The sequence below is a fragment of the Rhodococcus sp. MS13 genome, from assembly GCF_013277835.1.
Taxonomy (GTDB): domain Bacteria; phylum Actinomycetota; class Actinomycetes; order Mycobacteriales; family Mycobacteriaceae; genus Rhodococcus_F; species Rhodococcus_F erythropolis.
Window position 1 is genome coordinate 286,119 of sequence record NZ_VBTL01000007.1, and the last position, 57,671, is coordinate 343,789.

Sequence of the window (57,671 nt, forward strand, 5' to 3'; positions counted from 1 at the left end):
CGCCCACGCGGCAAGGGCGTCGATGACGTCGTCCGGCGCAGCGTCGCCGGCGAGCCATGACGCTGCCCACACGGTGAGGGTTGCGCTGGGAGAACTCATGACCGTGAAGTTTAGTTCGGCGTGGCGACATGCGCGGCCCCGGCGTTGTGACCTAGCGTGATCCGGCGTGAGCGGTGGCAACGGATACGGTGACATTTTTGCGGGTCATACCCGCAAACAGAAGCGCGTGACGCCTGAAGTGGCGGCCGAACGTGATCTTGTCGTCGAGGATGCGGCGACAGGATTCTGCGGTGCGGTAGTCGGTTTCGAGCGCACGTACGACGGCGATTTCGTGCGACTCGAGGACGGGCGCTCCCGGACGCGGTTGTTCGCGATGCGCGAGGCGGCCTTCCTCATCGACGGCTCACCGGTCACCCTCGTTCGCCCGGCCCCCAAGCCCGCGTCCACCAAACCCGCACGATCGGCTTCGGGTTCGACCCGAGTCGAAGGCTTACGTGCACGCACGGCACTGCCCAGCCGGATCTGGGTGGAGGGAGTACACGATGCTGCCCTCGTCGAGCGGGTGTGGGGCCATGACCTTCGCGTCGAAGGTGTTGTCGTCGAACATCTCGAAGGGCTCGACAATCTGGGGGAGCGGCTTGCCGAATTCGTGCCGGGCCCCGGCCGCCGTGTCGGTGTCCTCGTCGACCACCTGGTCACCGGTTCCAAGGAAACCCAACTGACTCAGGGCCTCGGCCCGAACGTGTTGGTGACCGGACATCCGTACATCGACGTGTGGGAGGCCGTTCGTCCCAAATCTGTCGGAATCGCCTCCTGGCCGAAGATTCCACGCGGCGAGGATTGGAAGACGGGAATCTGCCGCGAACTGGGCTGGGGGACACCTCAGGAGGGCTGGCGGCGGGTCTACAACTCGGTCGAGAGCTTCCGCGATCTGGAAGCTCCCTTGATCGGTGCCGTCGAACAACTTGTCGATTTCGTTACCGAGCCGAACTGACGTAGCGGCGGCCTGGGTCACACATTCTGGTTAGATGGTGTTGTGGCTGCACTTATTTGGCTGATCGGAGCACTGGTGCTCGCCGGGGCCGAAGCGCTGGTGGGGGATTTCTTCCTGCTGATGCTCGCCGGTGGGGCGCTCGCTACTGCCGGTGTCAGTGCTGTCACCGACTTCCCGGTGTGGGTCGACGCCGTCATGTTCGGAGTGTTCTCCGCCGCCCTCGTCCTGGGTGTGCGACCGATCATGTTGCGTCGCTTCGGTAGTCCGCCACCGACCCCGACCGGAATTCAGGCACTCGAAGGTAAACACGCTCTGGTTCTGGAAGAAGTGGGCGAGCATTCCGGGCAGGTCAAGTTGAACGGCGAGGTGTGGACTGCCAGGCCGTACGACACCACCGAGGTGTACCCGCCGGGCACCAAGGTGACGGTGATGGAAATCAACGGCGCAACAGCAGTCGTCTGGAGGGGACCTTAATGGCAGCACTCATAGTGCTCGGTGTGTTGGTGCTATTCGTGATCTTGGTGGTCGCGAAGTCGGTAGCACTGGTACCGCAGGCAGAAGCCGCGGTGATCGAGCGGCTCGGTAGGTATTCGAAGACGGTGTCCGGTCAGCTCACATTCTTGATCCCGTTCGCCGATCGTGTGCGCGCCAAGGTGGATCTTCGTGAGCGGGTGGTCTCCTTCCCACCGCAACCGGTGATCACCCAGGACAACCTGACACTGTCCATCGACACGGTGGTGTACTTCCAGGTCACCAATCCGCAAGCTGCGGTGTACGAGATCAGCAACTACATCGCTGCCGTCGAGCAGTTGACAACCACGACGCTGCGAAACGTCGTCGGCGGAATGACCCTCGAAGAGACGCTGACCTCGCGTGATTCCATCAATGGTCAGCTTCGTGGTGTCCTCGACGAGGCGACCGGTCGCTGGGGCCTGCGAGTGGCCCGCGTCGAACTCAAGAGCATCGATCCTCCGCCCTCCATCCAGGAGTCGATGGAAAAGCAGATGAAGGCGGACCGCGAGAAGCGCGCGATGATTCTGACGGCTGAAGGCCACCGCGAATCCGCTATCAAGACGGCCGAGGGTGCCAAGCAGAGCCAGATTCTTTCCGCCGAGGGCAACAAGCAGGCCTCGATCCTCAACGCCGAGGGTGAGCGTCAGTCCCAGATTCTTCGGGCTCAAGGTGACCGCGCGGCCAAGTACTTGCAGGCCCAAGGCGAGGCCAAGGCCATCGAGAAGGTTTTTGCTGCTATCAAGTCCGGTAAGCCGACTCCGGAATTGCTTGCATACCAGTATCTTCAGACGTTGCCGCAGATGGCGCAAGGCGATGCGAACAAGGTGTGGCTCGTGCCCAGCGACTTCGGTGACGCACTGAAGGGATTTGCGAAAACGCTTGGCGCGCAGGGGCAGGACGGTGTCTTCCGTTACGAGCCGCCGGCCGCCGAAGAGAATCTTCCCAACCCTGAGGACGATTCAGCTGAGGTCGCGGAGTGGTTCGAAACGAAATCCGATCCGGCTATCGCAGAAGCAGTCCGCGCCGCTGAAGTTGCTGCACGTACTCCCGTCGAAGATCCGGCGGCTGCGGTCAGGCACCTCCGTGAAAGTGCGCCCGAGCAGCCCGGATTCGTAGATCCCGCGCTGCCGCAGCAGAGTGAAAATCCTTGGCCCGGTCAGCTGCCGCTGCCGTCCGAACGCGAAGAGTTCCAGCAGAAGTACCCCTACCAGGATCAGCCGCCGGAGGGCGGCCAGCGCCGGTAGGCGCCTCTCGTAGTAATCGGGACGGGCACTCGTCACCTACGTGATGAGTGCCCGTCCCGTTCCGCATACAGCGATCGCCCAGAGGACACTGACGAAGGTTCCCATGATGAACTGCTCGGACGCGTGAGGTTCGCGAAGTTCCGGGTACCGCGCGAGCCCCTTGACTGCCAAGACGATCGCGATCCCCTCCGGCCAGGTTGCGAGAATCGACGCCGCCACCGCGAGCCGTTCGAGGATGCCGATCACACGTCCGCCGCGAAGAGGTCCGGCGTCCGGTGCCGGGCTCCCGTCCGGTTGGCGACGAGCGATCTTGAAGGTGGCAAGTACCAACGGTGCACCGGCCGTGGCGGCGGCAAGTACGCACAGGACAAGCGTCGCCCCGAGAGCGAAACCGGTGACCGGGGTCGTTCGGGTCGATGCCAGTGCGGCAACACCCAGCGCCGGAAGAGCCACCACGGACGACGCCCATTCGGGGACTTCCAGTCGACCACGACTGAGCGGTCCCAGTGCCGCTGCAGCTGCTGGTGCCGCGGCGGCGACGGCGAGCGCGATCAACGCCAGAACGACCATGTATTCGAGCCCCCTGCTGTGTCGACGAGTCTGTACCGGTGCGAGCGTGAGCAGTCTAGGGCTGGAGTCTGACCAAAAGTCGTTCTGCGAGTCTGCGCCCCGCGAGTTCTGCGTGCCACCCGGCTGTCAGGAGTCGCTTGGACATGGCCTGTTTGGTGATTCCGAGGTGGGCCGCCGCGCTGACCTGAGTGAGTCCGCTGTCCATCAGAGCGATGGCTTCGCGTCCGTCCTTCGTCTGTCTCGTGACAATCGTTCCGAGCAAGGTGAACGCGGCATCGACATCGGCGGCGAGTTCGTCGCGTGAGCTGTCGGCCGGCGCCTGTTCGACAGCAATTCTGGCCGGAGCTCGCTTGGCTCGCTCGACGGCGATCCGAGCAGCTTCGAATGCCGGTCCGCGTCCGGCCCGGGTCTGCCGTGGGAGAGGCTGCTCGACGGGACCGATCCCGATCCCGACACTCCAGTGCTCGCGCCGAATCAGCTCGAGTGCGACGAGGACGAGTAGCGCCGGATCGTCGGTCACCGCTTGAATCTCGTCGCCCGCAGTGCGCTCGAACGGCCGCAGGAGCCTGCGATCGGCCATGTCGTCGATGATGTCCCCGACGCGGTCGACATCGCGTCGGCTACCTCGCTGATCCACTGTCAGTACGAACATTAGTCAATGCTAGATAGTTGACTTTCAATAGTCAATCGTTTTGGGTTGACTCAATCAAATCAACCTCTTGAGGTTGACCGTTGTCAACGATGGTTTCGCCCGGTGAAGGCTGACGGCGAGCGTCGAACACCAGACCGGCGATGCCGATCGCAATGCAGATCCCGGACAGAATCAGGAGACGAGGATCGGCTTCGCCGGAGAGCGCATCGCCCAGAACGACAATCCCAACAGTGCCGGGCAAGATGCCGACGACGGTGGCAAGGATGTAGGGCACGATCCGGATCGACGAAATGCCGCAGCAGTAGTTCACCACCGAGAAGGGGACAAACGCGATCAAGCGCAGAGAGCCGACGGCCAGCCACCCCCGCTTTTCGATCCGCTCGTCCACCCGCCGGATCGTCGGACTCGAAATCCGTTGCCACACGACGTCACGGCCGATGGCGCGGACCAGGTAGAGGGCCAGAACGGCGCTCACAGTCGTTGCCGCCACGGTAAGGGCGATGCCGGTCACCGAGCCGAAAAGAACCCCCGCACTGAGGGTGAAGACGGTGCGCGGGAACGGCGCGACGGTGACTATCGAATGAACCAGGAAGAACACGAGGGGAAACGCCGGGCCAACCGAGTTCGCCCACTCTCGCACCTGGGACACCGTGGGATGTGGGGCGAGGAGGGCTGCGAGGAACAAAGCGAGCACTACCAGGACTATTGCGATCAATCTTCGGTCCAGCAGGCGTCCCATCACAGGTCACAAGGCTACCTGCGAACGGTGAACCGGGCCGACTGCCGACCCGCAATCGTGAGTCGAACATCGCCACGGGGGCGGGAAAGTGACGTGCTCCAGGCGACAATGAAACGGTGCTGTGACGAAAACCACTAGGCTTTCGGAGTGGCCTTCACCTGTAGTCCCGGCCAGTGAAACGAACTCGCGGGTAACCCGTAAACATGCTGAACAATCGCTAGGTAAGGGCCGGTCACACGTGCACGAACGACCGAATCTGCACGTCGTCTGACCGGTCGGAAAGTGGCCGCGAACAGCCCTGTGAAGAACATGACGTGATCCTCACGATATCTGGGCTCAACCGCGGGTTAGCATCACAGAACTAACGAACAAATCCGATTATCGGTAAAGCGCTCACGCAAAAAATGAGAGGGAGCGGACACAGTGTCATTAGCTTCAGAAGCCGAGGCTGTCGAGCAGGCGTACGCGGAGTGGCAGCGCTCCGTAGCCGGTGTGCTCGCCAAGTCCCGCAGAGTCGATGCGGCAGAGCTGGGCCCCGAGCCACAGAAACTGCTCGAAACCGTCACCTACGACGGTGTCACTGTCGCACCGCTCTACAGCCCACGCGACGAGCGTCCCGAGCAGAGCTTGCCGGGCACGTTTCCGTACGTGCGTGGCGTCGACGCTCACCGTGATGTCAATGCCGGTTGGTTGGTTTCCGCTGCATTCGGAACCGCTTCGGCGGCCGAGACTAATCGCGCCATCCTGGACGCCCTCGAAAACGGAGTCAGCGCACTCTGGTTGAAGGTGGGCGCCGACGGCGTTCCGGTCACCGGCCTCGCCGCTGCGCTCGAGGGCGTTCTTCTCGACCTCGCACCGCTCACGCTCGACGCAGGCGCCGAGGTGAACGATGCAGCCCGCGCACTCTTCTCTCTCCTCGATGCTCACGGCGAAGCCGGCGACGGCGTCAGTGATCGCAGCAGTATCCGAGTTCACCTCGGTGCAGCGCCGCTGACCAGTTCGTTCTCCGGCGCAGCCGACGTCGAATTTGCAGGCGCCGTCGAGTTGGCCGCCCTCGCTGCAGCTCGCGCGGAAACCGTGCACGCGATCACCGTCGACGGCACGGCCTTCCACAACGCGGGTGCCGGCGACGCCGAGGAACTCGGAGCCGCGATTGCCGCCGGACTCGAATACCTCCGCGCACTCACCGCAGAGAGCGGTCTGACCATCGGTGCTGCGTTGTCGCAGTTGGCTTTCCGCTACTCGGCAACCGACGATCAGTTCCAGACCATCGCGAAGTTCCGCGCCGCACGTCTCGTGTGGGCCCGCATCGCTCAGGTCTGTGGAGCTTCCGACTTCGGTGGAGCGCCGCAGCACGCAGTCACCTCCGCCGCGATGATGGCTCAGCGTGATCCCTGGGTGAACATGCTGCGCACGACCCTCGCCGCATTCGGCGCCGGCGTCGGCGGAGCAGATGCAGTGACTGTTCTTCCGTTCGACGTCGCCCTGGCCGACGGCACCCTCGGTGTCAGCAAGTCCTTCTCCTCGCGCATCGCGCGCAACACGCAGTTGCTTCTCCTCGAGGAGTCGCACCTGGGCCGCGTGCTCGATCCGTCGGCGGGCTCCTGGTACGTCGAGGACCTGACGCAGCAGATCGCCGCCACCGCGTGGGAGTTCTTCCAGGAAATCGAAGCAGCCGGCGGATATCTGGCGGCACTCGAAGCGGGAATCGTCTCCGGTCGTATCGCTGCCACGAAGGCCAAGCGCGACTCCGACATCGCACACCGTAAGACCACGGTCACCGGTGTCAACGAGTTCCCGAACCTCGGCGAAACGCCGCTGTCCGCCGAAGCCGTCGAGCCCGGCCAGTCCGTCGCCCGCTACGCAGCTGCATTCGAAGCGCTTCGTGACCGTTCGGACGCGTTCCTCGCCGCCGGCGGCGCCCGTCCCACTGCGCTTCTCGCGCCGCTGGGCTCGGTTGCAGAACACAACGTGCGCACCACGTTTGCGTCCAACCTGCTCGCTTCGGGTGGTATCGACGCAGTCAACCCCGGCCCCCTCGAGGTAGGCGCAGAAGCCATCTCCGCAGCCGTCAAGGCTTCCGGTGTCACCGTCGCGGTGCTGTGCGGCACGGACAAGCGCTACGGCGAGAGCGCCGCAGCGGCCGTCGCCGAACTTCGCGCTGCCGGCATCACCAAGGTGCTGCTCGCAGGACCGGAAAAGGCAGTCGCCGACGCGACCGGCGAGTCTCGCCCGGACGGATTCCTCACAGCCCGCATCGACGCAGTGTCGGCTCTGACCGAACTGCTCGACTTCATCGAGACGGGAAGCTCCAAGTGACGACACGAGAGGTCAAGCACGTGATCGGCAGTTTCGCCGAGGTCCCACTCGAGGACCCGCAGTCTCCGGCACCCACACCGCCGTCGGTCGAGCAGGCACAGGCGCTCATCGAAGAGGGCGCAAACGCCAACAACTACGCCGCCGAGCAGGTTGTCTGGTCCACCCCGGAAGGCATCGACGTCAAGCCGGTGTACACCGGTGCGGACCGCACGGCCGCCGCCGAGTCCGGTTACCCGCTCGACAGCTTCCCTGGCGCAGCGCCGTTCCTGCGTGGTCCGTACCCGACCATGTACGTGAACCAGCCGTGGACCATTCGCCAGTACGCCGGATTCTCCACTGCCGCGGAGTCGAATGCGTTCTATCGTCGTAACCTCGCGGCCGGTCAGAAGGGCCTCTCGGTTGCCTTCGACCTCGCTACACACCGCGGCTACGACTCCGATCATCCTCGCGTTGCGGGTGACGTCGGAATGGCCGGTGTCGCAATCGATTCCATCCTCGACATGCGTCAGCTCTTCGACGGAATCGACCTCTCGCAGGTGTCGGTCTCGATGACGATGAACGGCGCTGTGCTCCCGATTCTCGCGCTGTACGTCGCCGCGGCAGGCGAGCAAGGCGTCACCCCGGACAAGCTGGCCGGAACGATCCAGAACGACATCCTCAAAGAGTTCATGGTTCGTAACACCTACATCTATCCGCCCAAGCCCTCGATGCGGATCATCTCGGACATCTTCGCGTACTCCAGCGCGGAAATGCCGAAGTACAACTCCATCTCCATCTCGGGCTACCACATCCAGGAAGCCGGAGCGACGGCCGATCTGGAACTGGCGTACACCCTTGCGGACGGCGTCGAGTACATCCGCGCCGGCCTCGACGCCGGTATGGACATCGACAAGTTCGCACCTCGCCTGTCCTTCTTCTGGGCCATCGGCATGAACTTCTTCATGGAGGTCGCCAAGCTCCGCGCCGGACGCCTCCTGTGGGCCGAGCTTGTTGCCAAGTTCGATCCCAAGAGCGCGAAGTCGCTCTCGCTGCGTACCCACTCGCAGACCTCGGGCTGGTCTCTGACCGCGCAGGACGTCTTCAACAACGTTCCGCGTACCTGCGTCGAAGCCATGGCTGCCACCCAGGGCCACACTCAGTCGCTGCACACCAACGCACTCGACGAGGCCATCGCACTGCCGACGGACTTCTCCGCCCGCATCGCCCGTAACACCCAGTTGCTGCTGCAGCAGGAATCCGGCACCGTGCGTCCCATCGACCCGTGGGGCGGCTCGTACTACGTCGAGTGGCTCACCAACGAACTCGCCAACCGGGCTCGTAAGCACATCGAAGAGGTCGAGGAAGCCGGCGGAATGGCTCAGGCCATCAACGAAGGCATCCCGAAGCTGCGCATCGAGGAAGCTGCCGCCCGCACCCAGGCACGCATCGACTCCGGTCGGCAGCCGCTCGTCGGCGTCAACAAGTACGTTCCCGACGAGGTCGACACCATCGAAGTTCTCAAGGTCGAGAACTCCAAGGTCCGCAAGGAACAGCTCGAGAAGCTGGTTCGCCTTCGCGCAGAACGTGATCCGGAAGCCGTCGAGGCCGCACTCGCGAACCTCACCCGCGCTGCCGCATCCACCGAAGGCGGCATGGAGAACAACCTCCTCGCCCTCGCTGTTGTCGCCGCCCGCGCGATGGCTACCGTCGGCGAGATTTCCGACGCCCTCGAAAAGGTGTACGGACGCCACCAGGCCGAGATCCGCACCATCAGTGGTGTGTACCGCGACGAGGCAGGAACGGTGAGCAACATCAGCAAGGCGATGGAACTGGTCGAGAAGTTCGCCGAGGACGAGGGACGTCGTCCCCGTATTCTCGTCGCGAAGATGGGCCAGGACGGTCACGACCGTGGCCAGAAGGTCATCTCCACGGCCTTCGCGGACATCGGATTCGACGTCGACGTCGGACCGCTGTTCCAGACCCCCGAAGAGGTCGCCAATCAGGCGGCCGACAACGACGTCCACGTAGTCGGTGTGTCGTCGTTGGCAGCCGGTCACCTCACCTTGGTGCCGGCGCTGCGGGAGGCTCTGGCTGCGGCCGGTCGCCCCGACATCATGATCGTCGTCGGCGGCGTCATTCCGCCCGGTGACTTCGACGAACTCTACGAGGCCGGCGCTGCTGCCATCTTCCCGCCCGGAACCGTCATCGCCGACGCTGCCAGCGGATTGTTGGAGAAGCTCTCCGCCCAACTGGGTCACGACCACAGCTGAGAAGGGGGTCACTGAAGATGGCACGTCAGCCCATCGACATTGATTCCCTCGCCGAGGCGGTACGCGGGAATCAGCGTGCCGGCCTCGCTCGGGCGATCACCCTCGTCGAGTCCACTCGCGACGACCACCGGGCCCTTGCGCAGCAGCTTCTACTGAAGTTGCTGCCCGAGGCCGGGGGAGCGCACCGGATCGGCATCACCGGCGTTCCCGGCGTCGGCAAGTCGACCTTCATCGACGCGCTCGGAATGTACTTGCTGGGCAAGGGGCATCGGGTTGCGGTGTTGGCGGTCGATCCGTCGTCCACCCGCACCGGCGGCTCGATTCTCGGCGACAAGACACGCATGGCTCGGCTCACCGTCGAACCGAATGCGTACATCCGGCCGTCACCGACGTCCGGCACGCTCGGTGGTGTTGCCAAGGCAACCCGCGAGACCATCGTGCTTCTCGAAGCTGCCGGTTTCGACGTCATCCTGGTGGAGACAGTGGGTGTCGGCCAGTCCGAAGTCACTGTTGCCAACATGGTGGACTGCTTTACGTTCCTGACCCTCGCTCGTACCGGTGATCAGCTCCAGGGCATCAAGAAGGGTGTCCTCGAGCTCGCAGATCTGGTGGCGGTCAACAAGGCCGATGGAAAGCATGAGCGCGAGGCAAAGGGTGCTGCCCGCGAATTGGCCGGAGCGCTTCGCCTGATCTACCCGCACGACGCCATTTGGAAGCCGCCCGTCATCACGATGAGCGGCCTCGAGGGTGTCGGGCTGGACGAGTTCTGGGGAACTGTCACCAAACACCGTGAGGTGCTCACCGAAGCAGGACAGTTCGAGGAGAAGCGTCGCAAGCAACAGGTCGATTGGACCTGGACGATGGTCAACGATCAGCTGCTACGCAGGCTCTCGAGCAACGATCGGGTGCGTGCGATCCGGGCCGACGTCGAGCAGAGCGTGCGTGACGGTTCGCTGACAGCAGCGTTGGCGGCGGGGCGAATTCTCGACGCGTTCGACGGAAGCAACTAGGGCGAAAAAACAAAATCCCGGGTATCCGAGCGCGGATACCCGGGATTTCTTCTGTGACGAGCTATCGTTCGCGTTTGACCGCAGGCTCGGTGAGTTCGTTCTCGACAGCGAGTTCGACTCCCGTGAAATCGCCTTCTGCCTCGGCTGGGGTGAGCGTGGACCGCTTCCACGCGTAGAACAGCAGCGCTGCCCACGCGCCGAGAATGGCCAGGTAGCCGGCCACTGTGACCGCCCCGGTGATGTCGAAGGATTTGAACAGCTTCTGTGCGTTGGTCAACACGATGACGCCGCCCACCGCCGTTCCGAGCAAGGTGGCAGGTACGCGGCTGACCAGCCACGCCGCGAACGGGGCAGCGATGACACCGCCGAGCGCGAGACCGGCGACAACGAGGAGGTTTCCAGCTGACTCACGACCCAATCCGACAAGAAATCCCAGCGACGCGGCTGAGGCGACCAGAAACTCCGAGGCGCTGACCGAGCCGATCACGGTGCGCGGCGCGGTCTTGCCCCGCGAGAGCAGCGTGCTGGTGGTGATCGGACCCCAACCACCACCGCCGGATGCATCGATGAAACCACCGAACAGGCCGAGTGGGGACAGGAAACGTGCAGTGTGCGGGGTGGTGCGAGCGTCCGCGACGGCCGGTGGGCGGACTGAGAAGCGAAGTGCCACATAGATACCGATGGCCAGCAGGATCGTCGCCGTGATGGGGACTGCCGCTTCGGTGGACAGACCCGATAGCACGGTTGCGCCGATGAATGCACCGACTGCGCCGGGCACACCGAGCTTGGCGACGAGCTTCCAGTCGATGTTCTTGAACTTCCAATGCGACACACCCGAAGCGAGGGTGGTGCCGACCTCGGCCAGGTGAACAGCGGCGCTGGCCTGAGCCGGACCGAGGCCACCGATCATCAACAGAGTGGTTGCGGTGACACCGAAGGCCATACCGAGGGCGCCGTCGACGAGCTGGGCGCCGACGCCGACAAGGGTGAACAAAAGAAGGTTGAACATGAGAAGACAGACTCCGAGCGAAGAAGCGACAAAGTCAGGGGTGCAGGCAGCGAGAATCGCCGCTCAGCAACACGCCTGATCGAAGCATGCGCTACGACGAGTGGGCCAGAACGCCATCAATCCGAGCGCAAATGCCGGGGAGGCATCGTGGCTGGAAATCTGCACGTCAGGTCCTTTGTTCTCGTTCGTTGGTGTTCTGTCCATGCGAGCATAGCCGGTGCCCGGCTCGGTCAACCGACGACGCGGGCGTAATTTCCCACTCGGTGGACAAGTCGATCAAAGAATTCCGCCGGATCGGTGCCGACCGCGATATCCGCGTTGGGCTCACGCTTCCAGTGCCCGACCCAGTCCGCGACCGTCGTTCCGATCAGCAGTGGACTCTCGGTTTCGACATCTACCGTTGCCGGCTTCAGCGTCGCCAAGCTCGGATCGAGCGCGACGGCAGCAGCAAAGGGATCATGCATGTGAGCAAGAAAGCCCTGGTCGTATTCACGATGGAATTCCATGTAGAACCGGATCGCGTCGGACATATGCCTGATCACGCTGTTGGACGCGGAACTGCGGACGTCGGGGCCGTCGTCAGGCGAGATGATCTCTTCCGGAGTGCTCCCGGCAGCGTCGGCGAGCCGACGCACATGTTCGGGGAACATCTCGATGGATTCGGTGACGTTGAGGCCGCAGATGATCGGGCGCCGGTGCGCGGGTACGACGGAGAACGCGTCGAACACCTCCTTGGCGGCGTGCGGATCCACCGAGACGTTCCACTCCGCGGTCGGCGTCGTGTTGCCCGGATAGTTGAACGACCCACCCATCACGACCAGTCGCTTCAGCAGAGACGGCAGATCGGGTTCACGTCTGATCGCCAGCGCAAGGTTGGTGAGCGGCCCCGTCACCACTCCTGTGAGTTGTCCGGGGTACTCCCGGACGAGATCCACCCAGAGGTCGGTGGCGGTTCGGACCGAGCGCTTGCGACCCGAATCGGGGAGGACGGCATGGCCGATCCCTTGCGGACCGTGAGTCTCCTCGGTGGTGCGCAACGGGATGACCAGTGGCTCGCGGGCGCCGAGTGCAACCTCGATGTCCGGGGCGCCGCAGAGCGCAAGCCAGTTCAAGTTGTTGGCCGCGACCTGTTCCACCGGAACGTTGCCGGCGGTGCTCGCAATCCCCAGAATCTCGGCTTCGGGGCTGGCAAGGAGATAGAGAAGCGCCAACGAGTCGTCGATGCCGGTGTCGACGTCGACGATGAGCTTGTGCGTATCACTCATCGGTGGCCACCAGGATCGTCGGTGAATGCAGGACAGGGAAGTTGACCGACCGAGCGATGAAGCACTTCGTGTGTGCGGGGCCGTGAAGCTCCTCGGCCTTCTCGACCATCGACGCCTCCGCGACCAATACCGTCGGATTCAACGTCACTTCGATGAACTGGCCGCCGCCATCGGATTCCTCGATCATGCTGCCGACCGGCTGATCGCTGTAGTCGAGAACGACGACCCCAGCGGCAGCTGCCAGACCGAGGTACCAGAGCATGTGGCATTGGGCGAGGGAGGCAACGAGCAGTTCCTCGGGGTTCCATCGCTGCGCGTCACCGCGGAACGAGGGATCGGAGCTGCCGAGAAGTTCCGGCTTTCCGACCGCGGATATTGCATGATTGCGCGAATATCCCTGCGTGCTGGACGTTCCGGTTCCCAGATCGCCCGTCCACTGAAGGTCGAGTGTGTAGGTATGTGACTTCACAGGTCCATCTTGCCCTGAATGTGCCGGTCCCTCAGTGTGCCCACTCCGCCCGATCCGATCCCCACGGATGGGATGGTTCGGGGTAGTCCTCGAACTCTGCCAGCGCGGGTCGTGCGGTGGTCACGTCGGCATGGTTGACAACAACATTCAGGCCGGGAGCGGTCGGTAGACCGGGATGGACGGTTCGGCCGGGTGCGTCGAGAAGACGGGCGCCGGTGCTGGCCAATGACACGTCGACATCGCGGCCACGGCCGTCGTGCGAGCGCAGCGTCAACGCGTCGAGGATCCCAGCTGCCAAGAAGTATCCGGTCGAGTGGTCGAGGGCCTGCGCTGGAAGTGCGCCCGGTTTCTCGCCGCCCTCGAGGAACGAGATACCGGATGCGGCCTGCACGATGCTGTCGAAGCCGCGGCGATTCGCCCACGGACCTTCCCATCCCCATGCGCTGACGCGCCCGTGAATCAGGTGGGCGGGAAGATCCTGCCCGATGAGTGCTTCGAGTGCGCCCGGACGGTAGCCGGTGACCAGTACGTCTGCGGTGTCGAGGAGTTCGCGGAATGCTGCCGCTTCCGCCGAGGACTTCAGGTCGAGAAGCGCCGACCGCTTGCCCTGGCCACTGTCGAGGTGCTGCCATCCGATCTCGGGGATCGCCGGAGGGTCCATCCGCAGAACGTCAGCGCCGACCAGCGCGAGGGCACGGGTCGCGACCGGGCCGGCGATGACGCGGGTCAGGTCGAGAACACGTGGGCGCGTCGGATGCGTGCGGGGTTTTCCCTCGTCGCGTACTCGGATGGATACCAGAGGCTCAGACCTCGCAGCTGCGCACTGCTCACTCAGGCGCCACTCGGTCTCGGTACGAACACGGACCGCGATGGCGCCGATCTCGGCGGCCTGCTGCTCGATCTCGATGGCGCTGAGTTCGGATATCCGTTGCGCCACTGCATCTTTAGGTGATCCATGGTCGAGTTCGAGGATGGCGAGCAGGCGGTCGCGATGGTGTGGATAGTTGCCGTGCGTGCGGACCCAACCGTCGCGGGCGGCAAAGAACCCCGAGTATTCGGAGAATCCGTTGATCGGTTCGCCGCCGATCCGGAACAGTCGATCGCTCGAGAAGGACGCGGCGATGCGCTCGGGATCGAGGGTCCAGTGTCCGTCGCCCGGGCTGGTTGACCGATGAATTGCCGAGGCGAAGGCCGCGACTGAGCCTGCAGCGAGGTCGAACACCGGCAAGTGCGCCGCAAGGAAGCCCGCCGAGTCCGGGCATTCGATGTGGCCGCGTCGGTCGTCGGTGTGCACCCCGACGTCACGTTGGTATTCGTCGAGATAGAACCCGTACCCGTGATCCATGTGGCGCCTTTCGGCAGTTCAGTGGCCGAGAAGCTCCCGGCACTTCTCTGCCAGCGTATCGCGGAGCGGCGCAGCACGATCCGCCAACTGTTGTTGCTGACGCACGTATTCGGCGCGGCCCGCGGGAGTTTCGATACGAATGGGGGAGTACCCGTACTCGGCGAGGTCGTATGGGCTCGCGCGCATGTCGAGTTCACGGGCCAGGAGCGCGTGTTCGAAGCACCGCATCACCAGATCGGAATCCACGAGTGGCAACAACTTGAAGCTCCACTTGTACAGATCCATACCTGCGTGCAGGCAGCCCGGCTGTTCGTGATCGATCTGAGTTTCGCGTGCAAGCGGGAGCGAGTTCTTGGGGGCCGCGTCCGGTGTGAAGAACCGGAACGCGTCGTAGTGCGTGCATTTGAGTGGCAGGGATTCGACGACCGCGTCGGTACCGGCGAACCCGAGCCGCAGCGGCACTGACTGGTGACGGATCGCGTCCTCGCCGCCGCGATAGACCATCGCCCATTCGTGGAGGCCGAAACAGCCCAGCACAGCGGGCCGCGCCGACGTCTGATTCAACAGATTCCACACGAATTCGACTGTGTGACGCCGACGCTCCAGCACGGCGGACTCGACCGTCGCGGTACCCGATTCGTCGACGCGGTAGCCGGAGAAGGCTGCGTATTCGCCGGCGTTCTCGAGTGCGACTCCGTACCCGGGGTGCCAGCGGCGCAGTTGCGCGGGCTTGAAGTTGTAGTACGTGAAGAGGAAGTCGTGCACCGGGTGAGAGATACCGGCGCTACGACGCGCTCGGTGCGGCTCGACGAGCTTCTCCACCTCCTCGAGGTGAAGTGCCCGCCGAGCCGTCCACTCGCTCTGCGCGAGTGCGAGTGAATGCACCGAACGTGTCATCGATCAGCTGTTTCTTTGTCCGGGAACAGCATCTGTGCCGCGGTGCGTGCCGTCGCGAACCGTTCCGACGTACTCCTCGAGCAGATCCTCGAGCGCGACGATACCGATCACGACTCCGTCGGCGTCCGTGACTGCGCCGAGGTGCGAGCTGGCCCGACGAAGGCCGGCCAACGCTTCGGCCAGCGGCGTGCTGAGCGGAACGATGGGCAACGGGCGGATATCCGATGTCGGAACGACGGTGTCCGGCCCGGCAGCTTCGTCGAGCACCTCGTCGAGCACATCCTTGAGGTGCACGTACCCGGCCAGCGATCCGTCGCTCGCTCGGACCGGGTAACGCGAGTATCCGGTCTCGATGACCGCACGCTCGATCTCACCCAGTGTTGTTCCCGATGGCGTGAGGGGAATGGTCCGCACCTTGTCGAGGGTGATCAGGACCTCGGAGACGGTGCGATCTGTCGATTCGAGTGCCTGCTTCAAGCGCCGGTGTTCTTCGGCGTCGATCAGACCCTCGGATCGCGATTCACCGATCATCGCGGACAACTCCACCGCCGAGACAGTGACGTCGAGTTCGTCCTTGGGTTCGACGCGCAGGAGCTTGAGTACTCCGTTGGCGCAGAGGTTGTAGAACGCGATGATCGGGCGAGCGATCTTGATGAACGCCAGATGCACGGGAACGAGCAGCATGGCCGTCTTCTCGGGGCCCGCCAACGCGATGTTCTTGGGCACCATCTCGCCGAGCAGGATGTGCAGCACGACGACCAGCGAGAGCGCGATCGCAAACGAAATCGGGTGCAGCAATCCGTCGGGAAGGCCGACGGCTTCCATCGGCACCTCGAGGAGGTGCGCAATGGCAGGTTCGGCGACCTTACCGAGGAGGATCGAGCAGATCGTGATGCCCAGCTGAGCTGCCGCAAGCATCAGCGAGAGGTTCTCACCGGCCTTGATGACCGTGAGTGCCCGCTTCTTACCCTGCGCGACAAGTGCCTCGAGGCGGTCGCGTCGTGCGGAGATCAGCGCGAACTCCGCACCGACGAAGAATGCGTTACCGGCGAGCAGCACGACGGTGAGGAGTACACCGAAGAGGTTATTCATCGTCGGACTCCTTCGTGTCGTCGTCTGCGGATTCGGGTTCGACATGTGCCGGGACCGGCGTGATGGTCACTCGGTCGATACGACGGCCGTCCATACTGGTCACTCGGGCGATCCACTTTCCGCGGGAATCACCGGACGAGTCGACGTCGGGCAATTCCACTTCGTCACCCTCGTCGGGGATTCGGCCCAGTTCGGTGAGCACCAGACCGCCGAGGGTGTCGTAGTCGCCTTCGGGCGCGGTGTATCCGGTTGCCGAGGTGACCTCGTCGATGCGCAACAGGCCGGAGCACGACCATCCGTCGCCGACGCGCTGTACGTCGAGTTCGGGTTCGTCGTGTTCGTCGCGCACATCACCGACGATTTCCTCGATGAGGTCTTCCATCGTGACGATGCCGGCTGTTCCGCCGTATTCGTCGACGACAAGAGCGACCTGCATGCCGTCGGAGCGGATCCGCTCCATGACGGTGTCTCCGTCCAGGCTCGACGGCACGACGGGAACACGTTGAGCCAGACTGTCGACGCGCGTCGTGCGCCTGCGCTCGGCCGGAACGGTGAAAGCGTGCTTGATGTGTACGACACCGACCGTGTCGTCGAGATCGCCGCGAACGACGGGGAAGCGCGAGTAGCCAGTTCGCGACGCCGTCACGATCAGGTCTGCGACGGTGTCCGAGAGTTCCAGCGATTCGATCTTCACTCGCGGAGTCATCAGCTCTTCTGCGGTGCGGTCACCGAACTGCAGCGAACGGTCGACGAGCATCGCCGTGCCCTTGTCGATTGACCCGCGCTGCGCGGACGTCCGCACGAGGGACCCGAGTTCCTGCGGTGATCGCGCCGAGCGCAATTCTTCCGCGGGTTCGATGCCCAGGCGTCGCACGATCCAGTTGGCGGTTCCGTTGAGGCCGTTGATGGCCCACCGGAAGATCAGCGAGAAGCCCGCTTGCAGGCCCGCAGTCGCGCGGGCGGTGGGCATCGGCTTGGAGATTGCGAGGTTCTTCGGTACGAGCTCACCGAAGATCATGGAGAACGAGGTCGCAATCACGAGCGCCAGGATCAAAGACGTTGTCGAGGCAGCGGATTCGCTGAGCCCGACGGCCTTCGTGACCGGTGTGATGAACCGTGCCAGAACGGGCTCGGCCAGGTAACCGGTGATCAGGGTTGTGATCGTGATGCCCAGCTGAGCACCGGAGAGCTGGAACGAGAGAGTCTTGTGCGCGTGTTGAACCTGCCGCGAGCGTCGGTCGCCGCCACGAGCAGCTTCGTCGACGGTGCTGCGTTCGAGCGCGGTCAGTGAGAATTCGGCCGCCACGAAAAGGGCGGTGCCTGCAGTCAGCGCGATGAAGCCGACCAGGCTGAGAATGGTGAAAACGATGTCCATGTGTCATCGCCACCTGAGGTGTGCACGGGGGCCGCCGGGTTTGTCTCCCGGCTCGCTAGAGGAGCCCTCCGAACCAGCGGAATCAGACGATTCCTCGGATAAAACGACGGGTGTAGCGCCGGGTAAGTGTGTGGGTGCCTCGGGCACCGGGTTCCTCTCGTCGGAGCCGAGTATTTCTCGGCTGTAGCGGGCTCGGTCGGGTCGCCGATGGGCACCCGACCGAGTTTTGTTTCCTGTTTACGGATCCAATGATACCGGCGGGTGCCCGGGAGTAGGGACCCGAGCACCCGCCGACTGTCACAGAACGTGGTTCACCAACCAGACGGAAGCGGCCGTCCTTCGGCGAATCCGGCGGCGGACTGTACTCCCAGAACTGCCTTCTCGTGCAGCTCCTCGAGTGAGCGCGCACCCGCGTACGTGCAGGTACTGCGCACGCCGGAACAGATCTGATCGATCAGGTCCTCGACTCCGGGGCGCTCGGGATCGAGACGCATCCGCGAACTGGAGATGCCTTCCTCGAACAATCCCTTACGGGCGCGATCGAAAGCCGTTTCGGTGGCGGTGCGAGCGGCAACAGCGCGCTTGGAGGCCATACCGAAGCTCTCCTTGTACGCGTTGCCCGCCTGATCGACTTTGAGATCGCCGGGGGACTCGTACGTGCCGGCGAACCACGAGCCGATCATGACGTTCGACGCGCCCGCCGCGAGGGCGAGTGCAACGTCGCGAGGGTGGCGAACGCCGCCGTCGGCCCAGACGTGCTTGCCGAGCTCACGTGCTGCTGCAGCACATTCCGCGACGGCCGAGAACTGTGGGCGTCCGACGCCGGTCATCATGCGAGTCGTGCACATGGCTCCGGGCCCGACGCCGACCTTGACGATGTCCGCGCCTGCGGCGATCAGATCACGGGTTCCCTGTGCGGACACCACGTTGCCTGCAACCAACGGGACGCCGAGGTCGAGCGCCTTGAGGGTGGTGAGCGCATCGATCATTCTCTGCTGGTGACCGTGAGCCGTGTCCACGACGATCACGTCGGCACCGGCGTCGACGAGTGCCTTGGCCTTGGCGCCCACGTCACCGTTCACACCGACCGCCGCAGCGACTCGGAGTGCGCCGCGATCGTCGACTGCGGGGTCGTAGATGCCGGCACGAATCGCGCCGGTGCGAGTGAGGACGCCGGCGAGGGTTCCGTCCTCGTTGACGATGACGGCCAACGGATCGTGCTTGGTTTCGAGCAGTTCGAAGACCTCACGCGGTGTGGCGGTGACCGGGGCGGTGACGAAGTCGGTGATCGCGACGGTACGTAGGCGAGTGAACCGATCGACATCCGCGCAGGCAGCCTCGGTGACGACACCGAGAGGCTTGCCGTCCTCGACCACTACGACTGCGCCGTGTGCACGCTTGGGTAGCAGCGCCAGCGCATCGGAGACGGCGTCGTCCGGACTCAGCGTGACCGGCGTATCAGCGACGAGGTGGCGGCTCTTGACGAACGCCACGGTCTCGGCGACAGCGTCAGTGGGGACGTCCTGCGGAATGATGACCAGTCCGCCGCGGCGGGCGACAGTCTCGGCCATGCGGCGGCCGGCGACTGCGGTCATATTGGCGACGACGACGGGAATGGTCGTTCCGGATCCGTCGGAAGAATTGAGATCGACGTCGAACCGAGAGGTGACCTCGGTCCGGTTAGGGACGAGGAAGACGTCGTCGTAGGTCAGGTCGTATGGGGGGCGTTGCCCTTCGAGGAACTGCACGTTTCACGAGCCTACCGTCGATTCCGCCGTAGCGCCCTCGGTATCGCGCGCTTGTGAGCGGGAGAGGGCGATCGTGGTCATGATCATGACGGCGACGGCGCACCCGATGAGAGCAATTCCGGGACCGTCGACGCGGAGGCGTTCGTCGAGAACCGTCATCCCCAGGAAGATGGCCGCGATCGGCTCGCCGATCGTCAGGGCGGGTAGTGACGCCGACAGGGGCCCGACCTGGAAAGCACGCTGTTGGAGGTAGACCCCGATTGCGCCCGAGGCGATCAGCGCCCACGTCTGCCATGCCGAAATCACCCCGACGACGCCGTGTCCGAGTAGGTCGGTGACGTACTTGGTGAATGCGACGGCCACGCCGTAGAAGATTCCGGCCGCGGAGCCGAGAAGCAGAGCGCGCCAGCCACCGTCGAGTTTGGACAAGCCGCCGATAGTTGCGACCACGGCCACTGCGACCGTGATCGTCAGGGGCACAGCCCAATCCGACCACGGAGCGTTGCTGTCTCCCTCGGTGGGATCGCCGACTACGAGGAAGATCGCCAAGGAAATCGCGAGCATGATCGCCAACGACCACGCAGAACGGGTGATGCGAATTCCAGAGAACCTGGCCGAAAGTGGCAGCGCGAACAGCAGCGAGGTCACGATCAGCGGCTGCACCACCAACACCGAACCCAACGACAGTGCAACGGCCTGCATGACGTAACCGCCGCCGTCACCGATCAGCCCGGCCCACCACCGAGGACTGCGAATCAACGACGCCACCAACGCCTCGCCCTCCGGAACCGCAGACGCGGCGCGCTGCTGAGCGACGGAGGCACACGCGAAGAGAAGCGCGGCGACGAGTGCGCAGAGAACAGAGATCAGTGGAAGATCACCCATTCCCTCAGTGTGCGCGCTTGCCCGCCCGATTTCCGGCAGACGGCTTTCCTGCGCCGGGTGCTCCGCGACGCGGGGTCAAGCCCTTGGACGCCAGACGCTCCGAACGGGTCGGGACCGGAGTGCCGTCCGCACGGATCTTCTTCACACTCTTCGGATCGGTGACGCGCCGCGAGGAAGCCGCGCGCTTGTCTCCGTCCTTCTTCATCCGGCCTCCGGCAGCGGTCCGGCCTGCAGTGTCGTGTTCCTGACGGCCACGCTTGGCGGTGTGCTTGACGGCGACCGTCGTATCGGGAGCTTCGACCGGTATTCCCGTCGGCTCCATCGCGCCGGTGATGCGCGTGAGCTCCAGATCGTCAGGACGAACCCGCACGCCGTGAACCTTGATACCTGCCTGCTTGGTCAACTTCTCGACCGAATCACGTTCTTCGTCGGTGACGATGGTGACGACGACGCCCGATTCCCCGGCGCGTGCCGTCCGGCCGGCCCGGTGCAGGTAGTCCTTCGCCTCCGCCGGGGGATCGACGTGAACGACGAGCGTCACGTCGTCGACATGGATTCCGCGCGCGGCGACATCGGTGGCGACCAGGACCGGTGTCGTCCCGTCGGAGAACGACGCGAGGGTCTTGGTCCGGTTGTTCTGCGTCTTGCCGCCGTGCAGGGCGCCGGCCGAGACACCGATCAAATGTAGTTGCTGCGCAAGACGATCCACACCGTGCTTGGTCTTGACGAACATGATGGTCCGCCCCGCCCGTGAACCGATATGTGCGACAACGGATCTCTTGTCGTCGCGGTCGACGAAGAGCAGGTGATGCTCCATGGTCGAGACGGTGGCAACCGGGGGAGCAGTCGAGTGCGACGCCGGATTGCGCAGGTAACCCGCGACCAGATCGTCGACCTTGCCGTCGAGTGTTGCCGAGAAGAGAAGGCGCTGACCGTCTTTCGGTGTCGTGTCGAGAATCTTCGCAACCTCGTCGATGAAACCCATGTCTGCCATGTGGTCGGCTTCGTCGATGGTCGTGATCACGACGTCGTCGAGAATCACCGACTTCTGCTCGAGTAGGTCGAGTAGGCGCCCTGGGGTCGCGATCAGCAGATCGACGCCGCGTGCAAGGATGTCGGCCTGACGCTTGATCGGAACGCCACCGACCGCATTTGCCACACGCAAACCGATCTCGGTAGCAGCGTCGTCGAGTGCCTTGTGGATCTGGATCGCCAGCTCACGGGTGGGAGCGAGCACCAAACCGCGCGGACGATTCCGCTTGCTCGCCCCGCCCTTGAGGCGCACCAGCATCGGAAGCCCGAAGGCCAGAGTCTTTCCGGAACCCGTCGCGCCGCGCCCGAGGACATCGCGGCCGGCAAGGACATCGGGGATGGTTGCCGACTGAATGGGGAAGGGGGCATCGATGCCGCTTCGGCGCAACGCGTGCACCATCACGGCGGGGATTCCGAGGTCGACGAACGAACGCCCTTCGGTCGAGGTGGGCGAGTCGATCGTCGATTCCTGCATTTGTCCAGGCTACCGGGTATCGGTAGACGCAGATGACCGCATCTACCGATACCCGCTGTGAATCAGGCCTCGATTTCGCTGCGGTCACCGCTCCACAGTGTGTGGAACTTGCCCGGCTTGTCGATGCGCTCGTAGGTGTGCGCGCCGAAGAAGTCGCGCTGCCCCTGAGTCAGGGCGGCCGGCAGACGCTCCGCGCGGAGACCGTCGTAGTACGAGAGCGAAGACGCGAACGCCGGTACCGGAATGCCGAGCATCGTCGCGGTGGCGACCACACGGCGCCAGCTGTCGATGCCTGCCTCGATGGCCTCACGGAAGTACGGCGCCAGAATCAAGCTCGGCAGGCTCGGATCCGCGTCGAACGCGTCCTTGATGCGGTTGAGGAACTGCGCACGGATGATGCAGCCACCGCGCCAGATCGTCGCCAGGTCGGCAGGCTTGAGGTTCCAGTCGTACTCGGCGCTGCCGGCAGCGATCTGATCGAAGCCCTGCGCGTACGCCACGATCTTCGACGCGTACAGCGCGGCCTGGATGTCGGCGGCGAACTGCTCGGCGTCAGCAGGCTTGTCGCCGAGAGAGCCGGCGGCCAGACCCTGCGCCTGAGCTGCGGCGCGCTGATTGCGGCTACCGGACAGTGCGCGAGCGAAAACGGCCTCGGCGATACCGGTGACCGGCACGCCCAGATCCAGAGCGGACTTGACCGTCCAGCGGCCCGTGCCCTTCTGCTCGGCAGCGTCGACGATGACGTCGACCAACGGCTTGCCCGTCTCGGCGTCGACCTGGCGGAGCACCTCGGCGGTGATCTCGATCAAGTAGGACTCGAGCGTGCCCTTGTTCCACTCGGTGAAGACGTCTGCGACCTGACCGGCGTCGTAACCGAGTGCGTCGCGGAAGAGGTTGTACGCCTCGCCGATGAGCTGCATGTCGGCGTACTCGATGCCGTTGTGCACCATCTTGACGAAGTGACCGCTGCCGTCGGGGCCGATGTGCGTGCAGCACGGGGTGCCGTCGACGTGAGCGGAGATGGACTCGAGAAGCGGGCCGAGAGCCTCGTAGGACTCCTTCGGGCCGCCGGGCATGATCGACGGACCGTTGAGTGCGCCTTCTTCGCCACCGGAGATACCAGCGCCGACGAAGTGCAGACCGCGGGCGCGGATCGCTGCTTCACGACGGATCGTGTCGGTGTAGAGCGAGTTGCCACCGTCGATGATGATGTCGCCGGGCTCCATGGCGTTCGCGAGCTCTTCGATCACGGCGTCGGTCGGGGCACCGGCCTTGACCATGATCAGGACGCGTCGCGGCTTCTGCAGTGCGGCAACAAACTCCTCGACGGTCTCGGTGCGCACGAAATCGCCCTCGGAACCATGCTCGGCGATCAGGGCATCGGTCTTCGCGATGCTGCGGTTGTGCAGGGCAACGGTGTGACCGTGGCGGGCGAAATTGCGGGCAATATTCGAACCCATGACGGCCAGGCCGGTGACGCCGATCTGAGCTCGGGGTGATTCGGTGCTAGTGGTTGACATACTTACAGCTTTCCCTCTCGGTCCGCGGCTGTGAAATCCTGCGCTGTGCGCAGCCGAAAACGGTGCGGCCGCGACGCGCGTGAACATTCAGACCGTGCATACAAAACACGGATGCAGATCACTTTAATTGCAGTGACCTGCATCCGTCTCGATACAGCTTCCGGCACAGCCGGAAGGTTCTCAGTGTTCAGTTGTCGAGCCGCAGCTCAGCGCAGGTATTACCGCTGTTCGCGCTTCGGGCCGTCGAATCCGTCATAGCTACGACGGTCGGTGCGGCTGCGGAAGCCGCCACCGCTGGTCGAGGCTGCACGGTTGTCGCCGCCGTCGCGGTTGCCCTGGTATCCACCGGAAGTGCGGTTGCCCTGGTATCCGGTCGAGGGGCGGCTGTCGCGGTTGCCCTGGTAACCACCGCTGGAGCGATCACCCTGGTATCCACCGGAAGAGCGGTTGCCCTGGTATCCGCCGCGGCTCTCGCCGTCACGGTTGCCCTGGTATCCACCCGAAGAGCGGTTGCCCTGGTAACCCGTCGACGGGCGGCTGTCGCGGTCTCCGTAGGACGGACGGCTGTCGCGGTTGCCCTGGTAACCACCGCTGGAGCGATCACCCTGGTATCCACCGGAAGAGCGGTTGCCCTGGTATCCGCCACGGCTCTCGCCGTCGCGGCTTCCCTGGTATCCACCGGAAGAGCGGTTGCCCTGGTATCCGGTCGAGGGGCGGCTGTCGCGGTTGCCCTGGTAACCACCACTGGAGCGATCACCCTGGTATCCGCCGCGGCTCTCGCCGTCACGGTTGCCCTGGTATCCACCCGAAGAGCGGTTGCCCTGGTAGCCGCCGGAAGAGCGGTTGCCCTGGTAGCCGCCACGGCTTCCGCCACGATCACCGAAGGAACGCTCGCCACGAGAAGAGCTCTCGCGCAAGGGTTCTCCGGTCGGCTTCTTGGCGCCGGTGATGCGAGCAAGTTCAGCAGAACCCGGGGTGACGGCAACGGCTGCGGCATTGACGCCGGCCATTCCGGTCAGACGCTTGAACTGACGCTTCTGGTTGGGCAGCACGATGGCGACAACGGTGCCCTTCTCGCCGGCGCGAGCGGTACGACCAGCGCGGTGCAAGTAGTCCTTGTGGTCGGCCGGGGGATCGACGTGAACGACGAGGTCGATGCCGTCGACGTGGATACCGCGCGCTGCAACGTCCGTTGCGACGAGGACCGGGGTGCGGCCGTTCTTGAAACGCTCGAGGACGCGGGTGCGCTGGTTCTGTGCCTTGCCGCCGTGAAGCGACTCGGCAGCGATGCCGACTGCGCGGAGGCGATCGGTGATTCCCTCGCAACCGAGCTTGGTGCGGGCGAACATGATGGTGCGTCCGTCGCGGGCACCGATCTCGGCGAGGACGGAATCCTTCTGCCCACGATCGACGAGGAGGACGTAGTGCTCCATCGTGTCGACGCTTGCGCGGCCGTCTTCGGTGGAGTGGGTGACGTGGTTGGCCAGGAACTGACGAACCAGCGACTGGACCTCACGGTCGAGGGTTGCCGAGAACAGCAGACGCTGTCCGTCTGCGGGGGTCTCGCCGAGGATCGAGCGAACCTCGGGCAGGAAGCCCATGTCCGCCATCTGATCGGCTTCGTCGAGTGCGGTGATTTCCACCGAGTCGAGGATGCAGGTGCCCTGACGCAGGTGATCGCCCAGGCGACCCGGCGTTGCGACGAGGACGTCTACGCCGCGGCGAAGCTGATCGACCTGCTTGGCGAACGGCGTTCCACCGACAGCGGGACGAACCGTGAGTCCGAGTGCGCCGGCGTAGGAGTTGAGGGAGTCGACCACCTGGAAAGCAAGCTCACGGGTGGGGACGAGCACGAGTGCGCGGGGACGCTTGGCGGCCGGGCGATCTTCGTGGCGTGAGAGGCGGGTCAGCATCGGCAGGCCGAAGGCGAGGGTCTTACCCGATCCGGTCTGTGCGCGGCCGAGAACATTGGTTCCGGCGAGCGCGTCCGGGATGGACTGCGCCTGGATGGGGGACGGGACGGTGATGGAGTTGCGCGCCAATGCGGCAACAAGCTGCTCGGGCAGGCCGATCTCGGCGAAGGTGATACCCGGCTCGGTTGCGACTGCTTCTTCGGCAGCGGGGGTGTTGACGGTGGGGTCTTCGATGTTCTCGGAAGACGACATTTGGACAGCGTTGGTCACGCGGAAACCTCTCCGGACTACGGGCACGTCGCGGAGCGGAAGAAGCCATGCTGAAATACACGACACAGTTCGCAAAGGGACGAGCCAGGGCACATGTCACCTGGCAATCCGAACGCATACTGCGGGGAATTGGGCTGTGTGCCGTTATATGTTGACGGACCACGATGGTGGCCGTGGTCCACTCTACGCCACCGGGGACACCGAAGTCAGGTAGCCCCGCCTGTGACCTGCACTACTACACGGGGTTGCGCAGGTCAAGACTCAGTATGCGTTGAAAAGCAGTCGAAGTTCGGTGAGCCAGGGCACAGCCACCGCAACCGTGGGAACCACGAGAATCGCGACCGCCCCGAGATACGCAAAAACTGCGATGCGGGGATCTGCATCGTCGGCCGAGAGGCGCTGCACTCGGATGAGCGTCGACGGGCCGCCCGCTGCCATCGCTCCGCGGGGTGCCGTCGATCCGGCACACGCGACAAGTGCCCGCGCGAGGGGAGTGGGACCGGTAGCCCGCACAGCTGAATCGTCGGCGAGCAACTCCACCAGCAGTTGTACCGATCCCAGAGCCGACTTGCTACGGACGAAACGGGGGAAGGCGTGGTTGACGGCCGTGAAAGCCTCGAGGACCAGATCGTGACGAGCTCGCAGGTGTGAACGCTCGTGCGTCAGGATTGCTTTGACCTCGGCATGATCGAGGTTCTGCAGAGTGCCTTGGCTGAGAACCACGCGTTGGCGCAGACCTGGCAGGCAGTATGCGATCGGTTCGTCCACGTCCAGCACCCGCAGATCGGGTGTGCGTTCCACCGACGCGGGCATGGCGCAGTCGTCGAGAAGGTCCACCAACACGCGGTGACGTGCACGGCGACGTCGGGTTCTCACAGCGACCTGGATTATCGAGAAGATCAGCTTCGCGCCGATCAGGAGCGTCAGGGCAAAAACAACCACGTACAGAATCCACAGCGGGAGCCCGAGTGCATCGATTTCGGCGGTCGGGGCCGTCGTCGGCCTACCGTCAGCGCCGGGAACGAGCAGCTGGCTGGCAATGGCCAGGCCCGAGCTGAATGCCGACAGCACCGCAGCAATTGCGACGGCTTGCCACAGAACCAACGCCGCGCGTGGAGCGCGGTAAGGCCACGTGGAGCGGCTCAGGAGTGCGGGAACCGGACCGGCCAGCAACAAGGCAAGCAGTCCGAAAACCAGTGCAGTAGTGGCGTTCATGTCCTACACATCATGCACGACGAAATCAGTTCGGCCTAGAAATTCCGGGCTGCGCAGCCTTTTTCGCGGACTCGCGCACCTCGAGGGCAGCGAGCGCTTCGCGGAGAGCATCGGCTTCGTCAGCATTGACCTGTCCCACGAAGTGGACGAGTGCCGCAGCGCGACCGCCGGACTCCGGGGCCTGGGCCAGCGCGTCGACCATCAGGCTCGCGACCAGTTCTTCGCGCTTGTTGACGGGAAGATAGCGATGGGCGCGATCGTCACGCTGCTGAATCACCAGATGCTTCTTCGCCAGGCGCTGCAGAACGGTCATTACCGTCGTGTACGCCAATTCGCGATGCGTCGCGAGTGCTTCATGCACCTGTCGCACAGTTTGCGGTTCCGATGTGGACCACAAATGATCCATCACCGCGCGTTCGAGTTCACCTAGACCTGCCATTCTTCGATTCTACGGACTTCCACGACGAAATACGTACTACTGGTAGTAGTAACCGCCTCGGTGGGGGTGTGGTATTGGCCATAGTGATCTGCGTGACGGTTACGGTGGTGTGAGACGACCAAAGTCCCGACAATGACGATGCCCGATAATTGCAAGCCAACAGTCGATCCGCAGAAAGTAGCCGCACGTAGATGACGATCGACAGTTCGCCGGGCACCGAAGAATCGACATCACGGGCGCGGGTAGTCACGCAGAAAGCTGCCGGCTTCATCCGTTTCGGCATTCGCGACGCACCCTTGACGGTCGTCCTACTTCTCACTATGTGGATACTGGGCGCCGCAACCGGCAGCCTCGTTCACGGACCGTCCCGCGATCTCGAGCACACGATCGGTGCGGGAATGGGCTCGATCCAGCACGGACATGTCTGGATTCCACTGAGCTCCGCGCTGTGGGCAGGAAACCTGCTCGGGTACATCGGCGCGAGCGTTCTCCTGATTGCGGTCGCTGCACCTCTCGAACGGCGGATGGGAACGATCAAGCTGGCGATCGCCGGCGCAAGCACTCAAATCTTGGGAGTTCTGCTCGGGCTCGGCTGGGCATCCTTCGTGAAAGTGTTCGACTCCAATTGGGGGTTCCGCCTCCATGTCGGCTCCGCTGTCGGCGCGAGCGCGTGGATCGTCGGCGCCGCGATGGCCGCCAGCTCGAACATGGGGACATTGTGGCGTCGCCGCATCCGCGTCGGAACCCTGGCTTTGGCCATCACCTTGGCCTTGTTCAGTGGTCAGCTGCAAGATGTCATCCGATTTTTTGCCGCTGTGGTGGGTTTGGTGATCGGACAGTGGATCGTCGGACGATCGGCTCGCGGTGGACGCATCGCCGGGACACAGCGAGAGGGCCGTGTCCTGGTCGCCATCGTCGTCGCGGCAAGTGCGATCGGCCCGATGATCGCCGCGCTGTCCCCACAGGCGGTTGGCCCACTCGCCGTACTCCGCGATCTCTTCCGTGGTGTTCCCTGGACCGTCGCAGAAGTACGTGAGCTGTGCGCCGAATCCGCGTCGGATCCGGACTGCCGACGCGGCCTCCTCGAGCTGAGACTCTCGGGGATCGGGCCGACTCTGCTCTCGTTGATGCCGTCGATTTTTGTGCTGGTGTTGAGCGATGGGCTCCGTCGTGGCCGCAGATTCGCCTGGATTGCGACTGTCTGTGCTCAGGTCGTCTTACTCGTCCTCTCGATCGGGAACTTCGTCATCAGGTTCGTCGACGCCGTCGACAGTGACAGCTTGTTCTACGGAATCAGCGATCCGAACGTGTACCGAACTCTGGTGCCGTTCCTGACACCGCTCTTCGTGCTGATCCTGCTGATCGCCACACGTCGATACTTCGACGTCGCGGCCCCGGCCAAGACGTACCGACGTCTCGGTGCTGCGATCGTGGCCTTGCTCGCGGTCCTCGCCGTGATCTACGTCGGCGGCGGAATGCTCGCCAGGCACGGGTTCGACCGCGAGCCCACGGTCACGATGCTGCTCGCGGACTTCCCACAGCGCCTTGTACCGCCGGTGTACCTGCAGTTGATCGACCCGCGCCTGCTTCCCGTGGACATCGAGTCGACGTTGCTCTTCGAGTGGACCGGCGTCGTGTTCTGGGGCGTTGCCGCCGTGTTGGTATTCGTGAGTTTCCTCAAGCCGGTCAAGACCGCCGATCCCAAAGCCGCCGAACGAGCGCGATCCATGTTGATCGCCGGTACCGGCAGCCCGTTGTCGTGGATGACGACGTGGAAGGGGAACACCTACTGGTTCAGCGCGGACGGTTCGAGTTACGTCGCGTATCGCGTCATCGCCGGCGTTGCTCTCACCACCGGTGATCCGGTCGGTCCTCCAGATCGCATGCGCGCGGCGATCGAGGGGTTCGCCGAGTTCGCGTCGTCGAACGGTTGGATTCCCTGCTTCTATTCCGTGACCGACGACGCCCGAACCATCACCGATTCGATGGGCTGGAGCGGTCTACAGGTCGCCGAGGAAACCGTGCTCGACCTGGGACAAGTCGCGTTCACAGGAAAGCGGTTCCAGGACGTGCGCACAGCACTGAACCGGGCGAAGAAGTCCGGTATCACCGCCGAGTGGATTTCCTTCCCTCATGCACCTCTCGCGATCAAGGATCAGATAGTCGCGATCTCGGAGGAGTGGGTAGCGGACAAGGGGATGCCCGAGATGGGATTCACCCTCGGCGGACTCGACGAGGTCGACGACGAACAAGTGCGATGCCTGATCGCGGTCGACGAGGATCGCACCGTGCACGGTGTCACGTCGTGGCTACCGGTGTACCGGGACGGCAAAGTCGTCGGGTGGACACTCGACTTCATGAGGCGACGCTCCGAAGGGTTCCGTCCCGCGATGGAGTTCCTCATCGCTTCCGCTGCACTGAAATTGGAGGAGGAGGAGGGCGTCGAGTTCCTCAGTCTGTCCGGTGCACCGCTGGCAACAATCGCCGGTGACTCCGAGAGGAATGCGAACGAACCGGAGGCCACGACTTTCTCGGCGATGATGGACAGCGTGCTCGACCTACTCGGTCGCACCCTTGAACCGGTGTACGGATTTCGATCGCTGCTGGCCTTCAAATCGAAGTTCCAGCCGCGGTACGTGCCGATGCACATGACATTCGCCGATCCAGCCGCGTTGCCGAGCATCGGCAACGCGGTCGGACGGGCATACCTGCCGACCGTGACGATCGGTCAGGGATTCAAACTCGTTCGGACGATTCTGGGTCGCTGATTCGCGATCGTCACGCAGGCTTTGCCGGCCCGCCGACGGCACCGAACACGTGCCGGGTTCCGATCGGAACGATCAGCGGCCGATCCGAGACGGGATCGTCGATGACCGCAGCTTCGAGACCGAACACCTCGAGCAGAAGTTCCGCGGAAATGATGTCCTTGGGGACACCAGAAGCGACGACGGCGCCGTCGCGCATCACGATCAGATGATCGCTGTATCTGACCGCGAGATTGAGGTCGTGCAGAACCATCACCACGGTGCGCCCCATTTCCTCGTGGAGTTGATCCACCAGGTCGAGGACTTCCATCGAGTGCGCGAGGTCCAGATAGGTAGTCGGTTCGTCGAGAAGCAGGATGTCGGTTCCCTGGGCGAGAGCCATCGAGATCCAGGCTCGCTGACGCTGACCGCCGGACAATTGATCGACGGGCCGATCGGCGAGATCCGAGACACCGGTCAGCTCGAGCGCTTCGGCGACCTCGCCCTCGTCGTCCGCGGACCACTGCCTGATCCACGACTGGTGCGGGTGGCGCCCACGTGAGACCAAATCGGCGACGGTGAGCCCTTCCGGCGCAACCGGAGTCTGGGGGAGCATTCCGAGCACCCGCGCGACTTCCTTGGTCTTCATCGAACTGATCGCCTTGCCGTCGAGGATGACCGATCCACCCTTTGGCTTGAGCAGACGACCGAGCGCGCGCAAGAGCGTCGACTTGCCGCAACCGTTGGGTCCGATGACCGTCGTGATCACGCCGGTGGGGATCTCGAGATCGAGTCCGTCGACGATGATGCGATCCCCGTACCCGAGCGTCAGATTCTGCGCGACGAGACGCGAAGGAGCATCGGTGGACTGGGCGATGGTGGTCATGCTGTGACCTTCCGATTGTTACGAACCAACAGGTAGAGCAGGAACGGGCCGCCCAGTGCGGAAGTCACGATTCCGACGGGGAGTTCCACAGGCAGAATTGTTCGAGCGATGACGTCGCTGCCTACCACCAGTACAGCACCGGTCAGCGCGGAAGCCACGATGGGCGGGCCGGCGGAGCGCACCAGACGCATGGCGACCTGTGGCGCAGCCAGGGCGACAAAGCCGACCGGACCTGCTGCTGCGGTCGCGATGGCGGCCAGTGCCACGGCGGAAAGCAACAACTTGGCCTGTGATGATTGCAAGCGAACACCGAGTGAGGTTGCGTTGTCGTCGCCCAACCGCAGCGCTCCCATGGTGAACGATGCGATCACCGCGTAGCCGCCGACTACTGCGACGGCGATTGCGACCGGCCACATCTGATTCCAGGTGGCACCGTTGAGTGAACCGTTGAGCCACACCTGTGCGCGAGAAGCGTCGTTGATGTCCGCCGAGATGAGGAGCCATCCCGTCGCTGCCACCAGCATGGCGTTGATGCCGATACCGATCAGGATGAGGCGGAACCCCTCGACGCCCTTGCGCCACGCCAAGGCGTAGATCACCACTGCTGTCAGTAGGCCGCCGCAGAGCGCAGCCAACGGAATCCCCAGTGTGGCAAGCAGTCCCACGAACGAGCCACCCCCGCCGAGTACGATGAGTGCCACTGCGGCGGCACTCGATCCAGCCGTGATTCCGAGGATGTCGGGGCTGGCGAGGGCATTGCGCGCAATCGTCTGGGTGACCGCACCGGCAATGCCGAGTGCCATACCGATGAAGAGCGCGGTGAGCGACCGAGGAAGTCGAAGGTCGAAGACGATCAGGTTCTGTGTCTTGCTGCCATTGCCGAGCAGGACCGAAATGACATCGGGGATCGAGATCGGATAGTCGCCCCGCCCGATGTTGATGCAAAGCAGAAGGAACAGCGCAACTGCGAGGGCAATGCTCACCGACACCGCGAGTGGGCGGTAGACCAGCGAGAATCCACCGAGGCGGATCGACTTACGTGAGGGGACGGTCCGGGGGAGTACCCGGAGTTCCTGCTTGAGCGTCACAGACTTGCCAACTTCCTGCGGCGTACGAGAGCGATGAAGAACGGAGCGCCGAACAGGGCCAAGATGATGCCGACCTGCAACTCACCAGGGCGCACGACCACGCGACCGATGATGTCCGCGGTGATCAACATGACCGCGCCGAGTAAGCCCGCGTACGGGACCAGCCAGCGGTAGTCGGGTCCGGTGATGGCCCGGGCTACGTGAGGGACCACCAAACCGATGAACGCGATCGGACCACACGCCGCGGTGGCGGCGCCGGTCAGCAGGGTGATCGCGACGATGCCGAGTGTGCGACTGAACGCGATGTTCGTTCCCAAGGCTTTTGCGACGTCTTCACCCAAGCTGAGGACGTTGAGCCCCGGCGTACTTGCCAAGGCGATGACCAATCCGAGTATCAGGAAAGGCAGGACCTGCCAGAGGACGTCGAACCCGCGACCGGACACCGACCCGACAACCCAGAAACGGTAGGCGTCCAGGCTCGTCTGGTCGAGGATTATCACGGCGTTGGTCATGGCTTGCAGGAAGAACGCGACGGCTGCGCCCGCCAGAGCCAGACTCAGAGGACTTGCGCCGCCGTTTCCGATGGAAGACAAGCCGAAAACGACGATGCTGGCGACGAAGGATCCTGCGAACGCGAACCAGAGGTACTGACTCGGCGCCGTAAAGCCGAAGAGGTAGATCGCCATGACCACGAAGAACGCCGCGCCTGCGTTGAGGCCGAGTAGACCGGCATCCGCCAACGGGTTGCGCGTGTGTCCCTGAATCAAGGCACCGGCGATACCGAGTGCAATTCCGACAACAAGACCCAAAATCGTTCGTGGGGCGCGCAACGTCCGCACGATGATGTCCGTTTGAGTTCCGTCCGAATTGAAGAGCGCGTGGAAGATCTCGGCGAACGTCAGTGGACGAGCACCCACCGCGATACTCGCGAGCATCACAAGCGCGAGCAGCACGGTGAGGACCGCGAGTCCGATCAGGCGGCGCCGGCGAGTTGCACCGACGCTGTTGTCGCGTGCGAGTTCTTCGAAGCCCTCGTCGCGGGCCGTGCTTTCTCGGACCACCTCGATGCCGCTTCGGTCGAACGGTCTGCGCAGAGCCCGGCGGACACCGATGGGCTGTTTGGTGGTCGCGTCACGCGTGACCAGGCCAACCCATCCCTTCCCCGAGGTCCGACCGGTTGCCCCCTCACGGAATCCGAGGTTCCACACAAGGAGACCGACGGCGATGGCTATTGCTGTCCCGCCGAAGACTGCTCGATCGGCCTCGCCGCCACCGTTGTCGTCACGGAGCGACTGGACGATGTACCAGCCGACGATCAACGGAAGTAGGAACACCGCCGCGTCGAAAAGTCCAGCCAGGACACGCATTCGGACAGGAGCGGGGCCGCGCGGCACGATGCGCCGTCCGTACGTCTCGCTGGGTCCTCGGGGATGTCCGTTCCCGAGAGATTTGATCATCGTCACTGGCGGTTCGAGCTCCTGGTCTTGGTGCGCAGGGAATTCGCATCTTAGGTTACGGAACCCTATGCGGGTGCGCTTCCTGCGGGGGACGTTCCTGTGAATATGCGGTGCCCAGCGTCACAGTTCTTTACTCTTGAATTATGGTGAGGCTAACCTACATTAAGAACCACAAGACAACTTCGGCCGATTGGAGTGCACGGTGACCATCACCTTGACCACCCAGCATGCGGATGTTCGTGAATTCGAACTCCGGTCGAACGCATTGAGCCGCACCAGCGTTCGCCTACGAGCACTCAACCCTGACTATCCGCGCGTCTACGCGGTTGCCGCCATGGCGGGCGAAGGTAAACGGCGTTGGTGGCAACTGAGCGAGGGCCTGTGCGGGGATCGGGTGCATCAGATGTTCGCCCGTTCACTTCAAGATCTCGACAGCGCCGAAGCTGCGGCGATCCAGGTTGCCACGTCACTTATTCATGCCGTGGTCGGCAGGGTGGCCGCGTCGATCGTCTCCGAGGGGTCCGCATGGGACCCGGGGCTCGAGAACCTGTTCATCCACATGGACAGCGACGGCGGGATCGACTGGGCCGGCGTGGTCGACGAAACGCTGCGCGTTGCGCCCAACGGACGGGAGTCCGGCAGTGACGGCGTCGTCGACATGCCGTGTGAAGAAGCGCTCCTTGTCTGGACCGCGCACCGTTGCCTGACTTCACTCCGAGCCATTTATGACGCCGTCGCCAGGTGTGCGCCCGTCGACCAGTTCAGATTCTGGGGCCTGGTAGGGGAGTCGATCCTGGGTGCAGCGGCCTACGTCCCCATCTTGGCCGGTGAGGGCGAATCGGCCGCTCAGCGTCGAGGGCAGGGACTGCTGGACGCCTTTGTCGCCGCCGGGCTGCCGGTTCGTGCGCGCCGCAAGGTCTCGCTACGCCCTCGTTGGAACCAGTTCGACGAAGGGCTTGCTAAATTAGGTCAGCCTTGCCTATGATTGTGGAAGAACTCGCAGAGAGCTACACGACGCGAGAGTGACGAAACTGCCGGACCGCGCCGGAGTCCTGAGGGCTGCAGAGACTCCCGGTCCTTCCCACGGCGGGTTTCCCATCGAATGATGGGAAACCCGCCGGTTCTTTTTCCAGACCTGATTCCAAGCTCGAGTTACCTCTCGTGTAATCAGGTAGGGAGTGGCAGCCACACCGGCGCCAGAGAATCACAGATGGAGATGGCATGGTCGACACTGCTGAGACCGCAGAGATGATGAAACGGCTCGGGACGGGCTTCGACGCCACCATCGGCCTGGAATACACCGAACTGAGCCCAGACCGTGTGAGGGCGAAATGGACGGTCAAGCCCACGCTGCACCAGCCCGCCGGGATACAGCACGGGGGTGTGTACTGCTCGGTGGTGGAGTCTCTCGCCAGCGTCGGCGGCACCGTGTGGCTGGGCGAGCGAGGACACGTAGTCGGAGTCAACAACAACACCGACTTCCTGCGCGCAACGCGGGAGGGCACTCTCACCGCTGAAGCCACCCCGATTCATCGCGGACGCACCCAGCAACTCTGGGAAGTTCGCATCACCGACGAGAACGGCCGACTCGTTTCCAAGGGACAGGTTCGCCTCGCGAACATCACCGAGGTGGCGAAGATCGGAAACTGACCACGCGGCAGTCGATCGAATAACGAAGGGCGGCTGTGGAGTTGAACTCCACAGCCGCCCTTCGCTATTCGCCCAGGTACTGATCGATCAGCCGGCGGCCTTCTGCTGCTTGCCGGCAGCCTTCTTGGCTTCGCCATTCGAAGTGCTGCCGGACTCCGTCGCTTCCTTGTTCTTCTTCTCCAACTCGCCCATCGCGTTTCGCGCGAAGACCTGCTGCTCGGTGGACGCCATCTGAGCACGGCCACGCCCGAAGAACGTCACTGCCCACGACAAGAGCGTCGAGGCGCGTGAACGGAATCCGACGAGGTACAGGAGGTGAATTGCCAACCAGGCAACCCACCCGATGAAGCCGCTGATCTCGAGCTTGCCCACCTTGGCTACCGCGCTGAAGCGCGAGATCGTCGCCATACTGCCCTTGTCGAAGTACTTGAACGGAACTCGTTCCGACGGGGACTTTCCATCCAGTGACGCTTTGATCTGCTTGGCCGCATACTTGCCGCCCTGCATGGCAACCTGAGCCAGTCCGGGAAGCTTGTCGAGCGACATCATGTCGCCGATGACAAAGACGTTGGGGTGTCCGGGAAGCGACAGGTCAGGATTAACCATCACTCGGCCGGCGCGGTCGGTTTCTCCGCCGCTTTGCTCTGCAAGCTGCTTGCCGAGAGGGCTGGCCTGCACGCCGGCGGACCAGACCTTGCACTGCGACTCGATGCGGCGAAGAGTGCCGTCCTTTTCCTTGATGATCAGACCGTCGTTGTCGACGTCGGTGACCATTGCGTCGAGCTGGATCTCGACGCCGAGCTTCTCGAGCGTCTCGGCAGCCTTGCGGCTGAGCTTCCCGCCGTACACGGGCAACACGGCAGGGGCGCCGTCGAGGAGCACGACGCGCGCTTCACGAGGATCGATCTTGCGGAAGGCGCCGTCCAGCGTTCGACGGGAAAGCTCGGCGATCTGCCCGGCCAACTCCACCCCGGTGGGGCCGGCGCCGACCACGACGAAGGTGAGCAAGCGCGCGCGCTCGGCGGGATCGTCCGACAGTTCGGCCTGTTCGAAGGCCCCGAGGATTCGTCCGCGCAGTTCGAGGGCGTCGTCGATCGTTTTCATTCCGGGGGCGAACTCCGCGAACTGATCGTTGCCGAAGTACGACTGACCGGCACCTGCTGCCACGATCAGACTGTCGAACGGCGTAACCGTGACGCGTTCGAGCAGACGCGAGGTCACGGTCTGATTCTCGAGATCAATGGTCTCGACCTCACCGAGCAACACCTGGGCGTTCTTCTGCTTGCGCAGCACCAGTCTCGTGGCGGGAGCGATGTCACCGACCGAGAGGATGCCGGTCGCAACCTGATAGAGGAGCGGCTGAAACAGATGGTGGGTTGTACGCGCGATCATCGTGATGTCGGCATCGGCTTTTTTGAGAGCCTGAGTGCCGAACAATCCTCCGAAGCCGGAACCGATCACCACTACGCGGTGGCGGTGCGGTTCAACCGACTGGATGCTCATTCCGTACTCCTCGAGTTCTAGGCGACAGTCCTACGGTAGTCCCACCGCGGCCGAGCTTCTCTGCGAGCAGTCCGACGCGCGCCGGTGTGTCCGAATCGATCAAGCAGCCTCCGGCGGCGATCACCCCGAGACGCGTGTGATCGTCGCGCCGGGGGTGTTCACCACTTTGTCGAGGTGTCAGCTACTGGCGGACCGACAAAATGAACAGTGCGATGCACCCGCCGACGAAAACCAGGATCGACAGAGCCACCGAGGCATACCCGACACCCACTCCAATTGCTGCCCAGTCCATGTGCCCAACCTCTCTTACGGTGCGATCCGGGATTCAGATCACATCTGCCTGAAGACATCACACCCTATTTGTCCCCACTTCCGAAACCCGGCACGCCCAACCATTGACATGCAAGCAAATGCTTGCATATCGTGAAGTTGTGAACGACCGGATGAATGCAGCCTTCAAAGCACTTGCCGATCCCACGCGAAGACTTCTGCTGGACCGCCTGTTCGTAGCCAACGGGCAGTCGCTCGGTGAGCTGTGCGAGAGCCTCGAGATGAGTCGCCAAGCTGTCACGCAACACCTCACGGCGCTCGAGGATGCAAATCTGATCAGCACGGTACGGCAGGGGAGAACGAAACTTCACTATCTCAATCCCGTTGCGCTCGAGGAGATTCGAGAGCGATGGATCAACAAGTTCGAGGTACCGCGCCTGCATGCGCTCAGTGCCGTCAAAAAACTCGCGGAGGAAGCCATGACCGACAAGCCCAGTTTTGTATATGTCACCTACATCGCCAGTACGGCCGAGAACGTCTGGAAAGCACTCACGGACGCGGGGGCCACTGCAGAGTATTGGGGACACAGCAACGTCTCCGACTGGCAGCCGGGATCGACGTGGGAGCACCGCCGGATCGACGGTTCGAACATCGCGGATGTAGTCGGCACCGTAGTCGAAAGCAGCCCACCGTCGAGGTTGGTCACCACCTGGGCTGATCCGAACGGTGAACCGGGCGTCGATATCTCGCGGGTGAGTTTCGACATCGAAGCCTTCGGCGCGATCGTGCGATTGACCGTCAAGCACACCGATTTAGCGGACGAATCGGCTCGCATGGAGGTAGCGGGCGGATGGTCGGCGGTGCTGTCGAATCTGAAGTCCTACCTCGAGACCGGAAATACTCTTCCGGTGGCGCCGTGGGAGATGCCGGTTGGTTGACGGTTGTCGACCGGGACAAACGAGTCCCCTGAACAGGAGGAGATCGCCGTACTTCTGTCCGAACAGTCGGCGCAGTCCGGACTCAAATTCGCATACCCGTCAAATATCGGCGCGTTCAGTCTGTAAAGTTGCCGGAAGGATGCTAGCGTTTTGCCCGACATCGAGTGAGGACGACCTCGTCTCGGACGCATGGGAGAAACGCTATGGGCGGCGACGCTTTTCAGAATGTTCCGGTTGATCGACGCAAGTTCGTCAAGACAGTTCTAGCGGCCTCGGCGGTAACTGTTCCGGTCGTGACGTCGATCAGCCTCGATGGTGCGGCACCGGCCTTCGCGGCCGGTGACACGCCGAACCTCTCCGGAGCTCCTACTCGAGGCCAGCAGAATCCGAATCAACCAGGAGGCGAGCAACCAGGCGGGAATCAGCCCGGTGGTAATACTCCGGGAGGGAATCAGCCGGGCGGAAACGAGCCGGGCAACCCCGGATCGTCGGGAAGTTCGGGATCGTCAGGAAGTTCGGGTAGTTCCGGGAGTTCGGGATCGTCTGGAAGTTCCACAGGTTCCGGATCAACCGGTAGCTCGTCAGGTTCGGGTGGAACGACGACCGCCAAGCCCACCGGGCCGACGGAGCCGACAGAGCCGACCGTCCCAACTGTCCCAACTGTGCCGACCACTCGCACCGAGCCGACGTTCCCAACCAGCCCGACCAAGCCGACAGATCCCACGGAACCTGCGTAACCGACGTAATCGATACAACGCCACGGGTTCCCAGGGAGCACACCGATGCCCGAGTTCGACGAAGCCCTGCACCGCGCTCTGAAGAAGCTTCAGAGCGCGGTGCCAGTACAGGTGAAAGAAACTCCGCCGCACGGAGAATCTGCCGACCTCACCATTGCAATCGCGACCTACGACGATTTCGACGGCGCATACTTCACGATCCACTCGATCTTGGTCCATCATCGCGAGATTCTGGACAGAGTCGAATTCGTCTTGTTGGACAACAACCCCGAGGGGTTGCCGGCGCCGATGCTCGAATCGTTTGCCGGTTACATCGATCGGTTCCGCTACATCCCGTTCACCGACGTTCGATCGACTGCGGTGCGGGACGTCCTGTTCCGCAAGGCCACCGGAAAGTATGTCCTGGTCCTCGACTCCCACGTGATCCTGGCACCGGGATCGTTGTCGGCGTTGCTGGCGTATTTCGATGCAAATCCGGAAACTGACGATCTGATCCAGGGACCGATGCTCTCCCAGGATTCCTCGCACATCGCGGCCACCCACATGGACCCCAAGTGGCGCAACGGAATGTTCGGCTCCTGGGGAGTTGATCCGCGAGCGAAGCAACACCCTGACGTGCCTTTCGAGATCATCATGCAGGGCCTCGGCTCATTTGCCTGCAGGCGTGAGGCGTGGCCGGGATTGAACTCGCACTTCACCGGATTCGGCGGTGAGGAGGGATACATCCACGAGAAGTTCCGGATCAACGGCGGAAAGGTCGTCTGCCTTCCGACATTTGGTTGGCACCATCGATTCGAGCGCCCGGCGGGTGTCCCGTATCGAATAAATTGGGAAGATCGCGTTCACAATTACCTGCTCGGTTGGAGTGAGGTCGGATGGGATCTCGACTCACTCCATCGTCAGTTCTCCAGGTACCTCGGTGATTCGTATCCCGAGATTCGTCGCCGTGCCGAACTGAGCGTCCAGCGACCCGAGTTGGTCTTCGGCGGGGTGATCGTTCTCAGCGACGACGGCCGAGTAGCTCCGTGGCGTTCATGCCTGGCGGAGGCCGAGTCGATCGAACTGACCGTTCACCGTGCCATTCCGGCGGAGGACGACGGTCCGGATGGGTGGAGGACGGCCTCAGCGTTCGTCGCCGGACTCGACAAGGCGATTCTGCTGGGCTGGAAGTCGGTGGTCTTCCTGGACGAGGCTCGCGTGATCGAACCCGCGGTTATGTACAAGCTGCGGAACATAACAGACGACCTCCCCGCCGAAGCCGATGCGGCCGTCATCCACGCACACGGCGAAGACCTGGTCGGGGCTGCACTGATTGTTCGCGCCGCGGCATACCGAACCTTGCGAGACGAACTCTCTCGGAGCATGGACGGACCCGTGCGGCCCGACTTTTCACTGGCGACCTATCTGCTCGAGCGGGGCGCAGTCGACGTTGTGCTCGATCGCCCACTGTCGCCTGCCCGAGTAGCGGGAGAACCCACCCCGGCTGTCGAGGATTCGAAGTCGGACCTCGGTGTTGTCGTCGTGAATCTTGACCTCGATATTGACAGATGGAAGGCGTCCTGGCATCGATTCATTCGCTTACCGCGCGTAACAGCGGTGGAGAGAGAATCAGCTTTCGAGGACGTGATGAATCAGGAAGCGGCCTTTGCCGTCTCATGGCGTCGCGCGGTTTCTCGGGCGACCGAGAAGAGCAGGGATTCGGTCCTCATTGCAGCTGACGACGTGAGTTTGCTGGATGCGGCTGCGTCGATCCTGGACCACGCACGTGAAGAGCTCGATCACCGCGATTGGGATGTCGTCCAACTCGGACACGACGCGAAATCGGCCGACGGAGCGCTGATCGACGGTTCGGCGCTCTTGCGCACCAGTCCCGAGAACCGTGGAGTTCACGCCGTCCTCGTTCATTCGCGCGCCTTCGAGCGAATTCTGGACGCGATTGCGGATCCGGAGGCAGACCCTGAAGCATTCGAAAAATGGGCGGGCCACTACCAAACTTTGGGCGACTACCTGGTGGATGCGAACGCCGGGGGAGCGCTCACGTGTCTGACGCTCGCACCCGGCATCGCCTCCACACGCAGCCTGATTCGTTCGGGCGCAATCGAATCCGAATACTCACGACGCTTCTCGCTCTGACACCACCCCCAACACATATAGCTCACCACAAATATCGGACTCGTTGGAACAAGGAGATATCTTGACGGAACTACTCGAAGACGCGAGGCCTCAGCGCTCACAGACGGTGGAGAGCAATGATCTCACCGACGGTGTCGTGCTGTACGACAGTTCCAGCGAGGTTGCCCATCACCTCAACCCCGTCGCGACTTTGGTGTGGGAACTGTGTGACGGCCGGACCGTCAGTGACATTGTCCAGGCGGTGTCGGAGGTACTCGAGATCCCTGACCATGACGCGGAGTCGGTAGTCAGCGAGACCTATGGACAGCTGAGCGCCTCGCGTCTGCTGGTGTGAGAATCCCGTGAAAGGCAGCCATGTACCACAATTCCGAACGCACTACCTGTGGGTTGATGCGATCGTGCGCGGCCCTGCCATACCCGAACTCGGTGTCATCGAGCATCGAATTGCCAGCCCCTGGCCTGCGGACCACAACGTCGAAGTTCGGATTCAGCGGAATCGATCGACGTTCGGTCGCTGGGACGCCACCATCGACTCGACCATCGGAGGCAGCAATGAACCGCTGATCGGTCTCGACGGACTCCACCTCGCGGAGAACGTTTACCGCACTGTGCACCGGGATGTCATGACGGCCGCAGATACCGAACTGTGGACACGCCTGCATGCCGCTCTGGTCGACTGCAACGGTGTGAGAGTGGCGATCGCCGGGCACTCCGGGGCGGGTAAAACCACCTTGGCGCTTGCCCTTGCCTTACGGGGTGCACAACTGCGAGCTGACGAAGGGGTCTTCATTCGCGGTACCGAAGCGGTGGGCTTGCCGCGCCGGGTCCATCTGAAAGCCGGTACGTTCGACGTTCTCCCGGACATCAAGGCGCACGATTCGCTGTATCTCCCGTATACCCCTTCGGTGTGGGCACTGGACCCGTCGACATTGCCCGCTACTCCCAACGTCGATTCGGCGGTTCGCGGAATCGATCTGGTGCTGATTCTCGATAGATGGGACGGGGGTCCTACTCGTATCGCGCCGATGCCCGCACCCCAGGCGATACAGTCGCTGGCCGAGCAATCCGCTCTGTGGTCCGACAATCACGGACTGACCCTGAGAAACATCGCTGCCCTGCTCTCGAATGCCCCGTGCTACAGAATGATCCGGCACCACGGCGACACCGGCGCCGACACCGTGGAGGAACTGGTGGCGTCATGCGTGACACCCGGTACCTGATTTCCATGTTGGAACCCGAGCACGGGGCCGACGTCATCCGTTCGTGTTCGCAGCGGGATTGGCCGCGAGTCATCGACGCCGCTGCCAGGCACAAGGTGCTGCCGCTGCTGGCCGCCCGCGCAGTCGATGCCGGCTTCGCATCGGTCCTGCCGGCGAGTTTCGCCGAAATGCTGTCGGAATCCGCAGCTAGCGCGTCGAGTCCGGAATTGACGCTGAGCCTTGTCCATCACCGAAACGCGCTTCGTATCGCGGACCTCGATGCGCAGCGCGTAGAACTGCAAGAGTTGTTACACAGCAGCGGATTTCCGACTGTCGCGCTGAAAGGTGCTGCTCTTCTCGAGCGAAGAATCTGGCCGAACCCGGCGGCACGACGGATGACGGACATCGACCTCTTGGTCGTAGATCCCGCACACGCCGTTCCAGCCAACGACGCGATCATCGACTTCGGCTATCGAATGGTTCGCCCGGACGAGGTGGCAGGGGATTCCATCGATCACGACGATCATCAGGAACCAGCGCTCCTTCGCGACGACCGTCACGGCTCCGTCGAAATCCATTCACACTTGCTTCCGCGGTTCGCCCGTCACGCGTTGACCCGCGAGTCCGCGGTCCGAGGACTCAGCGCGGAGACCGAAGGATCCAGACTTGCCCTTGCCGATGTCACGCTTCATGTCATCGCTCACGCGCGGCTTGCCGATCGCGCCTTGATTCGCGCTGATCTGGCGTTGAACAGCGTCTTCGACGTGGGGTACCTGTTCGACTCCGAGCCGTCACTCCCGGCGATGCTCGCGCGACGCCGATTGCCGCGCGATGTCCGTCGCGCGGTGAACGTCCACTGGGCTGCGGTGGAATCGATCTTCGGAGTGAATACCGGGGTGACGACTACGTCGGCGCGTTGGTGGTGGCAATGCACGCTGTGGTTGGCCGATCGCCCACGTCTGCACTCGCTCTACCGCGATCTGGTCATGGTGCCGCTCTTTCTCGACCGTGATCGGCTTTCCATCCGGGACGGGCGCGACCTACGTGGGTGGGACTTGGCACGCTCACGCGTATCCCACTTCGTCCGTCGTGCGAGGGCTGCCGTCGAAGATGCCGGGGGAGCAGCGTGAAAGTACTGATCACCGGCGGAGCGGGATTCATCGGAAGCACCGTGGCGTCGAAGTGCGTCGACGCCGGGATCGATGTCGTGATTCTCGACAACCTGCTGACCGGCCGTGCCGAATTTGCGCACAGATTCCCGTTCTACTGCGGCGACATCGCGGACGAGAAACTGCTCGACAGGATATTCGCAGATCATCCCGATATCGTTGCCACAGTTCACTGTGCGGCCTTGATCGTGGTCGGAGATTCCGTGAGTAGCCCGGCGCGGTACTACGAGAACAACGTATCCAAGTCACTGACACTGGTATCGAGTGTCCTTCGGAACGGCTGTGAGCGCTTCTTGTTCAGTTCCTCTGCTGCGGTGTACGCGCCGAGCGACGGTGGGTGTGTCGACGAACATTGGCGGATCGCACCGCAGAGTCCCTACGCGCACAGCAAGGCTCAGTTCGAAACGATGCTTGACGACATCGTGGCGGCCACAGGATTATCAGCGATATCTCTACGCTACTTCAACCCTGTCGGGGCAGACCCGGAGCTGCGAAGCGGAACAGCGTCGGCACGCCCGACCCACGCACTCGGAAAGCTGTTCGAATCATATTCGACAGGAACGCCTTTCAGGGTTACGGGAACGGATTGGCCGACGCGCGACGGATCGGGAGTGCGTGATTACGTTCACGTCTGGGACCTTGCAGACGCTCATGTTCGAGCACTCGAAAGGTTCGACCGGGTCACCGCTGATTCATCACGCATGACTGTGGTCAACTTGGGTAGCGGGCGGGGGACGACGGTGTGGGAATTGGTACACACATTCGAGAACGTGCTCGGCGAAGACGTCGACGTGGTCGCTGCCGACCGACGCACCGGTGACACTGCCGGCGCCTACGCGTCGAACGATCGTGCGTTACGACTACTCGGGTGGGTTCCGACGTTCACCTTGGAACAGGGGATCGAGGACACTGCACGGTGGCTGGTCGTACGGGCGCACCTGCTGAATTCGGTGTAGCTGAACGTCAGCTTGGTGGCTCGCCCTCGACGGTGATGTTGTTGCTTCGTAGCCAGAATGTGGCGTCCGGATCCCACCCGGCGAGCACGGTGGCCCCCGAGTTGGCCGACAACGGGATCGCGATGCCTGGCGTGGTGAGATAAGCCATCAAGGTCAGATGGACGGCGTCGTAATCTGCGGCCACCGAAACCCAGTCCGGAATGAACCAGTCACGGTATTCACCGGTCGTGTCGTACCAAACGAAGCGACGTGAAGCGGGCACTGGCAGGGGATAGGTATCGACCAGATTCGCCCAGTCCTGCGGACCGGTGATCTCGTAGATGCGGGGCGCGCCGTAGATCCTTACCGGCTGCACCCGCGCCTCGTTCGAGGAGCTGTCTTCTTCGAGAAACACCCCGAGGGCCCCGATACCGTCGCGGGCCCTGGTTGTTTCGGTTGTGCCGTTGGCAAAAGGGGTAGACCACCATTCGCCTCCGATGTTACGGTCCGGATCTTCGATCTGGTATTCCAGAAACCGGCGTTCGTTGTCGAGTGCCTCAGCACGCCACTGTTCGAGGCCGTCCTCTGCACGGTAAATCCGCAAGGGTAGGTCCGACCAGCCGTAAATAGGGTTTCGCTTTTCAACCAGATTCTGGTTCAGACGGTCGATCGGCTCGGTCCACCAGGCGGCGTGTGGCGAGTCGAGTAGTGCTCCGGCAATCGGTCGCAGCGCCGCTGCGACATCCGGCCGGACGAAGATCAGGTCTTCTTCGTCCGGCGGCTCCCAGTAGCGTGCGCAATCTACGGCATACGCAAGACAGTGCAGAATCTCGAGTTCGGACATCTCGGCGATTGCCCGGATATCAACAGCGCCGAGAACTTCGAGCGCATGTTCCGGCGATTGAGGCCAGTGTCCACCGGAGTTGCTTGCGCTGGCGCGGCACGCGTGCCCGACGTTCGCACAGAAGCGACGGCCACGTGGTGAACCGAGGACGAGTGCAACGGAATCCATGTGGGTAAAGCTAGCGGACAGGCTGACGGGGGACGTTCGAATAACCATTACTTGACATAATGTAGATTATCGGCAAATTTTCGACCTGGCGATATCGGCTCATGATCCGTTTCCTGCGTCGTCGATCCGTAGATGTATCTGTCGACCATTCGCGTGCTTCCGCTCTGAACCGCTGGACGCATTGCGTGAGCTGATCATCTTGGCGTGCCCGTCGTCGGACAATCAATCGTCGATCGCCGTCCGCCCCCGGCCGGCCACCGAGCAACCCTGCCGCTCAGGTGTCCAGGCCGCGCGGCAGGCCGCCTGACGCGGGTTGATGTTGATGGATGAGTCTCGCCCACTCCCAGCCACCCCGCCTCAATTCGTCACTGTGACGTATTGGGGACGACAGGCTGCGTGCGGGTGCAGTTCCATTGTCATCGCCACGGACTACTATCGCCGCATGTGTTTTATTTCGACCGGCCGCTTCGAATGATCAGTGGCCGCGATGAGTGACACACCCAAGGCCGTGCACCGCTGGCTTGCAGTGCCAGACCAGTTCGACCGATTCACGCGATTCTTGCGCGACAACGGAATTCTGATGCCGACTCGGATAGGCATCGGCATATTGGTTTTCCTCCTGGGAGTCACGATTCTGCTGAAGCGACTGGGCACCCATTCGGTACAGACCATCGGATTTCCGTTGGACGTCGTCATCGCAGTGCTCGTGATGATCGGCGGAACAGCGCTGCCGTTCACCGCGACTACCCGGGAACGGTCGTACCTTTTTGTCATCGCGGGCGACCTCGCTGTCGCGGTGATCGTGCTGGCGGAGGCCAATCCGGATCAAAGGCTGCTGGGGTGCCTCGTCTTCGGACTCGTCGGCTCGTACATAGCGTTCTTTCACAATCTTCGAGCGCAGCTGTGGCACCTGCTGTTTTCCGGGGCGGTCATCGTTATCGCCAGCATTGGCGTGTTCACCGATGTACCTTCCGGCCTCTCAGACGTCCTGGGACGCATTGCCTTTGCCATCCCTGTCATCACCGTCATACCGGTGGTCACGCAGATTGCTCTGGCGCTCCTGAGCAACGACGCTCAAAGCTCCGAACTCGATCCGTTGACGGACCTGCTGAATCGGCGCGGACTCTCACGGCGGACTTCCGAACTCCTGCAAGCGAAATCCAGCCTCGACCAGTCCTTGCTGGTGGTGGTGATCGACATCGACAATTTCAAACACTTCAACGACACCTACGGTCACGACGTCGGCGACCGCGTCATCCTGCGCACGGCGTATCGACTCCACGACTGGGCCAGATCGGACGCAGCGATCGCTCGTATCGGCGGTGACGAGTTCGTCGTCGTTCAGATCATGCCGTTGCCGTACGTCGGCGACTTGCTCGCACGGATCGCCCCCATCATGAACTCCCCTACGGGCGAACCACTCTCGACGACAAGCATCGGCATAGCCATACACAACGGCGGCTGGCCAGACGTGCAAGCAGCAGAAAGTGGCGTTCACGATCTACATCGCCTAGCCGATTCGGCGATGTACGAAAGCAAGAGGATGGGTGGAAATCACGTCCACTCCATCGTTCTCACCGATCAACAGCCACAACAGTCAGGCGGTCGGTCAGTCGTCTGATTCTTCGATCAGATGCATCGCGGCTTCCTCCGCCGACGCTGCGCCGCCGTCGATTCCGACGTCTCCGGCAATGAGTTCGCTTTCCTCGTCCTCGTATCGGCCCTCGTCTTCGGCAACGAGACGCCCGACGCGGCGATTTCCGACTTCGTCACCGTTCGGGAATTCTTCTTCCCGTTCGAATTCGTCGGCATCTGCCGGATCCTTCAGGGGATCTCCCAGTGACGCGTACGGATCAGGTTCTTCCTCGGCCAGGCGCTCGTCGAGGGTCTCCCCCGCCGATTCTTCACTGCCGGTCAACCCGTGGGCGTCCAGGCCCAATGGGCGTTCCGGTGGTGAGATTCCCTCGTCGAGAATGTCGTCCACGCCTCGATCGATCAGGGTGTCTTCGGGTTGAAGCTGGTCGTCGGGATCGAGACTGTAATCGCCATTGCCGGCCGCGCCGGTGTCATCCGTGTCGCTCATACGATCAACGATGCCACGGGCACACCGAGTTGGCCATGTGCCGCGCCTGCTCGATACATCACTCCGGAGACATTCAGCACGAACGCGGGGCCGGCACTCCGTCGAACCGGTCCTGCAGGTACTCGAACGCGGTGGGCAGACCGAGGACCGCAGTGGTGAGGTGGTCCGGGCTGGGGAACAGCTGAGATTGAACCGTGGCTCCGGCGGCGCAGTACCGAGAAATCGTGTTCACCACCGAATCGATGGGGATAAGGACGTCGTCGGGCGTGTGCCATTCGAATACCGGGGCAGTCGGCACACCCGGATAAAGCTCGACGCTGTTGTCGTCCATAACCTTTCGCACTTCGGGGCTGGACAGCAAGGATGTCGACGTCGACACCTGAGAGGCACTGCGCCCGGCACCGACCCTGAGGATGTCGTTGGTGCACGCGTTGGTGAGTTCGGCCCGCATCGACCGTCCGAGGTCGTTGAGTTGGTTGCTCAGCGGCAGTAGGTCGGGATACTCGCGTTCGAGGCCCATTGCTGCGGCGAAGGCGAGGCCGAATGCCGGGTGCGGATCCTGTCCGAGGCCGTTTGCCATCTTGGACAGATTCATCGGGACGCCGCCCTCGGCTACACCGACAAGGTTGACCTCGGGTGCGTAGCTCGGGGCCAGTGCGGCCGCCCACGCGGTGGCCATGCCGCCGCCGGAGTAGCCGGCAATACCTACAGGGCTGGCGCCACTACGCAATTCGGGGACTTTCTGAACGGCGCGGATACCGTCGAGCGTGATCTGTCCGCCCAGGCGCGCGGCGCCGTACGCACTGTTGGGTCCGAGATGGTCGGGAAGGGCAATGGTCCATCCACGTTGCAGCGCGACGTTGAGGATGGGCGCTTCACGGATGACGATGTTGGGATCCGATGCGTAAAGCGCGCGAGATGGCGCACATCCCGTACCGAGTGCATTGACGATGTGCTGATACGAGAGCAACGGGCCGTCTTGTGCTTGATTCGGCGGGACCAGGATCGTGCTGACCGCGGCAATAGGCTTGTTCTCTGAGTTCGTGGACCTGTAACTGACCTGCCAGATCGCGACGCCGGGAAAGGTCATCAGGTCAGGGGCCCGGCGCACGGAGATCGGCGTGCCGGCGGTCCCCTCGGCAGCTGCTTGCGAGTAGAACGGGTCCGGGTCCGGTGCCGGATATGCGGGATCGGCCTGTGCAGTTCCCCCGGAGAGCAGTGCGGCAGTCAGTGCAGCGGCAGTCAGCATCGATCCGGTAAACACGCGTGTGGTTCGCAGTTTCAACGCTTTCCCCTCGTCCGGACCCACCCGGGGTCCATCACCCTGTGTGTTTCACTCATACCCATGTCGAACCTGGTTCAGACACCCCACTGAGCGATAACTTCTCGCAATCGTACAGCTATGGTTGCCGCCGGACCCGGTTCGATCATCTGGTTGTGTTCGCAATCGACTTCGGTGACTCGGATGTCCCCTTCTACAAACCTTCGCCATTCGGCGACATCGTGTCCGTTCTCCGTAGATCTTCCGGCTACGAAGAACTCGATGGCTCCAACGTGGACAGGCGGTTGGTGCCGATTCGTCAATTCGACGGAGTGGGAGTAACCGCGACTGATCCGCGCCAGATGCTCCGCTTCGATTCCGATTCCGGCACCCAGGGTCTGCTCCAGCAATTCCGCCGCTTCTTCGAAGGTCTCGACCGTCTTGGATCCCGCCGGCATCGCGAGCCCGGCCAGTAGTTCGGAGACCGAGAGTTCTGCGGGCTGATCGGAATCCGACGACGGATAGCTGTCGAGTATCGACAGAGTCACGTCACGTCCGCTCCGAGTGAGGCTGTGTGCCACGGCGTGTGCGATCACGCCGCCGAGCGACCAGCCGGCCAGATGGATCGGGCCGGTCGATGCCACGGCTGCAATGCGATTCGCGTAGTCGTCGGCGAGTTCGGTCAGCGAGTCGAAGCTGGGCCCGCCGCTCAGGGACGGTAGCTGAAGACCGTAGACGGGTTGATCCAGCTCGAGATGCTTGACGAATTCTGCGTAACCCCAGGACAATCCGATACCCGGATGGACGAAGAACAGTGGTGCACGATCGGATCCGGCGCGCAGCGTGATCATCGGGGCGAGAAGATCCGACGAATCGTCCGGCGAGTGTGCGTCCATTCCGTCGGCAGCCCGGGCGACTCCGGCGGGTGTCGGATCCAGGAAAAGCGATTGCAACGGCACTCGCATCCCGAGACGCTTCTCGAGTTCGATGGTGATGCGAGTGGCCACGATCGACGTTCCGCCCAGTTCGAAGAAGTCGTCGTCGACGCCGATGTGCTCGTGCCCGAGCACGGTCTCGAAGATGTCGACGACCGTTCGTTCGGTGTTGTTTGTCGGCGGTGCGTACGGGACCGTGCGTCGCTCGAAGCTCGGGGTCGGCAGTGCCTTGCGGTCCAGCTTGCCGACCGGTGTCACCGGAATGCGGTCGACGACGACGATCGCGCCGGGAACCATGTGCGCGGGCAGGCGAGAAGACAGATGGCGGCGAAGCTCCCAGTCGTCGACGGTCTGTCCTTCCACGGGCTGGATGTAGGAGGCGATCATCGTCTCCCCCGACGGCGCTTCGTGCCCGAGTGTGGCGGCGAAGTAGACGGATGGGTGTGCCATCAGGACAGAGTCGATTTCGCCGAGCTCGATGCGGAATCCGCGGACTTTGATCTGGAAGTCGCTGCGGCCCAGGTATTCGAGGGTGCTGTCGGAGCGCCAGCGCACCAGGTCGCCCGTGCGGTACATCCGCTGGCCTGGTTCGCCGAACGGATCGGCGACAAATCGGTCGGCGGTGAGGTCGGGACGATTGTGGTATCCCCGGGCGAGTCCGGGGCCGGTCACGTACAGCTCCCCGATGACTCCCACCGGCACGGGCTTGAGGTGCCCATCGAGGACCAGTCCGGCAAAGCCGATGGCCGGTCGTCCGATGTTGATGTCCTTGCCCGGCCGCATGGGTTCACTGACGCTGGCCTGGATGGTGGATTCGGTGGGTCCGTATCCGTTGAACATGCGACGGTCGCGGCCCCAGATGTCCACGAGTTCGGGTGGGCAGGCCTCGCCACCGACTGCGAGTACGCGGAGTTCGGGTAGCGCGGAGCTTTCGATCGAGCTGAGCGCGGTCGGAGTGATGAACGCGTGTGAGACGTGTTCGTCGGCAAAGATTTCGGCCAACTCGGATCCGCCGAAGACCGTCGGTGGGATGACGACCAGGCACGCTCCGCTGCCGAACGCCATCATGAGTTCGAAGACCGAGGCGTCGAAGCTCGGTGATGCCAGGTGAGAGATCCGCGAATAGGGCTGGACGTTGAATCTCTGATGTTCCTCGGCGTTGAGGTTTGACAACCCGAGGTGGGTGACGATGACGCCCTTCGGCTTCCCTGTTGAACCCGAGGTGTAGATCAGGTACGCGGGATGCCCGTGATGCAAGGGGATCGTGCGGTCGCGATCGGTGATCGCGGCTGCGCTCTGGGCGTCGATCTCGTCGACGGTCTCGGCTTCATCGAGGACCATCCACTCGACCGTGTCGGGAAGTTGACTGCGGTGAGCGTCGTCGGTGATGCCGAGTACGGCCCGCGAATCGTCGAGCATGTGGTTGATGCGATCGTCGGGATAGTTCGGGTCGACCGGCAAGAACGCTGCACCGGTTTTCGTGACCGCCCAGATCGCGACGATCTCCGCAGTGGACCGCGGCAGACCCAGCGCCACAAAATCTTCGGGACCGACGCCGCGCCGACACAGCGCGCGCGCCAGCTTCGTCGATTCCTCGTCGAGCTCGCGGTAGGTCATCGACCTCTCGCGACTCGAGAGGGCTGGGGCATCCGGGTTCGAGGCGACTGCTTCGGCGAGGATCTCCGGCCACACCCGCGCTCGAGTCGCGGCGGCACCGGATGCCGGCACCAGGGCAGCTGTTTCATCGGCGCCGAGGATGCCGATGTCGGCGATACGTGTTGCGGGTTCGCGTCCGACAGCGTCCAGGATCAGGCGCAGTCGGTCGGCAAACCGACGAATGGTGGCGGGTTCGAAGAGATCGGTTGCGAAGTCGAAGGCTGCGGACATCCCAGCCGGGATGCCGAACTCGTCGAACTTCTCGTCGACGATCAGCTCCAGGTCCTCCTTCGCGAATTTGGTTTCCACGGTCAGTCCGTCGATGTCGAGGCCGGGTAGGTGGAAATGTGCGGGTTCGTTGTTCTGAAGTTCGAGGGCGACCTGGAACAACGGTGAGTACGACGTGGATCTGGTTGGGTTGATGACGTCGACGAGCCGTTCGAATGGCAGGTCCGAGTTCTGGAATGCGGCCAGGTCGATTTCCCGGACGTGCTCCAACAGGTCGGCAAACGTGATGTCGGGATCGACGCTGGTTCGCAGGACCAGTGTGTTGACGAACATTCCGACGAGATGGTCGAGCGCTGCCTGACCTCGGCCGGCGATCGGTGTGCCGATGGTGACTTCGTCGGCGCCCGACAACTTGGACATCAGCACTGCGAGCGCGCCGTGCAGCGCCATGAACATCGTGACACCGTTTGCCCTGGTGAGGTCCGCGAGGGCGCGGTGGGTGTTCGCGTCGATGTCGAAGGTGAATCGGTCACCGTGGAAGGTCTGTTGCACGGGTCGCGGGTGGTCGGCGGGCAGTGCGATGACGTCGTCGAGTCCGGCGAGTTGCTCACTCCAGTAGTGCAATTGGCGACTGATGACGGATTCCGGGTCGTCTTCCGATCCGAGGACGCGATGCTGCCACAACGTGAAGTCTGCGTACTGCACCTCGAGTGGCGCCCACGTGGGCTCGGTCCCTGCCGTACGCGCCAGGTAGGCCGTCATCACGTCGCGTGCGAGCGGCGCCATCGACGAACCGTCGGCGCAGATGTGATGGACCACGACAAACAGAATGTGAACGGGTTCAGCGGTGTCGAGTCGGAACAGTGCCACGCGCAGCGGCAGGTCCACCGACACGTCGAAGCCGGTCGTGGTGAGTCGTTGCATGCGCTCTGCGAGTTCGTCCTCCCCCAACGTCATTTCACGGACCGGCGGTACTGCCTCGTCGACGGTGAGCACTTGCTGAATCGGATCGCCGCCGACGGCGGGGAACACCGTCCGCAGTGTTTCGTGCCGCTCGACGACGTCGGCGATGGCCTGTTGCATGGCCGTGACGTCGAGGTCACCGGTGAGGCGAACAGCTAGTGGGATGTTGTACGCGGCTGAGCGTGTGTCGAATTGGTTCAGGAACCACATGCGCTTCTGCGCCAACGAGAGCGGGACGCTGCCATTGCGCTCCATGGGAGTGAGCGGCACAGTGCCGACGGCAGTGACAGCGCTGGAGAGCCGTTCGGCGAGCTGAGCCGTCGTCGGTGCCTCGAACAGCACGCGCACCCCGACGTCGATGTTCAGTGCGGAGTTGAGCCGCGAGACCACGCGAGTGGCGATCAGCGAGTTGCCGCCGAGCTCGAAGAAATTGTCGTCGACGCCGACCCGTTCGACGCCGAGTACGTCGATGAACGCATCGGCGATCCGACGTTCGAGGCTGGTGCCGGGCGCCCGGAATTCCACACCGGTTCCGGTGAACTCCGGCGTCGGCAACGCTTTTCGATCGAGCTTGCCGACCGCGGTGCGCGGTAGCTCGTCGACGATCATGATGCTGGCCGGAACCATGTGCGAGGGAACACGTCCGGCGAGGTGCGCGGTGATCTCTGCCCCGGTCAGCGTCGATCCTTCCTCGACGGTGAGGTAGGACGCTAAAACTGTGGCGCCGGCCGGTCCGTCGACGCCGAGTGTCACGCAATTCGTGACACTCGCCATTGCGGTGATCTGGGCGTCGACCTCGCCGAGCTCGATGCGGAATCCGCGAATCTTGACCTGGAAGTCGCTACGCCCGACGTATTCGATGGTGTGATCGCTTCGCCAGGAGACGATGTCGCCCGTGCGGTACATCCGGTCGCCTGGCTTGCCGAAGGGGTCGGCGACAAATCGCTCGCTGGTCAGGCCGGGACGCCGGTGGTATCCGCGAGCCAGGCCGATGCCGGCGATGTACAGCTCACCGGGAGCTCCGACGGGTACAGGTTGCAGGCGCGAATCGAGGATCATCTCGTGCACGCCGCGGATCGGTCCACCGATCGTGATGGGTGCGCCCACTGTCATGGGTTCGCTGATGTCTGCCATGACGGTTGTCTCGGTCGGGCCGTAGGCGTTGACGAATTCTCGTCCGGGAGCCCAGAGGCCGACGAGATGCGGCGGTAGTGTCTCTCCCCCGACGACGACGTGCCGGAACTCGTCCAGGCCGGCCGGGTCGACGGTGGCGAGTGCTGCCGTGGTGACGAACGCGTGAGTGACGTGTTCGCGGCGGATGAGACTTGCCAGTTCGGCGCCGCCGTAGATGTCGGTCGGGACGATCACCATGGTTGCTCCGACACCGAATGCCTGCAGGTACTCGAAGACGGCTCCGTCGAAGCTGGGGGTGGCGAAGTGCAGGGTTCGAGAGTGGTGATCTGCGTGGAATCGACGCTGCTGGTCGAGTGCGAAGCTGTCGAGTCCGGTGTGGGTGACGACAACTCCCTTGGGTCGGCCGGTGGATCCCGAGGTGTAGACCACGTAGGCGGCGTTGTCCATGACCACCGGTGCACGCCGTTCGTCCTGGGTGATCGGCAGCGTGCAACTGGTGGCGACGTCGTCGTCGAATGCCTCTTCTCCGAGCACCAACCAGGACACGATGGGTGGAAGTGTGTCGATGGTGTCGACGACGGTCAACCCGAACAACACCTCGGAGTCGCTGAGCATGTGTTCGATTCGGTCAGCCGGATAGGTGGGGTCGACGGGGACGAACGCTGCGCCGGTCTTGGCCACCGCCCACACCGCGAGTACGGATTCGACGGACCTTTCGATGCCGATGGCAACCGACGTCTCGGGCCCGGCGCCGCGGCGAATCATGGCTCTGGCCAACTGGTTCGAGCGCCGGTCCAGTTCGGCGTAGGTCATGGAACGGCTGCCGGCCGAGAGCGCGATGCGGTCGGGATAGGTGGCAGAGACGTCGGCGAGAATCTCTGGGAGCGTTCGCGCGGAGCGCCCCGGGGAGCCGAAGACCGGCGCAAGATCACGGCTCTCGAACTCCGTGAGAACCTGCAGACGGGCCAGCGGCTGATCCGGTGCCGAGGCGAGTTGCCCGAGGACGATGCCCACGCGCTCGGTGATCTTGGCGACTTCGCGGGCGGAGAAGTGCGTCGGCAAGTACTCCATCTTCAGATTCAGCGTGTCACTTTCGGACGCCACCACGGCAATCGGATAGTGCGCCGAGTCGCGTCCGTCGATGCCGAGAACGTGCATTCCCGCGATGTCGGTTTCGGCGGTCAGGGCTGTCTCGTCGACGGGATACGACTCGAATACCGTCAGGGTGTCGAAGGAACCGGCGGCGCCGACTGCTCCGGCGATGTCCGACAGTCCGATGTGGTGGTGGTCGAGCAATGACGCTTGCTCGGATTGCACGCGAATGGCCAGTTCGGCGAGGGTTTCTCGGGCGTCGAGGCGGACTCGGACAGGCACCGTGTTGATGAACAGGCCGACTATCGATTCCACGCCGGGCACCTGTGGTGGGCGTCCTGAGACCGTTCCGCCGAAGACGACGTCGTCGCGTCCGAGAAGTTCGGCGAGCACGATTCCCCATGCCACCTGTACCAGGGTCGCCATGGTCAGACCGCGGCTTCGCGCGAACGCCCGAAGAGTCTCGGCTCGTTCGGTCGGCAGCGAGTACGAGTGGATTTCACTTGCCACGGTTTCGGCGGCGGTGTCTGCCCTCGAGAGGTGGGTGGACGTGTCGACGCCCCGTAGCGCTTCTTGCCACGCCCGTAGCGAAGTCTCGGGTTCTTGCTTCGAGATCCAGGAGAGATAGTCGCGATACGACTGAACTCGGGGCAGAATCTCGGGGTCACCGTCGGTTGCGTAGAGAGTGAGCAGGTCTCGAAGCAACAGCGGGGTGGACCAGCCGTCGAGCAGGATGTGGTGGTTCGTCACGACGAGGCGTGCTGTGTCCGGTCCGATTCGCACGAGCATGAAGCGGATCAACGGGGCTGTTTCCATGTCGAAACGATGAGCGCGATCGCGTTCGAGCAGCTGACCGAACGCGACTTCGCTGTCTTCGGCTCCGGACAGGTCGATCTCGGCCCAGCCAATGTCGACACCGGAACGGATCACCTGCAGTGCCCGCCCTCCCGGTGCGGAGACAAATCCCGCGCGTAGGCTCGGATGACGATCAACCAAGGCCTGCGCGGCGCGGCGCAGGCGCGGCGCCTCCACCCGACCCCCGAGCTCGAGGGTCAGTTGCACCATGTACGGGTCGATTTCGGTTTCGTCGAACTGGGCGTGGAAGAGCATGCCCGACTGCAGAGGTGACAGTGACCAGATGTCGGTCAGGTCGGGGAATCTGCGCTCGAGCTGTTCGATGCTCTGTTGATCCGCGGTGACGAGATCGAGATCGGTGGGCGTGAGCTCGCGCTCGGAGTGTTCCTCCACGTATTCACTCAGTGCGCCCAGTGCTCGGGCCCAGAGCTCCGCCAGTTCGGTGACTTCGGCCTCGCTGAGAATGCCGCGGGGGAAGGACCACGTAGCGCGCAGAATCGGACCGTGTGCGGTATCGGTCGTGACGGCGTTGATGTCGAGCACCGACGCGGCGGCCAATTCGCCGCTGTGCGCTTCGTCGAGGGTCACTTCCGAGATCGGCAGCCACGGCACTTCGCCGTGCTCGGGATCCGAGCCGGCAAATCGTCCGAGGTAGTTGAACGAGATCTGCGGCGTGGGCAGCTCACGAAGTTCCTCGTTTCGATCGAGGTACTTCAGGATGCCGAACCCGATTCCGTTGTCGGGCAGGCCGAGCAGCGTTTCCTTGACGAGTTTCACGGCGGAGGCGGCGGTTGATCCCCCGGCCAGTGCATCGACGACATCGAGTCCGGTGAGATCGATCCGGACGGGGAACAAGGTGGTGAACCAACCGACTGTGCGCGAGAGGTCTGCGCCAGGCGCTGCGTTCTCCTCGCGCCCGTGTCCCTCGAGATTGACGAGCACTTCCCCGCTTCGCTGTCCGCGCGATCGACGCCAGGCGGTGACGGCGATCGCGAGAGCAGCAAGCAGCCCGTCGTTCACCGAGCCTCCGAAATGTCGTGGCACCGCCGAGATGATGTTCTCGGTCACCGAGGTCGGTACGTCGACGCTGACGCGGTCGACGGTGGCTCCGACGTCGACCGCGGGGTCCAGCCCGCGCGTTCCGAGCATTGGTTCGTCGGTCCGCATCCTCGACCACAGGTCGATCTCGTCGCGTCGATCTGCGGCGGTCTCGGCGAGCGCTGTCGCCCAGCGACGTATCGACGTTCCGCCGGGCGGAAGAATCGGTGTTTCGCCGTCGAACGCCGACGCATATGCCGTGACCAGGCCGGGGACCAGCATTCGCCAGGACACACCGTCGACCGCGAGGTGATGAAGTACCAGGAGCAACCGTCCCGCCTCAGGCCGGTTGCCGTTCGCGCTGACCGGATCCAACCAGACTGCGCTGATCATCTTGCCGTGCTCGGGATCGAGTCGGCTGGATGCGTCCTGCATCGCGGCTTCTGCCGCGCGCAGGAATTCTTCGCCGCCGGTGGACACGATGGGGGTTCGGTGCAAGATGTCGGAGGCTGCGACGGTGCCGGGTTCGCTGATCTCGAGTTGGTGAGTCACGGCCTCCAGACGTGCCCGCAGTACGTCGTGGCGGTTGAGGATCGTTTGTAGTGCGCGCTCCAGCGCGGGGCCGGACACATCCGCGGGCAGTGCGATCAGCGCGCTCTGGCTGTAACTGCGGATCGTGCTCAGGTCACCGCGACTGCGTTCGACGAGCCACTCCATGATCGGTGTGAGCGGTAGCGGGCCGGCTCCCCCGCCGGGTAGCTCGGTGAGAACCGGTGCCGTTTCCGATGATTCGATGAGGAGGACCTTGGTGAGGCCGGCCACGGTTTTCGCTTCGAAGACGTCCCGCGGAGTGAAGATGAGGCCTGCGGACTTCGCCCGTGAGACGAGTTGGATCGACATGATCGAATCGCCGCCGAGGCCGAAGAAGGAATCGTCCACTCCGATACCGCCCCGCCCCAGAACCTCTCCGAAGAGGTCCGCGAGGACCGCTTCGGTGGCGGTGGCTGGTGCCCGCGTCGCCTCGGTTGTTCCCGTCACGGTGAAGTCCGGAGCCGGGAGGCTGCGTCGGTCGAGCTTTCCGTTGACCGTCAGTGGAAGCGATTCGAGGACGACGATCGCGGTGGGCACCATGTACTCCGCGAGTTCGGCGGCGACGAAGTCGGTCACCGTCGCTGAATCGACGGTACTGCCTGTTTCGGCGACCACGTACCCGACGATCCGCGGTGACGCTCCCTCTGTGCGAACAAGTGCTACCGAGGCAGCGACGCCGGGGCAGCGGAGCATTGCGGCTTCGATCTCTCCGAGTTCGATGCGGAAACCACGCACCTTCACCTGGAAATCACTGCGGCCCACGTACTCCAACTGCCTCGCGTCGTTCCACCTCGCCAGGTCCCCGCTCCGATACATTCGATCCCCCGAACTACCGAATGGATCGGGAAGGAACCGCACCGAAGTCAATGCGGGTT

43 protein-coding genes (2 of these 43 cut by a window edge) are annotated in these 57,671 nt (G+C 63.3%); 16 read left to right on the plus strand and 27 right to left on the minus strand.

Features of this window, described 5'->3' with window-relative positions; genetic code table 11:
* Positions 1–99 carry the 5' end (the start) of a hypothetical protein gene (locus FEZ59_RS15520; protein ID WP_019748431.1) on the minus strand. 693 nt of this gene lie to the left of the window's left edge, so the window shows 99 of its 792 coding nt (coding positions 1–99); it begins with the start codon at positions 97–99; the stop codon falls past the left edge of the window.
* Positions 100–166: 67 nt separating this feature from the next.
* Between FEZ59_RS15520 and FEZ59_RS15525 the strand changes: the two genes are divergently transcribed.
* The 3 genes from FEZ59_RS15525 to FEZ59_RS15535 are packed head-to-tail and all read left to right on the plus strand — an operon-like array spanning position 167 to position 2,751.
* The gene (locus FEZ59_RS15525; RefSeq protein WP_172932853.1) at positions 167–994 is read left to right on the plus strand and encodes a DUF3097 domain-containing protein; all 828 of its coding nucleotides are present in this window, start codon (positions 167–169) and stop codon (positions 992–994) included.
* A 42-nt stretch (positions 995–1,036) separates the two neighbouring features.
* The gene (locus FEZ59_RS15530; RefSeq protein WP_019748432.1) at positions 1,037–1,468 is read left to right on the plus strand and encodes an NfeD family protein; all 432 of its coding nucleotides are present in this window, start codon (positions 1,037–1,039) and stop codon (positions 1,466–1,468) included.
* Positions 1,468–2,751, plus strand: coding sequence for an SPFH domain-containing protein (locus tag FEZ59_RS15535; protein WP_003944935.1), 1,284 nt, complete (start codon positions 1,468–1,470; stop codon positions 2,749–2,751). Before FEZ59_RS15530 ends, FEZ59_RS15535 begins: the two co-directional genes overlap by 1 nt.
* 36 nt (positions 2,752–2,787) lie before the next feature.
* On the opposite strand, the gene FEZ59_RS15540 is transcribed toward FEZ59_RS15535, so the two are convergent.
* The 3 genes from FEZ59_RS15540 to FEZ59_RS15550 are packed head-to-tail and all read right to left on the minus strand — an operon-like array spanning position 2,788 to position 4,712.
* On the minus strand, positions 2,788–3,321 hold the full coding sequence (locus FEZ59_RS15540) for a hypothetical protein (protein ID WP_172932854.1): 534 nt from the start codon (positions 3,319–3,321) through the stop codon (positions 2,788–2,790).
* 55 nt (positions 3,322–3,376) lie between these two features.
* A complete protein-coding gene (locus tag FEZ59_RS15545) occupies positions 3,377–3,973 on the minus strand; it encodes a hypothetical protein (RefSeq protein WP_003944858.1) in 597 nt (198 codons plus the stop codon).
* Between the two features lie 31 nt (positions 3,974–4,004).
* Positions 4,005–4,712, minus strand: coding sequence for a TVP38/TMEM64 family protein (locus FEZ59_RS15550; protein ID WP_172932891.1), 708 nt, complete (start codon positions 4,710–4,712; stop codon positions 4,005–4,007).
* 423 nt (positions 4,713–5,135) lie between these two features.
* Here FEZ59_RS15550 and mutA point away from each other — a divergent pair, with 423 nt between their 5' ends.
* Genes mutA through meaB form a run of 3 tightly spaced genes read left to right on the plus strand, consistent with a single transcriptional unit; the run spans position 5,136 to position 10,290 of the window.
* Positions 5,136–7,031, plus strand: coding sequence for a methylmalonyl-CoA mutase small subunit (gene mutA, locus FEZ59_RS15555; RefSeq protein WP_172932855.1), 1,896 nt, complete (start codon positions 5,136–5,138; stop codon positions 7,029–7,031).
* Positions 7,028–9,280, plus strand: a complete 2,253-nt coding sequence (gene scpA, locus FEZ59_RS15560; RefSeq protein WP_019748436.1) for a methylmalonyl-CoA mutase — start codon at positions 7,028–7,030, stop codon at positions 9,278–9,280. The genes mutA and scpA overlap by 4 nt, the downstream gene beginning before the upstream one ends.
* A gap of 17 nt (positions 9,281–9,297) precedes the next feature.
* Positions 9,298–10,290 carry a methylmalonyl Co-A mutase-associated GTPase MeaB gene (meaB, locus tag FEZ59_RS15565; protein WP_003945003.1) on the plus strand — a complete coding sequence of 331 codons (993 nt, stop codon included), beginning with the start codon at positions 9,298–9,300 and terminating at the stop codon, positions 10,288–10,290.
* Between the two features lie 61 nt (positions 10,291–10,351).
* Here meaB and FEZ59_RS15570 read toward each other — a convergent pair whose 3' ends face one another.
* The 14 genes from FEZ59_RS15570 to FEZ59_RS15635 form a co-directional block, all read right to left on the minus strand.
* Complete coding sequence (locus tag FEZ59_RS15570; protein ID WP_019748438.1) at positions 10,352–11,299, minus strand: sulfite exporter TauE/SafE family protein; 948 nt, start codon at positions 11,297–11,299, stop codon at positions 10,352–10,354.
* A 230-nt stretch (positions 11,300–11,529) separates the two neighbouring features.
* Entirely contained in the window at positions 11,530–12,564 is a 1,035-nt protein-coding gene (locus FEZ59_RS15575; RefSeq protein ID WP_172932856.1) for a nucleoside hydrolase, read from the minus strand.
* On the minus strand, positions 12,557–13,033 hold the full coding sequence (locus FEZ59_RS15580; protein WP_019748441.1) for an OsmC family protein: 477 nt from the start codon (positions 13,031–13,033) through the stop codon (positions 12,557–12,559). The genes FEZ59_RS15575 and FEZ59_RS15580 overlap by 8 nt, the downstream gene beginning before the upstream one ends.
* A 31-nt stretch (positions 13,034–13,064) precedes the next feature.
* Positions 13,065–14,378: a CoA transferase gene (locus tag FEZ59_RS15585; RefSeq protein ID WP_172932857.1), complete on the minus strand. Its 1,314-nt coding sequence runs from the start codon at positions 14,376–14,378 to the stop codon at positions 13,065–13,067.
* Between the two features lie 18 nt (positions 14,379–14,396).
* Entirely contained in the window at positions 14,397–15,275 is an 879-nt protein-coding gene (locus FEZ59_RS15590; protein ID WP_172932858.1) for a 3-methyladenine DNA glycosylase, read from the minus strand.
* 3 nt (positions 15,276–15,278) lie between these two features.
* Entirely contained in the window at positions 15,279–16,367 is a 1,089-nt protein-coding gene (locus tag FEZ59_RS15595; protein WP_003944826.1) for a hemolysin family protein, read from the minus strand.
* Complete coding sequence (locus tag FEZ59_RS15600; RefSeq protein ID WP_019748444.1) at positions 16,360–17,742, minus strand: hemolysin family protein; 1,383 nt, start codon at positions 17,740–17,742, stop codon at positions 16,360–16,362. Before FEZ59_RS15600 ends, FEZ59_RS15595 begins: the two co-directional genes overlap by 8 nt.
* Before the next feature lie 311 nt (positions 17,743–18,053).
* Complete coding sequence (locus FEZ59_RS15605) at positions 18,054–19,490, minus strand: GuaB1 family IMP dehydrogenase-related protein (protein ID WP_020907756.1); 1,437 nt, start codon at positions 19,488–19,490, stop codon at positions 18,054–18,056.
* A gap of 3 nt (positions 19,491–19,493) precedes the next feature.
* Positions 19,494–20,375 (minus strand): DMT family transporter, encoded by an 882-nt coding sequence (locus FEZ59_RS15610; protein ID WP_020907757.1) that lies wholly within the window; start codon positions 20,373–20,375, stop codon positions 19,494–19,496.
* Positions 20,376–20,379: 4 nt separating this feature from the next.
* On the minus strand, positions 20,380–21,882 hold the full coding sequence (locus FEZ59_RS15615; RefSeq protein ID WP_020969621.1) for a DEAD/DEAH box helicase: 1,503 nt from the start codon (positions 21,880–21,882) through the stop codon (positions 20,380–20,382).
* A gap of 62 nt (positions 21,883–21,944) precedes the next feature.
* Entirely contained in the window at positions 21,945–23,402 is a 1,458-nt protein-coding gene (gene gndA, locus FEZ59_RS15620) for an NADP-dependent phosphogluconate dehydrogenase (RefSeq protein WP_007730904.1), read from the minus strand.
* Positions 23,403–23,620: 218 nt separating this feature from the next.
* Positions 23,621–25,585, minus strand: coding sequence for a DEAD/DEAH box helicase (locus FEZ59_RS15625; RefSeq protein WP_172932859.1), 1,965 nt, complete (start codon positions 25,583–25,585; stop codon positions 23,621–23,623).
* 261 nt (positions 25,586–25,846) lie between these two features.
* Entirely contained in the window at positions 25,847–26,800 is a 954-nt protein-coding gene (locus tag FEZ59_RS15630) for a M56 family metallopeptidase (protein WP_003944922.1), read from the minus strand.
* A 25-nt stretch (positions 26,801–26,825) separates the two neighbouring features.
* Positions 26,826–27,239: a BlaI/MecI/CopY family transcriptional regulator gene (locus FEZ59_RS15635; RefSeq protein ID WP_003944876.1), complete on the minus strand. Its 414-nt coding sequence runs from the start codon at positions 27,237–27,239 to the stop codon at positions 26,826–26,828.
* Between the two features lie 191 nt (positions 27,240–27,430).
* Between FEZ59_RS15635 and FEZ59_RS15640 the strand changes: the two genes are divergently transcribed.
* Positions 27,431–30,007, plus strand: coding sequence for a DUF2156 domain-containing protein (locus tag FEZ59_RS15640; RefSeq protein ID WP_172932860.1), 2,577 nt, complete (start codon positions 27,431–27,433; stop codon positions 30,005–30,007).
* 10 nt (positions 30,008–30,017) lie between these two features.
* Here the strand turns inward: FEZ59_RS15640 and FEZ59_RS15645 are convergent, their stop codons facing one another.
* Genes FEZ59_RS15645 through FEZ59_RS15655 form a run of 3 tightly spaced genes read right to left on the minus strand, consistent with a single transcriptional unit; the run spans position 30,018 to position 33,414 of the window.
* Positions 30,018–30,869 (minus strand): ABC transporter ATP-binding protein, encoded by an 852-nt coding sequence (locus FEZ59_RS15645; protein WP_020907760.1) that lies wholly within the window; start codon positions 30,867–30,869, stop codon positions 30,018–30,020.
* Positions 30,866–31,957: an iron chelate uptake ABC transporter family permease subunit gene (locus FEZ59_RS15650; protein WP_019748452.1), complete on the minus strand. Its 1,092-nt coding sequence runs from the start codon at positions 31,955–31,957 to the stop codon at positions 30,866–30,868. Before FEZ59_RS15650 ends, FEZ59_RS15645 begins: the two co-directional genes overlap by 4 nt.
* Positions 31,954–33,414, minus strand: a complete 1,461-nt coding sequence (locus FEZ59_RS15655; RefSeq protein WP_019748453.1) for an iron ABC transporter permease — start codon at positions 33,412–33,414, stop codon at positions 31,954–31,956. Before FEZ59_RS15655 ends, FEZ59_RS15650 begins: the two co-directional genes overlap by 4 nt.
* A 202-nt stretch (positions 33,415–33,616) precedes the next feature.
* Here FEZ59_RS15655 and FEZ59_RS15660 point away from each other — a divergent pair, with 202 nt between their 5' ends.
* Positions 33,617–34,399, plus strand: a complete 783-nt coding sequence (locus tag FEZ59_RS15660) for a hypothetical protein (protein WP_020907762.1) — start codon at positions 33,617–33,619, stop codon at positions 34,397–34,399.
* Between the two features lie 236 nt (positions 34,400–34,635).
* Positions 34,636–35,064 carry a PaaI family thioesterase gene (locus FEZ59_RS15665; protein WP_047888169.1) on the plus strand — a complete coding sequence of 143 codons (429 nt, stop codon included), beginning with the start codon at positions 34,636–34,638 and terminating at the stop codon, positions 35,062–35,064.
* Between the two features lie 87 nt (positions 35,065–35,151).
* Here FEZ59_RS15665 and FEZ59_RS15670 read toward each other — a convergent pair whose 3' ends face one another.
* Positions 35,152–36,567, minus strand: a complete 1,416-nt coding sequence (locus FEZ59_RS15670; RefSeq protein ID WP_019748456.1) for an NAD(P)/FAD-dependent oxidoreductase — start codon at positions 36,565–36,567, stop codon at positions 35,152–35,154.
* Positions 36,568–36,977: 410 nt separating this feature from the next.
* Between FEZ59_RS15670 and FEZ59_RS15675 the strand changes: the two genes are divergently transcribed.
* Positions 36,978–37,775 carry a metalloregulator ArsR/SmtB family transcription factor gene (locus FEZ59_RS15675; RefSeq protein WP_021333468.1) on the plus strand — a complete coding sequence of 266 codons (798 nt, stop codon included), beginning with the start codon at positions 36,978–36,980 and terminating at the stop codon, positions 37,773–37,775.
* Between the two features lie 451 nt (positions 37,776–38,226).
* Here the strand turns inward: FEZ59_RS15675 and FEZ59_RS15680 are convergent, their stop codons facing one another.
* A complete protein-coding gene (locus FEZ59_RS15680) occupies positions 38,227–38,499 on the minus strand; it encodes a hypothetical protein (RefSeq protein ID WP_021333470.1) in 273 nt (90 codons plus the stop codon).
* Between the two features lie 58 nt (positions 38,500–38,557).
* Between FEZ59_RS15680 and FEZ59_RS15685 the strand changes: the two genes are divergently transcribed.
* The 5 genes from FEZ59_RS15685 (at position 38,558) to galE (ending at position 43,969) form a co-directional block, all read left to right on the plus strand.
* Positions 38,558–40,645 carry a glycosyltransferase gene (locus tag FEZ59_RS15685; protein WP_021344269.1) on the plus strand — a complete coding sequence of 696 codons (2,088 nt, stop codon included), beginning with the start codon at positions 38,558–38,560 and terminating at the stop codon, positions 40,643–40,645.
* A gap of 61 nt (positions 40,646–40,706) precedes the next feature.
* The gene (locus FEZ59_RS15690; RefSeq protein ID WP_020969628.1) at positions 40,707–40,979 is read left to right on the plus strand and encodes a PqqD family protein; all 273 of its coding nucleotides are present in this window, start codon (positions 40,707–40,709) and stop codon (positions 40,977–40,979) included.
* Positions 40,980–41,043: 64 nt separating this feature from the next.
* Positions 41,044–41,865 (plus strand): hypothetical protein, encoded by an 822-nt coding sequence (locus FEZ59_RS15695; RefSeq protein ID WP_172932861.1) that lies wholly within the window; start codon positions 41,044–41,046, stop codon positions 41,863–41,865.
* Positions 41,844–42,974, plus strand: coding sequence for a nucleotidyltransferase family protein (locus tag FEZ59_RS15700; protein ID WP_134999250.1), 1,131 nt, complete (start codon positions 41,844–41,846; stop codon positions 42,972–42,974). Before FEZ59_RS15695 ends, FEZ59_RS15700 begins: the two co-directional genes overlap by 22 nt.
* Positions 42,971–43,969 (plus strand): UDP-glucose 4-epimerase GalE, encoded by a 999-nt coding sequence (gene galE, locus FEZ59_RS15705; RefSeq protein ID WP_021344272.1) that lies wholly within the window; start codon positions 42,971–42,973, stop codon positions 43,967–43,969. The genes FEZ59_RS15700 and galE overlap by 4 nt, the downstream gene beginning before the upstream one ends.
* A 7-nt stretch (positions 43,970–43,976) precedes the next feature.
* Here the strand turns inward: galE and FEZ59_RS15710 are convergent, their stop codons facing one another.
* Positions 43,977–44,960 carry a hypothetical protein gene (locus FEZ59_RS15710; RefSeq protein WP_134999251.1) on the minus strand — a complete coding sequence of 328 codons (984 nt, stop codon included), beginning with the start codon at positions 44,958–44,960 and terminating at the stop codon, positions 43,977–43,979.
* Positions 44,961–45,447: 487 nt separating this feature from the next.
* Between FEZ59_RS15710 and FEZ59_RS15715 the strand changes: the two genes are divergently transcribed.
* On the plus strand, positions 45,448–46,581 hold the full coding sequence (locus FEZ59_RS15715) for a GGDEF domain-containing protein (protein WP_020969633.1): 1,134 nt from the start codon (positions 45,448–45,450) through the stop codon (positions 46,579–46,581).
* Here the strand turns inward: FEZ59_RS15715 and FEZ59_RS15720 are convergent.
* The 3 genes from FEZ59_RS15720 to FEZ59_RS15730 all read right to left on the minus strand — a co-directional run.
* Positions 46,570–47,043, minus strand: a complete 474-nt coding sequence (locus FEZ59_RS15720) for a DUF5709 domain-containing protein (protein ID WP_019748468.1) — start codon at positions 47,041–47,043, stop codon at positions 46,570–46,572. The genes FEZ59_RS15715 and FEZ59_RS15720 overlap by 12 nt on opposite strands.
* A gap of 73 nt (positions 47,044–47,116) precedes the next feature.
* Positions 47,117–48,292, minus strand: a complete 1,176-nt coding sequence (locus FEZ59_RS15725; protein WP_172932892.1) for a lipase family protein — start codon at positions 48,290–48,292, stop codon at positions 47,117–47,119.
* A 110-nt stretch (positions 48,293–48,402) separates the two neighbouring features.
* Positions 48,403–57,671 carry the end of a non-ribosomal peptide synthase/polyketide synthase gene (locus FEZ59_RS15730; RefSeq protein ID WP_172932862.1) on the minus strand. The gene runs 17,308 nt beyond the window's last position, so only the last 9,269 of its 26,577 coding nucleotides appear in the window; its start codon lies beyond the right edge, outside the window; it ends in the stop codon at positions 48,403–48,405.

Coding starts and splice junctions, on each gene's coding strand:
- FEZ59_RS15570 (WP_019748438.1), bottom strand. CDS start 11,299: ATGTTCAACCTTCTTTTGTTCACCCTTGTCGGCGTCGGCGCCCAGCTC.
- FEZ59_RS15600 (WP_019748444.1), bottom strand. CDS start 17,742: ATGGACATCGTTTTCACCATTCTCAGCCTGGTCGGCTTCATCGCGCTG.
- FEZ59_RS15615 (WP_020969621.1), bottom strand. CDS start 21,882: ATGCAGGAATCGACGATCGACTCGCCCACCTCGACCGAAGGGCGTTCG.
- FEZ59_RS15655 (WP_019748453.1), bottom strand. CDS start 33,414: ATGATCAAATCTCTCGGGAACGGACATCCCCGAGGACCCAGCGAGACG.
- FEZ59_RS15640 (WP_172932860.1), top strand. CDS start 27,431: ATGACGATCGACAGTTCGCCGGGCACCGAAGAATCGACATCACGGGCG.
- FEZ59_RS15610 (WP_020907757.1), bottom strand. CDS start 20,375: ATGGGTGATCTTCCACTGATCTCTGTTCTCTGCGCACTCGTCGCCGCG.
- FEZ59_RS15630 (WP_003944922.1), bottom strand. CDS start 26,800: ATGAACGCCACTACTGCACTGGTTTTCGGACTGCTTGCCTTGTTGCTG.
- meaB (WP_003945003.1), top strand. CDS start 9,298: ATGGCACGTCAGCCCATCGACATTGATTCCCTCGCCGAGGCGGTACGC.
- FEZ59_RS15700 (WP_134999250.1), top strand. CDS start 41,844: ATGCGTGACACCCGGTACCTGATTTCCATGTTGGAACCCGAGCACGGG.
- gndA (WP_007730904.1), bottom strand. CDS start 23,402: ATGTCAACCACTAGCACCGAATCACCCCGAGCTCAGATCGGCGTCACC.
- FEZ59_RS15675 (WP_021333468.1), top strand. CDS start 36,978: ATGCTTGCATATCGTGAAGTTGTGAACGACCGGATGAATGCAGCCTTC.
- FEZ59_RS15645 (WP_020907760.1), bottom strand. CDS start 30,869: ATGACCACCATCGCCCAGTCCACCGATGCTCCTTCGCGTCTCGTCGCG.
- FEZ59_RS15535 (WP_003944935.1), top strand. CDS start 1,468: ATGGCAGCACTCATAGTGCTCGGTGTGTTGGTGCTATTCGTGATCTTG.
- FEZ59_RS15595 (WP_003944826.1), bottom strand. CDS start 16,367: ATGAATAACCTCTTCGGTGTACTCCTCACCGTCGTGCTGCTCGCCGGT.
- FEZ59_RS15585 (WP_172932857.1), bottom strand. CDS start 14,378: ATGGATCACGGGTACGGGTTCTATCTCGACGAATACCAACGTGACGTC.
- FEZ59_RS15550 (WP_172932891.1), bottom strand. CDS start 4,712: ATGGGACGCCTGCTGGACCGAAGATTGATCGCAATAGTCCTGGTAGTG.
- FEZ59_RS15725 (WP_172932892.1), bottom strand. CDS start 48,292: ATGCTGACTGCCGCTGCACTGACTGCCGCACTGCTCTCCGGGGGAACT.
- FEZ59_RS15545 (WP_003944858.1), bottom strand. CDS start 3,973: ATGTTCGTACTGACAGTGGATCAGCGAGGTAGCCGACGCGATGTCGAC.
- FEZ59_RS15665 (WP_047888169.1), top strand. CDS start 34,636: ATGGTCGACACTGCTGAGACCGCAGAGATGATGAAACGGCTCGGGACG.
- FEZ59_RS15670 (WP_019748456.1), bottom strand. CDS start 36,567: ATGAGCATCCAGTCGGTTGAACCGCACCGCCACCGCGTAGTGGTGATC.
- FEZ59_RS15540 (WP_172932854.1), bottom strand. CDS start 3,321: ATGGTCGTTCTGGCGTTGATCGCGCTCGCCGTCGCCGCCGCGGCACCA.
- FEZ59_RS15715 (WP_020969633.1), top strand. CDS start 45,448: ATGAGTGACACACCCAAGGCCGTGCACCGCTGGCTTGCAGTGCCAGAC.
- FEZ59_RS15590 (WP_172932858.1), bottom strand. CDS start 15,275: ATGACACGTTCGGTGCATTCACTCGCACTCGCGCAGAGCGAGTGGACG.
- FEZ59_RS15720 (WP_019748468.1), bottom strand. CDS start 47,043: ATGAGCGACACGGATGACACCGGCGCGGCCGGCAATGGCGATTACAGT.
- FEZ59_RS15685 (WP_021344269.1), top strand. CDS start 38,558: ATGCCCGAGTTCGACGAAGCCCTGCACCGCGCTCTGAAGAAGCTTCAG.
- FEZ59_RS15575 (WP_172932856.1), bottom strand. CDS start 12,564: ATGAGTGATACGCACAAGCTCATCGTCGACGTCGACACCGGCATCGAC.
- FEZ59_RS15710 (WP_134999251.1), bottom strand. CDS start 44,960: ATGGATTCCGTTGCACTCGTCCTCGGTTCACCACGTGGCCGTCGCTTC.
- FEZ59_RS15635 (WP_003944876.1), bottom strand. CDS start 27,239: ATGGCAGGTCTAGGTGAACTCGAACGCGCGGTGATGGATCATTTGTGG.